We start from the raw sequence: 57,038 nt of genomic DNA, 5'->3' as shown, positions 1-57,038 counted from the left end.
ATGTGGACTCCGATCTACGTCTCGCCATGACGGCCAGCATCCGCAAGTATATGGCGGAAAATCCGAGCCATTTTGACCCAAGGCAGTATCTCGCCCCCGCGCGCACAGCCATTAAAGATATGGTTGCGCATAAGATTACTGCAGTCCTCGGCTGCGCGGGAAAAGCTTAAAGATAGTTCGTTTCCATGCAAGAAGGTCCGCCCAATCGGGGCGGACCTTTTTGCGTTTATTCTGTGTTTTCGACAGTATCCGGGGGAAGCCCCCCGCTTTCCCCTTCCATTTTGCCGGTTAAAGAAAAGAATTTTTATTGAATAGAAATAAATTGGAATTTTTATAATTAAGCCATTGTATTCATTGTAAATATACGCTATAATTATCGTAAATTTGGTTGAGCAATTGTGTGGTTGTTACAATCAATTCCTGAAAGGAGTATCGATAATGAAACAGTATCAAGCAAAAAATATTCTAAATGTTGCAATTGCGGGGCATAGCGGAGCGGGGAAAACCAGCATTGCAGAAGCGATGCTGTACCTTTCCGGCGCAACCGATCGTTTTGGGAAGGTTGGGGAAGGAAGCACCGTTTGTGACTTCGATCCGGAAGAGATAAAGCGAAAAATTACTGTGTCAACCGCGGTGGCTCCTTTGGAATGGAAGAATCATAAAATTAACCTGATTGATGCTCCGGGCCTTTTCGATTTTGAAGGCGGCCTTTGCGAAGCTGTTCGCGCGGCGGATTCCGTGCTGATTGCGGTTTCCGGCAAGAACGGGGTTGCCGTGGGCACCGAAAAGGCAGTAGAGGCGGCGAATAAGCGCGGCCTGCCGAAAATTTTCTTTGTGAACGGCCTTTGCGATGAAAGCGCGCGTTTTTACAGGGTGTTCGAAGACCTGAAAGCAAGCTTCGGCCCTTCCGTCTGCCCGGTGGTTGTTCCGTACATTGAGGATGGCAAAGCGAACATATACATTAATATGCTGGAGTATAAAGCATACGATTACCAGAATGGCAAGCCTGTGGAGGTAAAAATGCCGGATATGGGAAACCGGCTTGAGGGTTTGCGCACCGCGATTTACGAGGCGGTCGCTGAAACAAGCGACGAGATGTTTGAAAAATACTTCTCGGGCGAGCAGTTTACGCCGGAGGAAGTGATTGTCGGCGTTAGCAAGGGCGTGAAATCCGGGGCGATCTGCCCGGTATTCTGCGGCGACGCCCTGCTGATGCGCGGTATGGAGCAGTTCCTGGACGGCCTTGTCTGGCTGGCGCCGTCCGCCGAGGAAAAGAGCGCGGAGATTGCCGCCGACACCGACGGCAACCCGGTTGAGCTTTCTGTGAACGAAAACGGCGCGACAGCCGCCATTGTTTTTAAGACGGTTGCGGATCCGTTTATCGGCAAGATGTCCTATTTGAAGGTGATTTCCGGCAAGGTTTCAACCGACACGCAATTGCTCAACATGCGTACCGGAAATATGGAGCGCGTCGGCAAGACGGTTATTCTGCACGGCAAAAAGCAGGAGGATACCTCGGCGATCGTTGCGGGCGACATCGGAGCGGTGCTGAAATTGCAGGGAACCAGTACGGGTGACACGCTCTGCGCGCCGGCCCGGAAGGTAACGCTGGACGGCATTGATTACCCGAACCCGACCCTTTCGATGGCGGTAATGCCCAAGAATAAGGGAGAAGAAGATAAGGTTGCGCAGGGAATCCTGCGCCTGGTGGATGAAGATCCCACCATCCGCTTTACAACCAATACCGAAACGCACCAGATGGTGATTTCCGGTTTGGGAGAGCAGCATCTGGATATCATCGTTTCGAAATTAAAGGGGAAATTCGGGGTGGACGTCACGCTGCAAAAACCGCGTGTGCCCTACCGCGAGACAATCCGCAAAAAGGTGCAGGTACAGGGGCGCTACAAGAAGCAAACCGGCGGCCACGGCCAGTTCGGCGATATCTGGGTGGAGTTTGAGCCCTGCGACAGCGAAGGGCTGGAATTTGCCGAGCGCATTGTCGGCGGCGCAGTACCGAAGAATTTTTTCCCGGCGGTTGAAAAGGGCCTGCGCGAGAGCATTATGAAAGGCCCGCTGGCGGGTTACCCCGTCGTAGGACTGCGCGCCACGCTGTACGACGGTTCCTACCATCCGGTGGATTCGTCGGAAATGTCGTTTAAAATGGCGGCAAACCTTGCCTATAAGGCGGGCATGCCGATTGCGAACCCCGTGCTGCTTGAGCCGATCGGCACCTTAAGGTGCACCGTGCCGGACGCGAACATGGGCGATATCCTCGGCGAAGTGAACAAGCGCCGCGGCCGCGTACTGGGGATGAACCCGACGGAGGACGGCAAGAAGCAGATTGTGGAAGCCGAAGTGCCGATGGCGGAAATGCATGATTTCTGTACCTATGTCCGCCAGGTAACGCAGGGCAGAGGTTCTTTTACCTTTGATTTCTGCCGCTATGAAGAAGCGCCGCAGCAGGTTGCCCAAAAGGTAATTGAAGAGGCGAAGGCTTCGGCGGAAGAAGAATAAAGAAACGAAGCAGCCTTCGGAAACGGAGGCTGCTTTTTTGCATTTTTGTCCCCTTTCACGCATATTTATCATTACAAGGGGGGCGTTAAAATGTTTGTATTATCAGTCAAAGCAGGCAGAAAAAAGCTTTTAATCGGTCTTGCGGTGGTTTTAATTGTCATAACCGGCGTCATGGTAATCTCCAAGATGCATGATTCGAAACCCGTAGCGACGGTGGGGGGGAAACAATATTCCCTGAAAGCGGCAACGAATGAGGATCGCATTTCTTTTCTAAAACAGTTTGGATGGAATGTAAACGCGGAGCCGATTGAGATGAAGGACGTGACAATCCCCGAAAAATTTAATAATGTGTACACCCAATACAACAAAATACAGAAGGAACAGGGGTTGGATCTTCTGCCTTACGCGGGAAAAACCTGCAGGCAGTGGGTATACGCGGTGACAAATTTTCCGCAGGTTCCCAATGTGCGCGCTACCATGCTGGTGTACAACAATATCGTTATCGGCGGGGATTTGAGCACAGTAGAGCTGGACGGCTTCATGACCGGCTTTAACGGCGTGCAGGAAAGTGCCGATTACGGCATGCGGAAAACAGTTTCCCCTCGCGAAAATCTGCCGTCTTCCGCTACGCCGACGGTATCTTCCGCGATTCCGGCAAACGCATGGCCAACGGACTGAACCGAATTCCAAGTTGACCGTTTCCCCCGGATCGCGTACAATAGGAACATAAAAAGGGTCGCTGGCGGCCTGTCGCGGGATGGACCGCCATTTTTCGAAAAATCGGGAAGCTTATAAAAGGAATACGGCAAAACAGGAAGTGAGTAAGTGAGCAGGGAACGGCTGGATAAAATTCTTGCCTTGCATGTGACGGACAGCCGCAAGGACGCGGGCGCGATGATACGGCGCGGCGAGATCGCAGTAAACGGAAAGGTTGTAAAAAAAGCGGATTTTAAGGTGGACACGCTGTTAGACGAAGTGACCATAAACGGGGAGCCCTTATCCATTAAGGAATTTGTCTATTTGATGATGAACAAGCCCTCCGGGGTGCTTTCCGCAGCGCGGGACGCGCGTGCGCAAACGGTGGTGGATCTTCTGCCGCCGGTGCTGAAAAGGAGGGGGCTTTTTCCGGCGGGCCGGCTTGACCGCGATACGGAAGGGCTGCTCATTATTACGGACGACGGCGCTTACGCGCACCGGATGCTTATGCCTAAAAGCAATGTGTACAAGCATTACGAGGCGGTTCTTGCCCGCCCGGTTACTGCGGACGACGTTGCGGCGTTTGAAAACGGCGTGGTGTTGAAGGACAGGGTATGCCTGCCCGCAAAGCTGGAAGTTTTGGAGGAGGGGGAGCATCCGCTGGTCAGGGTGAGAATCCACGAAGGGAAATTTCATCAGGTGAAGCGGATGTTTCTGGCGAGGAATAATGAGGTGTTGAAATTAAAGCGCGTGAAAATCGGGGCGCTTGTCCTGGACAACACGCTTAAGCCCGGCGAAGCACGCGAAATGAGCGTGGAAGAGGCCAATTCCGTTTTTTTATAGATTCATAAACTTGTATAAATTTTACCCCTTGTTTTTTGTCACCTATAAATTTTCAATAAACTTTAAGCAAAAAGTTTGGAGCAAAGCGAAAATTTAGCGTGATTCATTCGGTGCGCGGACTCTTTATATAAAGCTGAAACACAGTAAAAATCACGAAATATGTACGAAAAAAACGTTTTCTTTTTTACAAATTCATAATCTTGTATAAATTTCAATTCGGAAATTTGTAATTTATCAGATTTATATAAACAAGGAGAAAAAAGTTTGGGTAAAAAAGGTCTGTATTTCCCCAAGCGGTTCTGTTATCATTAACGCGTGGAAATTAAGCAAAGATTATTACCGGGCCCGGTAGCAGCTTTGTGTGTCAGGAACAGAGTAAGACTTGGAGGATGATTATGGCAAACGTAACCTTGAAAAATGTTTATAAAGTATATGACGGCGGAGTGACCGCGGTCAAGGATTTTAATTTGGAAATTGACGATAAAGAATTTATAATTCTGGTCGGCCCTTCCGGCTGTGGAAAATCCACAACGCTCCGCATGATTGCCGGCTTGGAAGAAATCAGCAAAGGCGAACTTTACATTGGCGATACCCTTGCGAATGACATAGCCCCGAAAGACCGCGATATCGCCATGGTGTTCCAGAACTATGCTCTTTACCCGCATATGACGGTATTTGATAATATGGCATTCGGCCTGAAGCTCCGCAAGGTTCCAAAGGATGAAATCAAGAGACGCGTGGAAGAGGCCGCAAAGATTTTGGATATATCCCATCTGCTCGACAGAAAACCGAAGGCTTTGTCCGGTGGCCAGCGCCAGCGTGTTGCGTTGGGACGCGCCATTGTCCGCAACCCGAAGGTTTTCCTTCTGGACGAACCGCTTTCCAACTTGGATGCGAAGCTGAGGGCACAGATGAGGACCGAAATTTCCAAGTTGCACAAAAAGCTTGGAACAACCTTCATTTATGTAACGCATGACCAGACAGAGGCCATGACCATGGGCGACCGCATTGTGGTTATGAAGGATGGCGTTGTTCAGCAGGTAGATACGCCGCAAAACCTTTATGATTTCCCGGTAAACGAATTTGTCGCGGGCTTCATGGGTTCGCCGCAGATGAACTTTATTGACGCGACGATTGAATCCAAAGACGACCAGTTCTTTCTTAAATTCGGCAAATACAGCATTGCCATTCCGCAGGAAAAAGACAAGGACGGCGTATTGAATGGCTATGTCGGCAAGGCGGTGGTGTTTGGCATCCGTCCGGAGGACGTTCATGATGAACCCGATTTCCTTGCGAAATCCACAGATGGCATTGTCGACGCGGATGTCGAGGTGACTGAGCTGATGGGCGCGGAAACCTATCTGTACCTTAATTGCGAAGGCAATAGCATTACGGCGCGCGTAGAACCGACTTCTACAGCGAAAACAGGGGACAACATTAAAATTGCATTTAATTTAAAGAAAATGCATTTGTTTGATAAGGAAACAGAACAGACTATCCTCAATTAAGTGAGAAAAGAAAAGGCTGTGCCGTTTGGCATGGCCTTTTTTGTTATATATCCGCAAATGCCCGCCTGTGCGGGGATCCGCAGCTTTTGCGGCGCCGCGCAGGAAGCCCTCCGGCTCCGGGTCGGCGGTTTGGTTAAACTGTCGGATTTTTCACGCTTTGCCGTTTTCGCTGCCTTTTTGATACCGAATCCCGGAAAACTAAGGTTTTTCGGGCATGATAAATTTTGGAAAAGTTCGTATTTCATTATAATATTCTATTTTATAATTAAATTAGCAAGGATTTGTGAAATAATGATTAAAAATTACCGTTCTCTTTGCTGATTCTTTATTTTCTGTTGAATATTAGTTGAAAAGTACAATTAATTTATGTAAAATGTATGTAGGTAGGAATCGTTATTTAGATAAGTTCGATAAAGAGAGGGAGAGCTATGTCCAATCGATTATTTCAGGGAGTCATTCATCAGATGCGCGATGCCATTGACCGCACAATCGGGGTGATTGATGAAACCTCGGTCATTATCGCCTGCAGCGAGCTGGGCAGGATCGGCGAGGTTAACGACAGCATTACTCCGGAAGTTCTGGCTACGCCCGGAACTTTTGTTGTTAATGGTTACACGTATAAGTCATTTGGCAGCCGCCCGCGCCCGGAATATGCCGTTTTTGTTTCTGGTAGCGACCCGGAGGCCGGACGTTACGCCTCCTTGCTCGCTGTTTCGTTGAGCAGTATTAAGCAGTACTATGACGAAAAGTACGACCGCAGCAATTTTATCAAAAATGTCATTCTCGATAACATTCTGCCCGGCGATATTTATTTGAAGGCGCGCGAGCTCCGGTTTAACTCGGATGTGAACCGCGTTTGTATGTTGATCAAAATAACCAGCAGGTCCGATGTGTCCGCTTATGACGTGGTTCAGAACCTTTTCCCGGACAAAAACAAGGATTTTATCATTAATATAAATGAAAACGATATTGCGCTGGTAAAGGAAATCCGTGCTGGCATTGAGCAGAAGGATTTGGAAAAGCTTGCAAGCTCCATCGTCGATACGCTTTCGAGCGAGTTTTACACCCACTGCGTTGTCGGCATAGGCACGATTGTTACCGGCATTAAAGATCTGGCGCGTTCCTTTAAGGAAGCACAGGTTGCTTTGGAAGTCGGTAAGGTGTTCGACACCGAGAGGTCGATTGTCAGCTACGACAACCTGGGCATTGCCCGCCTGATCTATCAGCTTCCGACCACGCTGTGCGATATGTTCCTGAAGGAAGTGTTTAAGCGCGGTTCTATTGAGTCGCTGGATCACGAGACTCTGTTCACCATTCAACGTTTCTTTGAAAACAACCTGAATGTTTCGGAAACGTCGCGTAAGCTTTTTGTTCACCGCAACACGCTGGTTTACCGTTTGGAGAAAATCAAAAAGATCACCGGTTTGGATCTTCGTGAATTTGAAGACGCCATCGTATTTAAGGTTGCCCTGATGGTTAAAAAGTATCTTTCTTCCAACCCTGTTAAATTCTAACAGAGAAATGAAGAAAAGTTAAAAGAATTACAGATTTATTACAAATTATTTCTTAAACGGAATAATAAATAAGAAACCCATTGGTATTATGTAAACATACCAATGGGTTTTGATTCGTATTCATCCTGTTGGTATTTATGTGTGAAGAAACAGGGGTTAATACTCCAAACAGACAGGGAAAAACAGGGAAAAAACAAGAAGAAATGATAATTGCCGTCCCGCGAAAAGTAATCGATCCGACTGCGGGAGGGGCAAGGGGAGAAGGGCTATCCGGTGTATAGGATCGAGCCGGAAGAATTCGATTTTTAATGGAGCGATTGCGTTGATAGAATTTCAAAATGTCAGTAAGATTTATTCAAACGGCACCCGGGCGCTCAAGGATGTCAGCTTGAAAGTGGACAAGGGCGAGTTTGTTTTTATTGTGGGTTCCTCCGGAGCGGGGAAGAGCACGTTCCTGAAACTGATTATGTGCGAGGAAAGGCCGAACAGCGGGGAAATTATCGTTAACGGGAGGGAGCTTTCCACCTTGAAAAAAAGGGAAGTCCCTTTTATCCGCCGCACGATGGGTATTGTATTCCAGGATTTCCGCCTGATTGATACGATGACGGTTTTTGAAAATGTGGCGTTTGCGATGCATATCGTTGGCGCTTCCAACAAGGAAATCCGCAAGCGCGTTCCGTACATTCTGGGGCTTGTGAATCTTCAGAACAAGGCGAAATGCCACCCGGCGGAGCTGTCCGGCGGCGAGCAGCAGCGCGTGGGGCTGGCAAGGGCTTTGGTCAACAACCCGAAGCTGATTATTGCGGACGAGCCCACCGGCAACATTGATCCGGCGCTTTCGTTTGAAATCGTGGATCTTCTCAATGAAATCAACCGCCGCGGCACCACCATCCTGATGGTAACGCACGAACATACACTAGTAAAGCATTTTCATAAGCGGGTCGTAGAAATCCACGACGGAACCATTGTGGCGGACACCGCCTCGCAGAAGGAGGAGGAGCGCCATGAAGATTAGAAGTCTTGGATACCTGTTCAAGGAAGGCGTCAAAAATATCTGGAGCAACCGCACAATGAGTATCGCCTCTGTCGGCGTTTTGGTATCGTGCTTACTGCTGACCGGTGCGGCTGTTGTTTTTTCTTATAATATTAACTCCGCGATGAAAACAATTGAGGGAAATAATTCGGTTCGTATCTATATGACGCAGGATCTTCCCACACTCTCCGCAATAAAGGTCGGGGAGGAAATCAAAAAGCTCGATAATATTAAGACCTGCGAATTTGTTCCGAAGGACGAAGCAATTCAGCAGTATATGAAAATTCTGGGTGACAAGAACGGTACCATGCTGCAGGGCATGACCGGAAAAGATAATCCGCTTCCGGATGCGTTTAAGGTTTCTTTTAAGGATTTGTCCAAGTATAAGGACACGGCGGCGCAGATTAAGAAAATACCGGGCGTTGCAACCATTAACGACTATTCCGATGTGGCGGCCAAGCTGACTAGGCTGGACAAGGTAGTTACCATGGCCGGATTTTGGATTATCCTTCTGCTCAGCCTGGTTTCGCTGTTTATTATTTCGAATACTATCCGCGTTACCATGTTTTCCCGCCGTGTGGAGATCAGCATTATGAAATCCGTCGGCGCGACGAACGGGTTCATACGCGTTCCGTTTATTGTGGAGGGTATTATCATCGGAATGTTGTCCGGTGCGCTTTCCAGTTTCCTTCTTTTTCTGATTTACGATAAAATGGTTGGTTCGATTACGTCCATTACGCTGTTCTCGCCGGTCGACATCAGCCCCATGGCCGGGAAGATTTTGTTGGCCTTTATGCTTGCAGGGACTCTGTTCGGCGCGGTTGGAGGCGTAATATCCATTAGTAAATACTTGAAAAAGGAAGGAGGAGAAATCGTTGGCTGGTAAAACATTCGCAAAATGTGCGGTAGCCCTTGTTTTAGCAATTACGGTTCTGCTTTCTCCTCAGGTCATGGTGCCCGCCTCGGCGGCGAAAAGCCTGAGCCAGTTGCAGAAGGAGCAGGCTACGCTGAAGAAAAAGCAGGCTGAGGTTGCCGCGAAATTAAAATCCTTGCGGGCGGACAAGGCGAATAAGGTTGCCTATAAACAGGCGCTGGACACACAGGTTGCAACCGTTCAGAGCCAGATCGACGTTTTAAACCAGCAGATTTCCGCGCTCGACTCGGATATCACCTCGAAGCAGAACCAGATTTCCGGAAAGCAGCAGGAGATCAATAAAAACTATGAGCTGTTAAAGCAAAGGCTCCGTGCTCTGTATTTGACCGGCGAAGCTTCGAATCTGGAGATCATCCTCAGCGCGAAGAATGTTGTCGATTTAGCGGATAAGACCGAAGCGATCAAGGCGATTACCATGCATGACACAAATCTTATCGATACGCTGAAATCGGACATGCAGAGCATTCAGGCGCAGAAGGCACAGATTGAGGAAAACCGCAAAAAGGTTGCAAGCGCAAAGGTTACGCTTGACCAGAAGCAGAGCGAACTCACTTCGCTTCAGCAGGAGACCAAGCAGGTGATTGCCGAAATTTCTGCAGATGAATCTTCCGCGCAGCAGCAAAGCGCGGAGCTTGCCGAAAAGCGCAGGAAGGCGGATGCTGCGATTGACCAGTGGTATAAGGAGTACTACGAACGCCAGAAGCAGAACAACGGCGGAGGCGGCGGAACGAGCGGAAGCGGCGGCTACACTAGCACGGGGAACTTTTGCTGGCCGGTTCCGGGCGTAAACACCGTAACCAGCGGATACGGTCCGCGTTGGGGTTCATTCCATAAGGGAATCGATATATCCGGTCCGGGGGTTTACGGACGGCCGATAGTTGCGGCGGATTCCGGCAGGGTAATGATGGCCGGATGGGGCAACTACGGTACAGGCTACGGCGGATACGGCAACGTTGTCGCAATTGACCACGGCGGCGGCTATTCAACGCTGTACGGCCATTGCAGCAGCGTGGCGGTTAGCACCGGACAGATTGTTACAAAGGGGCAGGTTATTGCGTACGTTGGAAATACAGGCGATTCGCAGGGCGCGCACTGCCACTTTGAAATCCGTGTAAACGGCGTGGCGAAAAATCCGCTGAACTGGTTCACAAAATGACGTTGAAAATAAGGAAGATTGAAACGATATGAGCAGAAAGCTGTCCTGGGGCGCGGCAGTCGCCCTTGTTGCCGTAACGGCTTCCATCACGGTGTCCCTTACCTATGTTTACGCTATGAAAAGCTTTAACTCCAAGGTAGCGGATATTAACGAGCGCCAGGCGATGTATACAAAGCTGAGCGAAATCGACCAGAAAACAAGGCAGGTTTACATCGGTTCGGTGAATGAAAAGGAACTGAACGACGGAATCTGCGCCGGGTATGTCGCTGGGCTGGGAAACGCGCAGGCGAAGTACCTTTCGGCGGAAAAGTATAAGGCATACCTGAACAGCAGTAGTGAAAAAAGCGTTGGTGTCGGTATTAAAACCGTACAGGACAAGGACGGCAATATGGAGGTTATTGAAGTAACCCCCGGTTCCCCTGCGGAAAAAAGTGGGATTAAGAAGGGCGATACCGTCGTCAGCGTGGACGACAAAGAGGTCATCCGCCTGACCTACGGCGATGCGCTCAATAAGCTCGACGGGGTTGTCGGTTCTAAGGTGAAGCTTGGGATCCTGCGGCCGCAGGAAAACGAGGGGCAGAAAGCGGAGACAAAGACCGAGTTGCTCAGCATTACCGTTACCCGCGCCGAATACGCCGAGCAGACGCTTATTTCTTCCATGATTAACGGCAACGTGGCTTACCTGAAAATTTCCGCGTTTACGGATTCCAACGCGGAACAGTTTAACAATATGCTGGCGGCGCGCATTAAAGAGGGCGCTTCCGGGATTGTAATTGATCTGCGGAGCAATTCCGGCGGAAGCATCCGCGGGATGGCGGAAATGCTCGATACCCTGTTGCCCGCCGGCAACACGGTAAGTTACAAAGACAAAGCCGGGAAAGTAACGGTGCAGTATACTTCAGGCCCCAATACGGTGAATCTGCCGATCAGCGTGATTGTGAACCGCAACACCTTCGGCGCGGCTGAAATTTTCGCGGCCGATATCAAGGATTATAAAAAAGGCCTTTTAGTCGGCGAAAAGACAGCCGGGCTCGGCACGAAGGATGAAGTCAAACCCCTTTCCGACGGCTCTGCCGTTATTCTTCCCGTTGCAAATTATTTGACGCTGAACGGGGAAGTATTCAACGGAAAAGGAATCGCCGTGGATATTCAAAAGGAGCTTACTTCCGATCAGGAGGCGCTCCTGGTCCGCAACCAGCTTAGGGCTGAACAGGATCCGCAGCTGCAGGCGGCGGTTTCCGCGCTGATCCGCCAGGGGGTAAGCGTGGAAAAAGCGCCGGGAACGGAAAGCAGCCCGGCAAGCAGCAAAGCCAAGGCGGGTTAAAATCGGCAAAGGATAGGTTCCGGGGATATGCATTTCGCATATCCCTCTTCTTTTTGAATACAATACCAGAGGCGGAGAAAAGGTGCCGGAAAGGAAAAAGTTTGCAGGCGAAAAACACGGTTCCCGTTCGGGATTTTATTGACAGAACGGTACGGTGTCACTATAATGTAAGTATTATTATCGAAAGGGTAAAATGCAGTCTACTGTATTGAAAAAGGTGGTATTCTACTATGGTAAAACAGGTGGTTTTAACGAGGGAAGGCTTGGAAAAGCTGGAAAAAGAGCTAGAGGACCTGAAAAGCGTTAAGCGTAAAGAAGTGGCGGAAAAAATTAAAGTGGCCCTCTCCTTCGGCGATTTGTCTGAAAATAGTGAGTATGACGAAGCCAAAAACGAGCAGGCGATTGTCGAGGCCCGCATTGCGGACATTGAAGTCATGCTTAAAAATGTAAAAGTTATCGACGAGGACGAGCTCAGCAACGAGAATATCCACATCGGCTCCAAAGTGGAGGTTCGGGTTACAAATCCCACAACCGGCAAGAGCAATGTTGCCAACTATAAAATTGTCGGTTCCAATGAAGCGGACCCGCTCAACGGGAGCATTTCGGACGAATCCCTTGTTGGAAAATCCCTTCTGAACCACAAAATCGGCGACAAGATTCAGATTGAAGTACCTGCCGGCTTGATGGAATACGAGGTTCTTGCCATATCCAAATAAGCTTTTGGGGGCGGGAGTGATGTTTTCACCCTGCCCCTTTTTTCCAATAAAGTGTGAAGCGCATATGGCTTCCTTTCTGGAACAGGATGCTTAAAGACAGCGAAAATGAGATTGATATAGGAGAGTTACAAATGAGCGAAAATATCATCGAGGAAAACGGTACACAGTCCGCACAGGACCTTAGTGAGCTGCTGCAAATCCGCAGGGACAAGCTGAGTACGCTGCAAAAGGCGGGCAAGGATCCGTTTGCGATCACAACCTGCCCCCGTGACATTACCGCGAAGGAAATCCACCAGCTTTTCGATGAGCTGGAAAACAGCGATGTCTGCATCGCCGGGCGTATGATGAGCTGGCGCGACATGGGCAAGGCCAGCTTCATGGATATTCACGATCGCAGCGGCCGGATTCAGGTTTATTTGAAAATCGACCAGGTGGGCGAAGAAAGCTATAACGAAATGAAAAACTGCTGGGATGTCGGCGATATCATCAGCGTAAAGGGCTATGTGTTCAAGACCCGCAGGGGTGAAATTTCCGTCCATGCAAAGGAAATCAAGCTGCTGGCGAAATCGCTTCTCCCCATGCCGGAAAAGTTCCACGGCCTGAAGGATACCGATTTGCGCTACCGCCAGCGCTACATTGACCTGATTGTCAACCCGGAGGTTAAGGATACCTTTATCAAGCGCAGCGAGATTATCCGCACCATCCGTGCTTTCCTCGACGCGCAATCCTATATTGAAGTGGAAACCCCTGTGCTGAACACCCTGGCGGGCGGTGCCGCCGCAAGACCGTTCATTACGCACCACAATACGCTGAATATTGACATGTACCTGCGTATCGCGACGGAGCTTCACTTAAAGAGGCTGATTGTTGGTGGGATGGAACGCGTTTACGAAATCGGGCGTATTTTCCGCAACGAGGGAATGGATGTCAAGCATAATCCGGAATTCACTACGATCGAGCTATACGAAGCGTATACGGATTACCGCGGGATGATGGAGCGTACGGAAAACATGATTCACGAGTGCGCGATGAAGGTCTGTGGAACCGATCAGATTACGTATCAGGGCGAGGAAATTGATCTTTCCCTGCCGTTTAAGCGCCTGAGCATGAACGACGCGATTAAGGAGTACACAGGAATCGACTTTCTCTCCTTCAAGGGCGACACCGAAAAGGCAATGGAAATTGCGAAGAGCCTCCACCTTGAAACAAAGAGCACCGATACGTGGGGCAATATCATGGCGCTGGTCTTTGAGGAAAAGGTAGAGGAGCATCTTGTACAGCCGACCTTTATTTTCGATTACCCGGTGGAGGTTTCCCCGCTTACCAAGCGCAAGCGGGACTGCCCCGAGCTGGTTGAGCGGTTCGAGCTGTTTTGCACGCGCTGCGAGCTTGCAAATGCGTATTCCGAGCTGAACGACCCGATCGATCAGCGCGAGCGCTTTATGCACCAGATGAAGCTTCGTGCTGCGGGCGACGAAGAGGCCAACGTGATCGACGAGGACTTCCTGACCGCGCTGGAATACGGTATGCCGCCGACCGGCGGTATGGGCATGGGCATTGACCGCCTTGTCATGCTGCTGACCGATAGTGCGTCTATCCGCGACGTTCTGCTGTTCCCGACAATGAAGTCCTTACCGAACGACAAGTAAGAAAAACCCAGTGTTTATGCGGGTTTCGGGACTTTCAAAATCAAATAAATTTACCTCTTTACACCAAATTTACACCAATCGGTGCTAAAAACGGTGCAGAGACTAAAAAATCGCATAATTTTAAGTTTCACACAGCTCCTGAGAAGTTACTGCTTCTCAGGAGCTTCTTTCATTTCTCATAGTTTTCGGACTACATCGCAAACTACACCAATCCTGTTTTTCTCAATATAATGAGGATAATCACAGAGGAAGGGGTGGTTATACTATGAGCAACAGTTTAGCAAGCGTTCACCCGGAGCTAATTTCTGAATGGTCAGAGAAGAACTTACCGCTAACGCCGGATAAGATAACCTTCGGTTCAAATAAAAGAGTGTGGTGGATAGGTGCTTGCGGACACGAGTGGGAAACGAGCGTCAAAGCTCGTTCAAAGGGCGAGAAATGCCCGATATGCTCAGGAGCGAGAGTAATAGAGGGTATCAATGATTTAGCCACATTGAAGCCCCTGTTGGCTCAGGAGTGGTCTAAAAAGAACAAATTAAAGCCTACCGAGGTATCTGTCGCTTCTCATAAGAAGATTATTTGGAAATGTAAACACGGACACGAATGGGAAGCAAGCGTTAAAAGCAGAACGATAAACGGTACAGGCTGTCCATACTGCTCACACAATAAAGTCCTTGCCGGATTCAATGACCTTGCTTCACAGTATCCCGATATTGCTGCTGAATGGTCTGACAGAAATCTTCCGTTGCTGCCTACAATGGTAACAGCCTTTGCAAACAGTAAGGCTTGGTGGAAATGCAGAGATTGCGGAAACGAGTGGTACACTCTTATTTCAACCCGTGCCGGTGGGAGTAGATGTCCGTATTGTAGTGGATATACATTGCTCAAAGGATTTAATGACTTGGCGACTACGCACCCTGACATTGCGGCTGAGTGGTCAGAAAGAAATTATCCCCTAATGCCTGATGAGGTAAACGCAAAATCAAGACACAATGTTTGGTGGAAGTGTAAGACCTGTGGCAATGAGTGGAAGTCCGTTATCAATGCTCGTGTAAAAGGAACAGTATGCCCGGTTTGTGCGGACAGGACAGTTCTTGCAGGATACAATGATTTAGCCACAACGGACAGGAAACTGCTTGCTGAATGGGATTACGAAAAAAACTCTCTGCTCCCGACACAAGTGTCAAGAAGGTCGATGAAAAGAGTGTGGTGGAAATGTTCACTGGGACACTCTTGGAAAGCAAAAATCAGCGATAGAACAATTATCGGAGAAAAATGCACCGTATGCGAAAGCGAATATCGATCCGTGTTCCCCGGCTTGGCTGTCGCCTATTACGCCAATCAAAAAGGACTAAAGGTACAGCTCGGTTCAGATAAACTATTGGGAATACCTCTTGAAACATACATTCCGTCAGAAAAGCTGGCGATAGAATTTACGAACGGCTCAGAACATATGGAGGTTCTCAAAAGCCACTTATGCAAGCAACGAAATATAAAACTCGTAAAACTCCCTTTTAAGACAACCGAAACGGAAGCGGAGTATGCCGACAGAGTAAAAGCAGTTTTCAAAAGCGTACATATCTTTATTTATTCTGATGTCGAAGCAGATGTTTCGGTAATCAGAGCAAAATTCAATGAATGGAGGAAGCGACTGTGAGAGAAGAAAAGTTCCATATCTATCTTAATGATGACGAATATAGCAGAGTAATACAAACACTTATCCGCTTAAAGAACAGTCTGATTTCACAAGGCAGATACACCGACGGAGTTGACGATGTTCTCTGCAAGGTGCTTTCAACCAAGAAAAGAAAGCTCAAAATCAAATATATCTGAATACGAAAAGAGACCGCCTACACGATGTAAGCGGTCTTTGCTAATTTAGAGTAAGTTCGACAAATTGGAATTTATTTTAAGCTATCACGTTTTACCTTCTTAAGCCTTACTATCATTACCATAGGAATTTCTTTGTTGGTTTTAAAACATTCTTCATAAAATCCATCAATGACAAATCCAGCTCTAAAACAAAGGTTAAAAATATCTTGTATGGAACGATGATAATAAATCTGCTCTTTCGGTTGCCCTTCAATCGCTATATCATAGTAACTGTGCGGTGTCATATATTTTTCAGTCAACGTGACAAAACAAGGGTGTTGCGTTGCAAAGACAAAAATTCCGCTTTCCTGCAACAGTTCATAAACAGCCATAAGAAGTGGTTCAATATCCGTAATATCCATAATTGCCATATTAGAAACTGCTTTCGTAAAGGCTCGATTTCTTTTTAATTCTAATATACTTTTTCTATCGGTCGCATCCGCCACACAAAATTCAATTTGTTTTGCATATTGTGATTGCCGTCTTTTAGCCAATTCTATCATTTTTTTGCTGTAATCAAAAGCGACAACCGAAGCGCCTCTTTGTGCAAGATACGAAGAATAATTTCCATTGCCACACGCAATATCCAAAATGTAATCCGCAGGATTAGGAGATAGAAGTTCCGTTACTTTGGGACGCACTACCTCTCTGTGAAATTCATTAGATTCGTCACCCATTGCATTATCCCAAAATTGTGCGTTCTCCTCCCAGATTTTTTTACTTTCCTCTGTTCCCATGTTCTCTCCCACTCCCCAAATTTGCTTTTTTGCTTCCATTAAATCTTCCTTACTATATTCCATTGTTACCCTCCATAACTTCTGATTGTTGCCGTCTTGACGATTATGTATCTTTACATTACCTTCTGAAACATATGGCGCACCTTGTCCAGGCGGCTGTTTGGACGGCGGGGCTGGATGACCGGCTGACCGACAGCGGCCTGATATCCTTTCAGCTCTGTAAGGCATACGCTCCGCCCGTTGGTGTAAAAGGCCAGATCAGTACGGTATGCCTGTATACAGCGGGCGGGAATCTCGCCAGTAAAGACAACTTCATCCTTTTTTACCTGGGCCGTTTCGATGGTGGCACAGTATTTCGGTGCATCATGATAAGCCCTGGAAAGGTATTCCTGGGGCGCATAGAGGATGAAGGAGAGATAAGGTTCCAGCAGCTGCGTCCCCGATTCCTTCAATGCCTGTTCCAATACAATCGGGGCCAATGAGCGGAAGTCCGCCGGCGTGCTGACCGGACTGTAATAAAGCCCGTATTCAAAGCAAATCTTACAGTCCGTTACGTTCCAGCCGAACAAGCCCTGCTCCAGCCCGTAACGGATACCATCCCTGACAGCGTTTTGAAAACTCTGGTTCAAGTATCCCAGCGAAACCCGGCTCTCGTATTGTACACCGGAGCCAAGCGGGAGTGGTGTAACAGACAGTCCGATGGATGCCCAAAACGGGTTGGGCGGCACCTCGATATGGATGGTGTGGCTGGCTGCTTTGAGCGGCCGCTCCATATAAATGACGGTGGGTTCCTTTACCACTGTTTCAAGCTTGTATTTTTCCGACAGCAAAGCGGAAACAACCTCCAACTGCACCCGGCCCAAAAAAGAAAGAATGATCTCATGGGTGATGGAATCCACCTCGCAGCGCAAAAGCGGGTCAGTATCCGCAAGTTGCGTAAGAGCGTCCAGCAGCCGTTCTCTTTGCGCTGCCGTTTTCGGCGCAATCGACGTCCGCAGCATGGGGAGGGGGTCCTCACGCCACCTTTTACGAGGGAGCCGGGTTGGGTCCCCTAATACATCGTTTAACCTCACGCTGTCGCTGGGAAGGATAACAATTTCACCCGGATAAGCGGTGTCTGTCCGAACAATTTCCCCTTTGGATGGAATACGCATCTCTGTGATTTTCAGCTTTTCTCTCCCGGCCAGGGCCACCGTATCCCGCAGGCGCAGCGTTCCGCTGTATAGCCGTAGATAGACACGCCGCTGGCCGCAATCTGTATACTCCACCTTGAAAACGCTGCCGCATAGGGCGGCGCTCCCCTGTTCCCCAATCGGTTGGAACAGCCCTGTCACCGCATCCATCAACGGTTGAATGCCAAGGCCCTTTTTGGCGCTGCCATAATAGACCGGGAACAGGGAGGCGTCTTGAACCCGCCGCTGTTCCTCCCGCACAAGTTTTTCCCGGCTGATTGGTTCTCCTGCGATATACTTTTCCAATAATTTATCGTTATTTTCGATGACCGCATCCCATGCTTCTATGTCGGTATTTTCCTCCAGGACTATTTCCGGGGACAGCGACACCGTCTGCTTGATGATAATATCGGCGGAGAGCTTATCCCGAACAGACTGAACCACGCTCTGCAAATCAACGCCAGCCTGGTCGATCTTGTTGATAAAGATAACGGTGGGAATGTTCATTTTCCGCAGGGCATGGAACAGAATACGGGTCTGGGCCTGCACGCCATCTTTAGCGGAGATCACCAAGATGGCCCCATCTAAAACAGCCAAAGAGCGGTACACCTCCGCCAAAAAATCCATGTGGCCGGGCGTATCCACAATGTTGACTTTACATCTGTGCCACTGGAAGGAAGTGACTGCCGCTTGAATGGTAATCCCACGCTGCCGCTCCAAAAACATGGTGTCCGTCCTCGTTGTCCCTTTTTCGACGCTCCCCGGTTCTGAAATGGCTCCGCTGGCATATAGCAGGCTCTCCGTCAAGGTCGTCTTTCCAGCGTCTACATGGGCAAGAATTCCAATATTGATTATTTTCATGTGATTGTCCTCCCTTTACTGCCCCGAAGGGCATAAAAATCCCCAGCAGTAAAATACTTTTACCACTGGGGATGATAATTTGCGGACATACACATATACAGCATACACCTGTTTGTGAGTGCTGTTTTTGGGGATATGTCAAAATTGATAAGGCAAAAGTATTCTTAAATTGGGTACAAAAAACTAAGCCCCTACAAAAGGGACTATCATAATCCTTTGTTCCCACTATTTGATTATAGTTTTATTTAAGAATACCTTGCCGCATATTTTTTACTCCTTTTCTGGAATTGAATTATTATATCACATCAGTTTTAGGAAAACAAGTATCTAAAAGAAATTTTTCTTCCCCTTATATGTAACAATCATACCGGCTTCCTAACGTTCAGAATGGTTTCTACTGTCTGCTGCGGTGTTTGGTTGGAATTGTCCAGCCAAAAGCCGATCCGTGGTGTTGTCTGCATTTTACTAAATACAAATTTGTCTTTCTCTTAATTTCCTATTATACACCAAAATTATGAATATTTCTACCCGCCGTCTATTGACCTCAATTACGAGGGAAATAGGCGGCTTTTTTGTTTCTAAAAAAATATTTTCAAGAAATTTTTGAAAAAGGGGTGATTTTGGGTGTGCATTTTGACCCCCTTTGTCCAAATGAGTGAAGGGGTTAATTCCGAACCACGAAAAGGTCAGCCCATTCACTTGTATTTTGACAACTGAATAAATCATTCACTAAGACTTTAATTCTGATGATTTTAGCCACCTTATCGGGTACGCCGTGACTTCTGCATTGCAGAACAGCGAGAACTCCCGGTATAAGTAACAGGTTGCCCCTGTTACGGCGATGACAGTCAGAAGGATAATGATACTTCTCTACGGAGCTGGCGGAGTACCCGGCAGAGGTGAAATTCCTATGATACAGATTAGCAACCTGTTCCTTAGTGACTTCCCGTGAGCTTTATGCTCGGCAAGGGGTGTTGAGAACAAATATTGCCCGACCGGTTAGGAAATGAGCCGGTCAAGTACATAGCCATACTGCGATGGCTATGAATTTTACGAAAGGAGGACGCACAAAGTGTCGAACTGCAAAACGATTGCGATATGCAATCAAAAAGGCGGAGTTGGAAAGACGACCACTACGGTAAACCTCGGCGTCGGTCTTGCAATGCAGGGAAAGAAAGTGCTGCTCATAGACGCAGACCCACAGGGCGACTTAACCACTTGTCTCGGTTGGCAGGATATGGATAACTTGGGTATCACGCTTGCAACAAAACTCACAGATGTCATAAACGAAACGATGAATGACCCTACGGTCGGTATTCTGCACCACGACGAAGGTGTTGACCTTGTTCCGGCAAACCTTGAGCTTTCTGCGATGGAATTTAACCTTGTCAACGCAATGAGCAGAGAGACGGCATTGAGAAATTATCTCAGCGAAGTGAAGGACAAATACGACTATATCCTTATAGACTGTATGCCTTCCCTCGGAATGGTAACAATCAATGCGCTATCTGCGGCAGACAGCGTTATTATTCCTGTTCAGGCTCAGTATTTACCGGCAAAAGGAATGACGCAGCTTGTTCAGACCATTTCAAGAGTTAAGAAGCGTATCAATCCGAACTTAAAGATTGGCGGTATGCTTCTCACTTTGGTGGATAGCCGTACCAACCTCGCCAAAAGCACGGTAGAAGCTCTGAGAGAAAACTTCGGTAGTCAAATCAAGATGTATCGAACATATATCCCGATTGCCGTAAAAGCCGCAGAGACTTCTTCCAAAGGCAAGAGCATTTATGCCTACGAACCCAACAGTACGGTGTCAAAGGCGTACACCGAATTTACAAAGGAGGTGTTAGCCGATGGCAGGAAGAAAGAGCGACTTCACTCTCACGAAGCTCGATGACTTATTTTCAACGCAGGAACAGAGAGATGAAGAAAAGCTTTCCAAAATTCGAGATATTCCCTTGACTGAAATTGACGATTTCCCCGACCACCCTTTTAAGGTGCGTGATGACGAGGATATGGCACAGCTCATTGAGAGTATCAAGGAACGAGGGGTTATTACTCCGGCAACGGTAAGGCAGAAAGAGGACGGCAGATACGAACTCATTTCAGGACACAGACGAAAGCGAGCTTGTGAGCTTGCCGGGTTTGATACGCTCCGTTGTGAAGTCGTTGACCTGAACCGAGACGAAGCCACGATTTTAATGGTTGAGAGCAACTATCAAAGGTCGCAGATACTTCCCTCTGAAAAAGCTTATGCCTACAAAATGCGTTTGGAAGCAATGAAAAGGCAAGGAGAACGCACGGATTTAACTTGTGACCCACTGGGGGACAAGTTGGCGGGAACAAAATCTGTAATGTTGTTAGCTGATAAATCAGATGACAGCAAAACTCAAATTCAGCGATATATTCGCCTTACAAACCTTGTTCCCGAACTTTTGGATTATGTGGACGAGGGGCGAATTAAAATGCGACCGGCGGTTGAATTGTCTTTTCTCGATGAGGACAGTCAGCGTGATGTGGTTGATGAAATCGACCTGAACGACGCAACCCCGTCCCACGACCAAACAATCCGTATGCGAAAGTTCTTTGAGGAGGGTAAGCTAACAACCGAAGCAATCCAAGCGATTATGTCGGAGGAAAAACCAAACCAAAGGGAGAAAATTGTTTTGAGGGGCGACAGGGTTCGACAGCTTATCCCGAAGAACATTCCCATAAGCCAAACGGAGGATTTTGTGTGCAAGGCATTGGAGCATTACAACAAGTTTCTGCGAAGCAGAGCCGACCGTGACAGCCGATAGCCTTCCCCCTTTCTCACACTCTAACCCCTATATATACCGGCTATTAACCTGCTGAAAAATATACTCTATCTCCCTTGAGTATATCTATCTCAATAACATATAGCTGTCTATTAAAGGGTTCGCACATTTGGAGCAAAAGCAAAATGTCTGCTACGATAAAAAGTTCAGCCAATCGCACCTTTGATGTTTTGAACGGTTTTGATTACGATTAAGGCAGAAAGGAGCGATAGATAATGAAAAACAGGCTGATACCTTGTGTTCTTGCCTGCCTGATGATTTTCCTCGTAGGTTGTAGCGGTAACACAGCCAAAGAAGCTGCACAGGAGATAACGAAAACAGAGACTTCTTTTCCGGCTGGTAATACTGAAACAAATTCTCAGGAAGATACGGCAGAAGAACCGGAAAGCACGGCAGTTCAGGAAGATACACCGATTACGGCAGAAGAAATCCAATCAACCGCTGAAAGTCAGACGGTTGCAGCCGTTCAGACAAAACCGGCGGAAGATAAAACGGCTGAAACTCCTGTAACTGAAAAGCCAAAGGCAGAGCCACCAAAGCAGACAACCACGCAGACTGAACCCGAAAAACAAACGGAACAGCCAAAAGAACAGACAACTGCCGAACAAAAGCCGGTTGAAAAACCGACAGAAAAGCCGGCAGAACCGAAACCGACAGAGCCGCCCAAGCAGACATTTGATGTCAGCCCTTATGTAAGTTACGCAAAAGAGTATGCGGTAAGCATAGGGCTTTCTCTTGACAGCACGGCGACAGAATGTTGGGACAATCCCATATCCGCAAATCCTAACCGAAGCGGTATTAAGTCTGATATTGAAAGCAGACTGAACCGATACAAGAACAGCGAAGGTTTTACCGCTGTGTGGATATGGACAGAAAAGCTATCCGATACGGAGTACAACATCTATATCGGCTACTGCTAAAACAAAATAATTTTAAGCGGACGCACTGAGTAACATCGGTGCGTTTTTGCATTTCAGGGAGGAAAACGCAATGGTTAAAACAAAATTCAAGAAAGCCGTCTCGCTTGTGTTGGCGGCGGTTATGAGCCTTACTGCTTTTATGGGCATTGGGGCAACGACAGCCTTTGCAGCCGTAGGAGAAAAAGCCGATGTGTACCTCGTCGATTATCCCCGAAGCGGAGATACCAATAACAACGGCGAATGGGGACACGGCAATCTCAACTATATGAACGGTTGGAAAGGCTTGTCCACAAAATATACAGGACTTCGTGCAATGGGTTCGTATTCGGGCAATATTGCCTACTGTATTGAACCGGGTACAGGTCAGCGGACTGGAGATACTCTCACCGAAAAGGACGAGAACTTCTTCAACAACATCAGCCCGAACGGAACGATTTCCGGCGATGATATTCGCCTGCTTATCGGTCGTATCTTGCAGTACGGCTATCGTGGAGGTATTTCGACAAGCTGGAAGTCGCAGAATGAAAGCGACGCCAACTGTATCGCACACGCTTATGCCACTCAGATTTTGATTTGGGAAACGATTGTCGGCGAAAGAGACGCAGGCTTTAATCACGTTTCTACCGGCGGGTACAATGCCGTGCTTGAATGTGTAAGCTCTGCACACCCACTCCGCAGTAAAATCCTGTCTTACTACAACAGTATGGTAACAAGCGTTCAGAACCATACGAAAGTTCCGAGCTTCTGCACAAGGTCAAGCGGTTCTGCAAAGGTAAACGAGCTTGAATGGAACGGAAGCAAGTATGTTGCTACTCTCACCGATACAAACGGTGTGCTTGGCAATTATACCTTCTCGGCAAATATTGACGGAGTTTCCTTCTCTACCAGCGGAAACAAATTGACTGTTTCAATGGAAAAAGCTCCGAGCAAGGAATTTACTATCACAGCCGCAAAAAAGAACGGTGTCCGCAGAGGTGTGGTCGTATGGTCTGATGGTATCCACCAGAATGGCAACGGCATTCAGGATGTTGTCACTTACGCTCAGGAGGTCAGCGACCCTGTCAGCGGTTTTGTCAAAATGAAGGTGAGCTACGGCTCTTGTCAGATTGTAAAGACAAGTGAGGACGGAAAGGTTGACGGTATTCAGTTTACCATCAGCGGTAACGGTGTCAATCAGACTGTAACAACCGCAAACGGCGGTAAATTCCAACTGGATAACCTTATGCCCGGTGTTTACACGGTCACAGAGCAGTCTATTGACAAATATGTTCCGCAGGAGGTTCACAGAGTAACTGTTGTTGCCGGTCAGGTGGCAAAGGTCAATTTCAATAATGTTCTCAAAAGAGGTAATCTTCGGGTCATCAAATCTTCTGAGGATAACTTGGTTGAGGGCGTTACCTTCCATCTTTACGGCACATCTCTTTCCGGTATTGCTGTCGATGAGTATGCCGTGACAGATAAGAACGGTGTTGCTTCTTTTGATGATGTGCTTATCAGCGGCACTACCCCATACACCATTGAGGAAGTGGATACCGCAATCCGTTATGTTGTGCCTGCAAATCAGACCGCACCGATTAACTGGAAAGAAGTAACCACAAGAAACTTCACGAACATTCTCAAAAAGTTCAGCGTAACCGTAACAAAGAGCGACCGAGAGGAAGGCACACCGCAGGGCGACGCTACCCTTGCCGGAGCAGTTTACGGTATCTATAAAGGTGAAACCCTTGTGGACAAGTATGTGACGGATAAGAACGGGCAGTTTACCACAAAGGAATATGTCTGTGATAATGACTGGACAATCCGTGAAATCACGCCGTCCGAGGGTTATCTGCTCGACGGTACAATCCATAAGGTCGGTGCTGAACCGCAGCTTTATACGGTGGAACACAATCAGACCGCAAATGATGTTACCGAACAGGTTATGAAAGGCAATATCGCTATCATCAAGCATACCGATGACGGCGAAACAAAGATTGAAACACCGGAAAACGGTGCAACTTTTGAAATCTATCTGAAATCTTCCGGCAGCTTTGATTCAGCAGAGGAAGATGAAAGAGATGTAATTGTTTGTGATGAAAACGGCTTCGGTCAGACAAAGGATATGCCTTACGGCGTATATACCGTTCATCAGACCTCCGGTTGGGAGGGGCGTGAGTTAATGGACGACTTCGATGTGTTCATTGCTCAGAACGGACAGACCTACCGCTATCTCATCAACAACGCAAACTTTGAAAGCTATATCAAGGTGGTTAAGGTGGACGCAGAAAGTGGTAAAAACATTCCTTATGCCGGTGCTGGGTTCAAAATCTTTGACCCGGACGGCAATCAGGTAACAATGACCTTCACTTATCCTACTCCGACAACGATAGATATTTTCTACACTGATGCAAACGGACAGCTTGTTACACCGGAGAAACTGGAATACGGCAAGGGATATTCTCTTGTTGAGGTTCAGGCTCCTTACGGATATGTGCTTGACAGCACACCGGTGTACTTTGATGTGGCAGAGGAACATTCTTCCGATGAGGGTGGTATTACCGTGATTAAGGTCGATAAGCCTAATATGGCACAGAAAGGTACTGTCAGCATTGAAAAGACCGGCGAGGTATTCTCAGGGGTAAATATCTCCGGAGAGGAAAATGCCGATGTGATTTATCAGCCTGTCTATGAAGTGAAAGGTCTTGCAGGTGCGGTTTATGAGATTACCGCAGCAGAAGATATTATCACTCCTGACGGAACACTCCGTTATGCAAAGGGCGAGGTCGTAGATACTGTTACCACAGATGAAAACGGACTTGCAAAGAGTAAGGAGCTTTACCTCGGCAGATATACGGTAGTTGAAATTACCGCACCGGAGGGTATGGTTATCAACAAGGAAGCACACGAGGTCGAGCTTACCTACGCAGGTCAGGAAGTCGCCGTGACCGAAACGGCAACCAGCTTCGTAAACGAGAGACAAAAGGTTACGGTAAGTCTTGAAAAAGCTATCGAGAAGAACGACATCTTCAATATCGGCAACGGCGATGAAGTGAAGAACATCAGCTTCGGACTTTTCGCTGCTGAGGAACTTGTTTCAACAAGCGGTACTTCTATCCCGGCAGACGGTCTGATTGAGATTATCTCACTTTCCGAAAATGGTAAGGCTGTTATCAAAACCGACCTTCCTTTTGGAAGCTACTATGTAAAGGAACTTGCAACTGATGAGCATTATATCCTTTCCGACAGCAAGTATCCGTTTACTTTCAGCTATGCGGGACAGGATACCGAAACTGTTGAGATTGCAGTCAATGACGGCAAGCCGATTGAAAACAAGCTCATTTACGGTTCTGTTTCCGGTAAGAAGATTACCGAAAACGGCGAAGCACTGGGAGGTGCTGTAATCGGTCTGTTTAAGGCTGATGAAACCGAATTTACAAAAGAAAATGCTTTGATGACTGCTACCTCCCAAAAAGACGGTAGCTTTTCTTTTGAGAAAGTACCGTATGGCAACTGGCTTGTAAGAGAAATCGAGCAGCCGGAGGGCTTCGTGCTTGATGAAACTTCTTATGAAGTTAAAATCTCCGAGGTCGCTCAGGTCATTGAGGTCGAAATCGTCAATGAGTATGTTCACGGCAATATCAAGTTGACTAAGGTCGATGAAGATTACCCGGACAACAAGCTGACAGGAGCGACCTTTGAGGTTTACAAAGATGTAAACGGCGATGGCAAACTGGACGACGGCGACGAGCTTATCGGTACACTCAACGAAACTTCTACGGGTATTTACGAGATGAAGGAGCTTCTTTACGGAAAATACCTTGTAAGAGAAACCAAAGCACCGGAAGGCTTTGAACTTGATAAGGGTGTGTACTCTGTTTTCATTGAAAAAGATGAAACCACCTACGAGGTAGAAAACAAAGCCGGCGTCGGCTTTATTAACACGGCTATGAAAGGAAACCTGAAAATCGTTAAGACTTCCTCAGACGGTAAGGTTGAAGGCTTCACTTTCAGAGTTACGGGAGTAAACGGATACGACCGAAGCTTCACGACCGATAAGAACGGCGAAATCGTTATTGAGGGACTTCGTATCGGCGATTACACCGTTTCCGAGGTTCAGGATAGTGTTTCTGCTTCCTATGTGCTTCCTGCGGATAAGATTGCAACAGTAAAGGTCGGCTCTACTACCGTTGTGGAAATGCACAATGAGCTGAGAGACACACCAAAGACCGGAGATAACAGCAATGTGGGCTTGTGGACGGCACTTGCGGGACTTTCTGCCCTCGGTATTGTCGGCACAGCCGTTGTTGCGTACAGAAAAAAGAAGAAGGAGGACAATGAGTAATGGACGCTAAAACAATCGTAGCAGTTGTATTAGTCGCCTTTATTATCGGAGGCTTTATCTTCTTGCAGATTAAGAACAGAAAGAAATAAGGAACGCTTGTGTGGGCGGAGTGAAAACTTCGCCCACCGTTCTTTTACGGAGGTGCATTATGAATAAGCAAAAGACGGTTGACAGCAAGGTGCTTGCAATACTCAGAGAATGCCCCGAAACGAGGTATGACGATATGCAGCTTATCCTTTGCTATTACAACCGATACAGCTATATGAGAGTCGGAGATTTACCGCTTGAGGATATAGTCAACAACTATAAAGGCTACGGCTTGCCGTGCTTTGAGACTATCCGCAGAGCAAGACAGAGAGTGCAATCCCTATTTCCCGAACTGTCAAGGCAGTGCAGTGGCTGCGACTGCGGAAACATCAGAATTGTGATTGAAGTAAGCTGAGGTGTGGATATGAACGAGGAAAAAAGAAAAATCGGTGAATACACTGTTCTTTGCTCGGTCAATGTGGGCGAAAAGGAAGTTATCTTGGCTTCCAATGAGCAAAGCACAAACGGCGATAAATATATGTGCGGCTTTGCAGAGCGAAACGACCTGTTTGAACTGTGTTCGGAATGTATGGTAAGCGATGACTATATCGAAATCGTACACCTTTTCGGTAGCCGTGTGGCGAATGAAGCGGAGCTTTTCAAGGAACAGGTCGAAAAGCTGGATATTCCAATCACACTCATAACAGAAGCCGATTGTATCCCCGACCACTATTCCAAAGACATCAACGGCAAAATCATAGCTATTGACCCCAAGGTATTAAAGCCCGAATTTCAGAGAGCCGACAGACAGCTCTACTATGTTACGGGAGGTTTCGGTGCGTCGGCAAACAGCCGTGGAAGTGCTGTGTTCTGCACAAATCTTCACACCGGCAAATCCACCCGATATGAAAGAATGGACGTTATGGGCGAGGTAAAGCCTGAGTGTCTGCCTGAATGGGCAAAGGAAAAGGCACAAGAGCTTTTACACAAGAAGCGAAACAAAGACAAAGAACGATAAGGAGGACAAAGCAATGAAGGAAAAATTCACTTTTCAACAGAAAACAAAGCTTCTGACGAAACTGTTTGACGCAGGCTGCAATACCGAAAAGAAATTGCAGCAGCTTGATATGGAGAGCATTTTGAAAATTCCTGGTATCACTATTCCGGATATGAGCCTGATTATCGAGCTTCAGAAGCAGACCAAAGCCAATAAGCTGTTCTCTTATTTGGGAGGTGGCACTGATGAGCAGTCAGGAACAGAATGACCGCCATATCATTTGGAGCGACATTAGCCTTGACCTTGATGATTGGCGAGAGTCTTTGGAGGAATTGTATCCCGGATATTCCGATGATGAGCTTTACGACATTATGGTAAAATCTAATGCCGAAAATCTTTATGATGAACGAGTAAATCTCAACATTCAGCTTTCACAGCCGATTATCGTAATCGGCGACCTCGGCAGATGGAACGGCAGAGTGTCGGGCTACAAGATGATTGATTCCGGCAACATCAAGGATTGCCTTTATTCCGATACCGATTACACCGAATGGTATGTGGATAAGTACGGCGATCTTCGAGCCGACGCCGTTCATCACGACGGAACAAACCATTATCTATACCGTGTATTCAAAGACGGTGTTACCGATACGCAGATTGAAAATCTGCAAGATAAAATCTACAACGGAAAAGCCACAAGAGCCGACATCACACGAGTTACCAAAAGGCTCGGCGATGACATTGCCGGAGTTTATGGTTTTCCTATTCCAAAGCAAAGACAAACAAACGAACAAGCGAGGTGATGAAAATGGATTACAGAGTATTGACCGAAACAGAGCGCAAATACACCTTCAGTCAAAGCCAGCAGCTCTCTATGCAGACCGGTCTTATCGGATATTTGAGAGCCGACTTTGGTTCTAACGGGAACGAGTTTTGGACGACTTGGAACGATTTCAGAAAAGACTTGAAAACCGATGAGTTTAAGGCTGAATTTGATGATGTGATAAACGGATTGCGTGACGGCGATGTTTTGTCCGGCAGGAAGTCTATGTCCTCTTACTGTTATTCCACTCCCGACAGCTCCTTTAATGATGACCGCAACCACTACGGCATTCGTCTTGATACGGAAAAGTACAGCTATCTTATGAGGTTTAACCCCAACAGGGGCGAGTACAATCTTTACTGCTATTGCTATCAGAAAGAGTGGCTGAACAACCACTTGAAAAATGCCGAGCGTGGTATCCGATTTATTGACCCGCACTATCAGGAGCAGTTTCGCATTGCGGACGGAGAGAAAATCTCAATTAAGCTCGGCGACGGCAAAACAATGGAGAGAACTTGCAGATATATTGACGACTACCATTTGGAGGTCGGAACAAATCTCTACCATATCTGCGAATTTGCCGAGCTTTGCGAGAGAAACGGTCATACCGTAGAACCAGCCGCAAAAGAAAACAAAAAACCTGCAAAGGACAAAGAAAAATCACGATAAGGAGGTGCAGACGAGGTGGCAAGGAAATTTGACCTGATTTCAGAGCTGTATGAAAGAACCTGTTTTGCGGTTACAGACAATCCGGTAAACTGGCAATCGTTTCTGAAAACAGCAGGCAGAAATTTCAGGCTCCGATTTGATGAACAGCTTCTCATTTATGCCCAAAGACCCGACGCAACAGCCGTGCTTGAAATCGAACGATGGAACGGTACTTTCGGTCGCTGGGTAAACCGGGGAGCAAAGGGTATTGCCGTATTTGAGGACGCAGACAGAAGCCGTCAAAGGCTGATTCATTACTTTGATATATCGGACACCCACGAAAGCCGACATTCCCGCCCTGTTCCTATTTGGGAGATGAGACCCGATTATGAAGCAGAGGTTATCGAAACGCTTGAAAACACTTTCGGGGCGGTAAACGATACAACGAGTATTGAAAATGTCGTCAAAGAGAGCATTGCCAATGCCGTCGAGGACAACATCGCAGACTATATCTCCGACTTTATGAGCTTAGGTGCAGGAAGCGATATTGAGTATTTGTCTGCCGATGAAGCAAATGCCTTGTATTTGGAGCTTGTCAGAAACAGCGTATCATATATGGTTATGGCTCGATTGGGACTGAACGCAGACAAGGTCTATTCTCCCGATGACTTTGCCGGGATTTCAAGCTTCAATTCACAGGAAGTTCTCAATGCGGTGGGCATTGCTACAAGCGACATTGCTGAAATGGCATTGCTCCCTGTCAGCAGAACAATCAGCACGCTCAGCAAGGAAAATCGCATAATTGATGAACAGGGACAATCCGAATACAATAAAGACATCAAAGACGAAAGGAGTCAAAGCGATGAGCGAAATCACATACACGATGGTGGGAGATTACAATCTTCCGAACCTGAAGCTGCCGGAGCAGAAGGAAGTGACTCTCGGCAGATGGTCGCAGATGAGGAGAACTTATCTGAAGGAACATCACAAAATTCTGTACTACAATCTTCTGACGAAAGGGATTCTGAACAGTCACTTGGCGGAGGTTCAGCAGAGAGCCAGCGAACTGGAGGAAACTCTCGTAAAGCAGATGGCAGAGAAAGCGGGACTGACGGAGCAGATGAAAGCGGAAGATATGATGAAATGGGTTCGCCTGATGAACAACATCAGGAACTCGGCACAGGAAATCGTGAAGAATCAGGTAATATTCGCTTAGAGTATTACGACAGAAACCACGAGGACAAGAGCCTGCCGTTTTTCGGTGGCGATGATACTATCCGAGAAATACTCGGCACTACCCCGCATTTGTCCGCTTCAAAGGAAGAAATCAAAGACTTCTATGAGAGAAATACGGATAATGCGACCCGTACCGAATATATCAAGGGTATTTTCAACAATGATTACACCCAGCTACCTTTAAGCGACGGCAGGCTTGTCGGCTACAAAACATTTCAGAATGTCCTCCACTTGTGGGAGGGCGAATACGAAAACAGAACAGCTCAGAGCTTCTATGACTGGGGCGTAATCGCACAGCATTTTGAAGCAATGAGACTTTTGGGAGAATTGACCGATACAATGAAGCCGCTTCCGTCTATGGACGGTCAGTTGACTCTCATTATGGGAAATCAGGCAGAGGAACAAAAAACCTCTGCCTTTACTTTTTCTCAGGAAATCATAGACGCTGTATTGACCCGTGGAAGCGGAGTTTCCGAGGGCAAAATGCGTATCTATGAGCAGTTTGAAAAGAGCCTTTCTGCTAAAGAGAACGCCGACTTCTTGAAAAACGAATACGGTTGGGGCGGCTCTTACCCTGTCATTATCGGTGCAGGCATTGACGAACAGCACGATGGAAAAGGTATCACAATTTCAAAAGGTATCGGAAGCGACAAGCCGCACATTACGCTTTCTTGGTCTCAGGTTGAAAAGCGTATCGGAGACCTTATCCGTATGGACAGATACCTAAACCCAAAGGAAAAAGAAAGGTACCCGGAATGGCTTGAAAAGCAGGAAGAAAGGCGAGCCGAGCTTGCAGAGCAGAGAAAAAACCGTGAGATACTCTCTACCGCACCGCCTGAGCCTGAAAACAAAGAGGACGAACCGGAAGCACAGTATGAATATCATCTCGGCGACAGCGTATATATCGGAGCTTCGCAGTATGAGATTTTGTCCTTTGATGAAAACCGTGTAATGCTCTATGACTTCGATATGCCCCTATTCAACAAGGAGATTTCAAGGGAAGAATTTGACCGCAAAGTGCGTGAAAATCCGATGAACGACCACTTGAAGGTCAGTGTGTTACCGGCGGAAGAAAAATTCGTTACAGGCGAAAATGAAGCTCAAAACGATACCGAAACCGTACAGGATTTCAGTCCGAAAACCGGTTATGACGACGCATTCTTTATCGACCTGGTCAATGAAAGTGTAATTTGGATGTACTATAACCCTGACAGCAATGCCGGAGGTCAGTATGTTACAAATACGCTTTCTTTTGACGAGATACAGCAAGCTGCACGGGAATATGACTCGACTGAGGATTTCTTTGATTACCTCGGCAGCATTGCAAATCAGGAGCTTGCCGATGTAGGTACGGAATGGTTTGTGGACGCAGAAAGTCAGTTTTCGGAACAGCCTGATTTCACAGACTGTACCAAAGCGACAATGCAAAGCCTTGTGGCTGCTGCTTCTGAAGTACCGGTTTATGACCGAGAAACGGAAATCCTTTATTCCGTGCTTGGCAGATTAAAGATTGACGACATTGCTCTCAGTTATGATGAAAACGGTCTTGTTGCAAGGGACAGCGATAACGAATGGCACGGTGCAGAGTTTTATCATTTTCTTGTTGATGAAGCCTTTGTGTTTGAAGATGACGGTTCTGTGCTTGGTATCAGACCTGACTTGCTTGATGACTTTAAGGTTTTATCCGAACACAACGGCGTTGAAGTTAAGGACAACCGAGATAAAGAACCTGAGCCGATAGTTCCCGCTTGGGAGCAAAAGAAAAAGTCAAGGGTAAAGAACTTTGACCTCCACCCGGATATTCCGATGTCCGAGCGACACAACTTTGACCTTGCCAATAATCAGGTTGAGGAAGTGAACAAGAAAGAGCGTTTTCATAGGAACTATGCGGCAATTAAGGTCTTGAAGGATTGTCAAAACGAAAACCGTTTTGCAACACCTGACGAGCAGAAAATTTTGTCGAGATATGTCGGCTGGGGTGGTATTCCCGAAGCCTTTGACGAACGAGCCGGAGCTTGGCATACCGAGTATGCAATGCTGAAAAATATTCTGACGCCGGAGGAATATGCGTCGGCAAGAGAAAGCACACTGACTGCATTTTACACTCCGCCCGAAGTATCTACCGCCATTTACAAGGTGTTGGAACAGATGGGATTTCAGGAGGGCAACCTGCTTGAGCCGTCCTGCGGTATCGGTAACTTCATCGGTATGCTGCCTAAGTCAATGGAAAACTCAAAGGTTTACGGTGTTGAGCTTGATACCATTTCAGCTGGTATCGCTCAGCAGCTTTATCAGAAATCTTCCATTGCGGCACAGGGCTTTGAGGAAGTAAATGTCCCCGACAGCTTCTTTGACGGTGTTATCGGCAACGTGCCTTTCGGAGATTTCAAAGTCTCCGATAAAAGATACGACAAGTACAACTTTCTCATTCACGATTATTTCTTTGCGAAATCGCTTGATAAATTACGCCCCGGCGGTGTGATGGCTCTTGTGACAAGCAAAGGAACTATGGACAAGGAAAACTCCAATGTGCGTAAATATATCGCACAGAGGGCGGAGCTTCTCGGAGCAATCAGACTTCCGAATGACACCTTCAAAGGCAATGCCGGAACAGAGGTTGTATCCGATATTCTGTTTCTGCAAAAGCGAGACAGACTTATAGACATTGAGCCGGATTGGGTTCATCTTGACACCGACGAAAACGGTATAAGAATGAACTCGTATTTTGTTCAGCACCCGGAAATGATACTCGGCGAAATGAAAATGGTAAGCGGTCGCTTCGGACCGGAAGCAACCTGTGAGCCGTTCGATAATGCCGACCTTTCGGAGCTTTTGAACGAAGCGGTATCAAACATTCACGGAGAAATCTCTGAATACGAGGTTGCCGACGAGCTGGAGGAAGAAGATAATTCCATCCCGGCAGACCCTACGGTAAGGAACTTCTCTTACACGGTTTTGGACGACAAAATCTATTTCCGAGAGAACTCCCGTATGTCTCCGGTAGAGGTATCGGCAACCGCTGAGAACCGTATCAAGGGTATGATTGGGATAAGAGATTGCGTCCGCAACCTGATTGAACTGCAAACCGAGGATTACTCGGACAGTGAAATCAAACAGGCACAGGATAAGCTGAACACTCTGTATGACAGTTTTACAAAGAAATACGGACTGATTAACAGTCGTGCCAATACTTCTGCCTTTTCCGACGACAGCTCCTATGCTCTGCTCTCTGCTCTTGAGGTCATCAACGAAGATGGCGAACTGGAACGCAAGGCAGATATGTTCTTCAAAAGGACGATAAAACCGCACAAGCCGGTAACGGAGGTTGATACCGCAGACGAAGCTCTCGCTGTCTCTATGGGTGAAAAAGCAGCCATTGATATGGAATATATGATGGAGCTTTCCGGCAAAAGCGAGGAGGAATTATTCGCTGACCTAAAGGGTGTAATCTTTTTAAATCCTCTTTATGAGTACGGTAATTCTTATGAGCCGAAGTATCTGATGGCAGACGAATATCTGTCGGGCAATGTTCGTGAGAAGCTGGCGACAGCCAAAAGGTCTGCGGCATTGTATCCCGAAGATTACACCGTCAATGTGCAGGCACTTGAAAAGGTGCAGCCAAAGGATTTGACGGCAAGCGAGATTTCCGTAAGGCTCGGTGCGACTTGGATACCACCCGAAATATTCCAACAGTTTATGTTTGAGTTTCTCGACACCCCACGCTATGCACAGTGGAATATCAAGGTTCACTACTCTCAGTTTACAGGCGAATGGAACATCGAGGGAAAGAGCTATGACCGTTCCAATGTAAAGGCGTACAGCACATACGGCACTTCCCGTATCAACGCATATAAGATAATTGAGGAAACGCTGAACCTGAAAGATGTCCGTATCTTTGACTATATCGAAGATGACGAGGGCAAAAAGAAAGCCGTTCTCAATAAAAAGGAAACGGCAATCGCACAGGCAAAGCAGGAACTCATAAAGCAGGGCTTTCAGGACTGGATATGGGATGACCCTACCCGCCGAGAAAAACTCACGAAGATGTATAACGAAAAATTCAACAGCATAAGACCCCGTGAGTACGACGGAAGCCACATTGTTTTTAACGGTATGAACCCGGAAATCGAACTCCGTGAACATCAGAAAAATGCGGTTGCACACATTCTGTACGGCGGCAATACGCTGTTGGCACACGCAGTCGGTGCGGGCAAGACCTTTGAAATGGTGGCGGCTGCTATGGAGTCCAAACGACTCGGACTTTGCAATAAGTCGCTGTTCGTAGTCCCGAATCACTTAACCGAGCAATGGGCGGCAGAGTTCTTACAACTCTATCCGGCGGCGAATATTCTTGTGGCGACAAAGCGAGATTTTGAGACCAAGAACCGCAAAAAGTTCTGCGGTCGAATTGCTACGGGAGATTATGACGCCGTAATCATCGGTCATTCTCAGTTTGAAAAAATACCGATGTCCATAGAAAGACAGAGGGCAATTCTTGAGCAACAGCTTGAAGAACTGACAGACGGTATTATGGATTTGAAGCGAAACCGTGGAGAAAATTTCTCCATTAAGCAGCTTGAAAAGTCTAAAAAGTCCGTGAAACAAAAGTTGGAAAAGCTCAACGACCAAAGCCGCAAGGACGATGTTGTTACCTTTGAAGAACTCGGTGTGGACAGACTTTTTATTGATGAGAGTCATTATTACAAGAATCTCTACCTTTACACCAAAATGCGTAATGTGGGCGGTATCGCTCAAACGGAAGCACAGAAATCCTCCGACCTGTTTATGAAGTGCCGATACCTTGACGAGCTTACAGGCGGTCGAGGAACGGTATTTGCAACCGGCACTCCTATCTCAAACAGTATGGTGGAACTCTATACCATTCAGCGATACTTGCAGTACAACACGCTTGTAAAAAACAACTTGCAGCACTTCGACTCGTGGGCAAGTACCTTTGGAGAGACAGTAACTGCGGTTGAGCTTACCCCGGAGGGAACGGGTTACAGAGCGAAAACCCGCTTTGCAAAATTCTATAACCTTCCGGAGCTTATGGCGATGTTTAAGGAGGTCGCCGACATCAAGACGGCGGATATGCTGGAGCTGCCTGTGCCGGAAGCACACTTCCACAATGTTGCGGTCAAGCCTTCGGAAATGCAGAAAGAGATGGTTGCTTCCCTTGCGGAACGAGCCGAGAAAGTTCGTGGTGGCGGTGTGGATTCGAGTGTAGATAATATGCTCAAAATCACAAACGACGGCAGAAAGTTGGCTCTCGACCAGCGTATGCTAAACGATATGCTGCCTGATTTTGAAGGCAGTAAAATCAACGCCTGCGTCGATAACATTTACCGCATTTGGGAGGAAACAGCCGACAAAAAATCGGCACAGCTTGTGTTCTGCGACCTCTCAACGCCAAAGAACGACGGCACATTCTCGGTATATAACGACATCAGAAAGAAGCTCATAGAGCGTGGTGTCCCCGAAAGCGAAGTCCGCTTTATCCACGAAGCAGATACCGATGTGAAGAAGAAAGAGTTGTTCCAAAAGACCCGTAAGGGCGAGGTCAGAGTGCTTCTCGGCTCTACGCAGAAGATGGGAGCCGGCACGAATGTTCAGGACAGACTTATCGCACTTCATGATGTCGATTGCCCGTGGAGACCGTCAGACTTGGAGCAACGCTCCGGTCGAATTATCCGACAGGGCAACTCAAACCCCGATGTAGATATTTACCGCTATGTTACAGAGCAGACCTTCGACGCATACCTGTATCAGCTTGTAGAGGGAAAGCAAAAGTTCGCCAGTCAGATTATGACGAGCAAATCCCCGGTGCGTTCTGCCGAGGATATTGATGAAACCGCTCTGTCCTATGCAGAGATTAAAATGCTTGCCACCGGCAACCCGTATATTAAGGAGAAGATGGATTTGGACATTCAAGTCCAAAAGCTGAAGCTCTTAAAATCCAACTTTCTCTCTGAAAGATACGCTTTGGAAGATAAGATAATCAAATATTATCCGCAGAGAATTACAGCTTTGGAAAACCGCATTGAAGGCTTGAAGCAAGATGTAGAAACTGCGAAACAGCACCCGAAACCAACGGACGACCGCTTTGTCGGTATGGAGGTTAAGGGTGTTTTTTATTCCGAAAAAGCCGATGCCGGCAAAGCAATCATTGAAACCTGCAAGCAGATGAACAGCCCCGACCCTATTCCTCTCGGCAAGTACCGAGGGTTTGAAACGGAGCTGCTTTTTAATACCGCAGAGCGAAATTATGAGGTTCGACTGAAAGGTGCGACAAGCAGAAATGTTCCTCTCGGCGATGACGCACACGGCAATATTATCCGTCTTGATAACGGAATTGAGAGATTTGCCGAGAGCTTATCGCTTGCGGAAAATGACCTTGAGAACACCAAAAATCAGTTGGAAACCGCAAAGAAAGAAGTCCAAAAACCATTTATCCAAGAGGAAGAACTCAAGACAAAGCTTGCCCGACTGGACGAGCTGAATATCTTGCTCAATATGGATAAGCGAGAAAACGAAATTGTCGGCGGCGAACCCGATGAGGGCGAAGTGCCGAACACACGAAAGGAGAAAACCTATGAACGATAAAATGACACCCGATAAGGAAAGAGAAAACTGCCCTTGCAGAAAAGCAATCATTAACCCTTTTGACACAATGATGATGGTTGTGGTCAGGAGACTTGATAAAGCATATCTCGAATTGAAAAGAAGCAAACCGCCCGCAAAGGAAGCAGAATTTGCCCTTAGAAATGCAAAGCTTTCTTTCTACGGAGAGTTGGTTCGACAGAGCATTGAAACGGTGTTTTCGCCGGAAGAAATCATTGCTTTGTATGAAAACGACGACCTTGCGGGAGGTGCTTGGACTGTTTGGAATGACATCGGCTGCCCTGTTGATAAGATACTCATTATCATTGCAAAGCTCAGTATCAACGAACCGATTCAGAAAGCAGTTGCCGATTTGCTGATGTAGAACGGCGGTGATAATTATGCCGTATATTGCACCGGAGGTCATAACCGAAGCCAAACGAATGGACTTATTAACCTATCTCAGAGAGTATGAACCGGGCGAGCTTGTTAAGTTTTCAAGCAACACATACACCACAAGAACCCACGACAGCTTAAAGATTTCCAATGGAAAATGGATGTGGTGGTCGAGAGGTATCGGGGGCAAATCCGCCCTCGATTACCTTATCAAAGTCCGTGGAATGGATTTTGTAGGTGCGGTTCAGACCATTATGGGAAACGGTTCAGTCAGCTTTCCTACTTGCGAAAATATCAAAAGCTATGAGGAACAGCCATTGCTTCTGCCCCAAAAAAGTCCCACTACCGATGTGGTATTTGATTACCTTTTCGGGCGTGGGATTGATTATGAAATCATCAATTACTGCTTGGAACAGGAGCTAATCATTGAGTCGCTTCCGTATCACAATGCTGTTTTTATCGGCTATGACGAAAACAAAGAACCTAAATACGCCGCATACAGAGCAACAAATCAATCAAGGATTATGGGCGACTGCACCGGCAGTAAAAAGCAATATTCTTTCCGCCTGACTGCCGAAAACACCGGAGAGGTTCATCTTTTTGAGTGTGCCATTGACCTGCTTTCCTATGCAACTTTGATGAAGCTGGAGGGCAAAGACTGGCGACAGTTTAACCTTGTTTCTCTTGCGGGAGTGTATTCCCCAAAGCAGAAAATCGAGGACTCGAAAGTGCCTGTTACACTTGGCAGGCTGCTTGAAAAGGATAAAACAATCAGGCGAATTGTTCTTCATTTGGACAATGATATTGCCGGAAGAAAAGCGACCAAAGCGTTGCAGACGATTCTCTCAGACAAGTATGAAGTCGTTGACGACCCTCCCCAATACGGGAAAGATGTCAACGACTTTCTTTGTAAACGCTTAGGGATAAAAGATAAAACCGAAAGGAGTTTTGCACGATGAAACTAAAAGAAATCAGAGAAATGTACCCGGAGGGTACGCAGATTGTACTCACTGAAATGGCTGGCGAAAGTCAAATGCCATACGGTCTGAAAGGAACGGTTAAGTTCGTTGACGACGCCGGACAGATTCATATGAGTTGGGAAAACGGAAGCTCCCTCGCTTTGAATATTCACGAAGATACCTTTGAAAAGGTCGAAGCACCGGAGAAGATTTCCGTCATTCTCGTTGAGCCGGGCAGGTATCCGAAGCTCATTGAAATTGAGGATACGCTGGAAGCAATGCAGTCTCTTGTGGAGGGAGATATTGAAGAATATATGCCCTTTGAGGACGAGGTTGCCATCATCTGCAACGAGGAAGGAAAGATGAACGGTATGCCTCTGAACAGGGCAGTTTATTCCGAGCCTGAGAATGTTGAGATGAGTTATCCGCAGTTGAAAGCTCATTTCCGGCAGGCAGAAAAAGAAAGAACACACACGACCGGATATATTGTTTTTACGGCTGACAGCTTTGACAAGCCTTACACAGAGGAACAAAGAACCTATGTTGTCAGCAGTAACAACAAGGCTTTCATTGAGGGTATGGGCGGATATTCTATCTATGCTTCTTCCCTTGACGGCTCGGATAAATGTGTGCGACTGGAAGCATATATGGCTGATGAACACGGCGGCAAGGACGGTTGGAAGATTGAAAAATGTTATGTGAAAGACGACAGCAACCGTGAAATGCTCGACATTATTGCCGGCAAGTTCTTCATTGCATACGCACCGATTGAGTCGGAAAAGTTTCTCAGTATGCCGAAAGAACTGGCTCGTAAGTACGAGGAAAAGTTCAAATACCCGGAGAGGTTTAACAAGTCTATGGACGGTATTGAAGCAAAGCCGTATAAGCCTGTCTCAAAGGATATGGAGAGATAAGAGTCAATCTATGGGGCAACCCTGAGTGTCTGCATAATCTTAGCGAGCAGACCATTTATGGACAGGAATGTCCAAAACGGTACACTCGTTAGGGGTTGCCCCTAATACCCCAAAGAAGAAAGGAGCATAAACTGTGCGGGAGATAGTATTGGTCGCCGCCGGGTTAATCATCGGCGGTTTTTTCGGAGTAACAACAATGTGCCTGTTTCAGATAAACCGGGACAGACACTATATTTACAGAAAGGACAGCGATAAAAATGAGCAAGAGAAACATTGAAAAGCACATTCTGATGAACAAGGCAGAAGCTCAGGATTTGCAGAAAAAAGCAAAGCGGGCGTGTCTTTCCGAAGGCGGTCTTATCCGTTTGCTTCTCAAAGGATATGAGCCGAGAGAAAAGCCCGACGAAAGATTTTACGATGTTATGCGTGAGCTTTCTGCTATCGGCAACAACATCAATCAGCTTGCGGCGAAAGCAAACACCCTCGGATTTGTGGACGCACCGCAGCTCAAAAAGGAAGCCGAGCGTTGGCACAAGTTTCAGGCTGATGTGGAGCGTACTTTTTTAAGACCCGATAAGAGCGATATGAAATGGCAGTAAGTAAATTGTGGTCTGTCACATCAAGGCTCGGTCAGGTAATCGACTATGCCGCCAATCCCGAAAAGACTGCGGCAGATATTTACACCGAGGAACAGTATCAGGCTCTCCGTGATGTTCTCAGCTACGCAAAGGACGAAGAAAAAACCGAGCGTGAATTTTTCGTTGAGGGTATCAACTGCAACCCTGCGACCGCAAGAGACCAGTTTGTATCTGTGAAAAAAGCATACGGCAAAGACGACGGCATACAAGCCTATCACGGATACCTGAGCTTTAAGGAACAGGACATTTCCCCGGAGCTGGCACAGAAAATCGGAATGGAATTTGCAAACGAGGTGTGGGGCAAAAGATTTCAGGTGGTGGTTACTACTCATCTGAACACGAAGCACCTGCACTGCCACTATGTAATCAACTCCGTTTCCTTTGTGGACGGCAAGCGGTTATGGGGCGATGAAAAAGCGTGGTTCAAGTTCCGTTTGGTTGCCGACCGTCTCTGTGAAAAGTACGGACTGTATTACAATCCAAACCCAAACCGCAGTAAGCAATCCTCTTATTACCATAAGCATGAGCAAGCAGGTATGCCGAGCCGATATTCAATGACCCGTGACGCCATTGATGAAGCGATTGCACACAGCACCAACTTAAAGACCTTTGATTATATTCTCACGCAGATGGGCTATGAGCATTGTCTCAGCGACAGCCGAAAGTATTGGACGATTGTTCCGAAAGGATACAAGAAGCCGATACGACTTAAATCCCTCGGAGAGAATTATACCGAGGAAGCAATCAAGCGTAGGCTGACGGAAAATCAAAAGGTTCTCATCGTTCCTTTTGCCAAAGAAACGGTAAGAGTCAGGCAGTACCGAATGCCCACAAGAGAACACAAAATCAAAAAGGTCGGCGGACTGTATGGACTGTATCTGCATTACTGCTATAAGCTCGGCTATCTGCCGAAGTACAAAAAACAGAATACCGCAAGGCTTCACTATCTTTTGAAAGAAGATTTGCTGAAGCTCGATAAAATCACTCAGGAGACAAGGCTGCTTGGACGGGAGAACATTTCTACCGACGAGCAGCTTTTCTCATATAAAGAGTCCGTGTTGTCGCAAATCAAATCCCTGACTGACGATAGAACGCACCTGCGAAAACAGTTAAGAAGAAATTTGAGTGACGATGAGCTATCAAATGTCAAAGAGCAGGTTGCGGCAATCACGAGCAAGCTGTGGACTCTCCGCAAAGAGGTCGGTCTTTGTGATGACATAGCCGAAAGGTCAAAGGTCATTGAAGCCAACCTTGAAACGGTTAGAGTTTACGAAGAAAAACAAGAAAGAAAGGAGCAGAACCGTAATGACAAACGGAGGTGATGCGGCAGAACAGGTCGTCAGGCTATCGCTTGAGGGCTTTGAAGTAGCCGCAAAATTAAGCGGAGCGGCAGCTAAAAATATTGCCGTTCTTTTAGTCTCTGTTCTCAAACAGGAACAGAAAACAAAAGGCAAGGCTCGACTTACCAATATGATTAAGTCGGGCAAGGAGCTGAAGGTGTTTTCTATCCCCAACAAGGACTTGAAGAAGTTTACCGAGCAGGCAAAACGCTACGGCGTTCTATACTGCGTACTCAGGGATAAAAACACAAAGGGCGATAATGTACCGATTGATATTATTGCCCGTGCAGAGGACGCTTCCAAAATTCAGAGAATCGTTGAGAGATTTGAACTCGGTAAGGTTGATAAGGCTGCGATTGTCACCGAGTCTCAGAAGGCTGTCGAAAAGCGTGAAGCTTTGGAGAAAGACAAGCCGACAAAAACCAAAAACGAAATCATCACTGAGGAAGCCGTCAGAAAGCCTATTCAGAAAGAGGGGTATTCCCAATCAAACCCCACAGTCGCCAAAACGGACAAAAACCCTCCGTCAAGGCACGACTCCGAGCCGGTAGATATGCAAACTGATAAGGGTACTGTAAGCGACAGACAGAGAAAGCCGTCGGTAAAAGCAAAGCTTGACCGATATAAGGCACAGTCCAAGCAGCAGAAAGAAGCAGAACGCAAAGAGCCGGAGGTATCAAAGCCGGAGGTCAAGAACGCCCCGGCACAGACCGCACACCAGCAGCCGAAACCCAAAAGCAAAAATGTGAAAGAGAGGTAATCACAATGACAAACAATTTTACCCCTGCTAAGGCAGGACAGCAGAGCAAACGACTTTCCAAAGAGGAATATGCCGAGAAGATGAAAGCGGAAAAAGAAGCAGTATATCAGATGGCGGACGACACCGCAAAGGCTATCGTTTCCGACCCGGAAAAGTTCAAAGCCTTCCTTGATACGCAGAGCCGTCTCGACCGATACTCTGCGGTCAATGCACTTCTGATTTTTAAGCAGCTTCCCGAAGCAAGCCAGCTCAAAAACTTTGATGACTGGAGCAAGGATAATGTGAAAATTCAGAAAGGTGCGAAAAGCATTTCCATTCTTGAACCTGTCGAGTATGCAAAGAGAGACGGTACAACCGGCATTTCCTACAATGTGAAAAAGGTCTTTGATGTTTCTCAAACCAACGGCAAAAGACCGCCTGCACCGACTGTCAATCGTGACCCGAAAGCACTCATTACCGTTATGCTGGATTCTTCTCCGGTTGAAGTGGAAGCAACAAATGAGCTTCCGTATCCCAATATGGCGGCGTTTTACAACAACGAGGAACAGACCTTGTATGTTAAGCGTGATGTGGGAGACAGCGTAGCGGTCGCTCAGTGCGTAGCACAGGAGCTTGGCCACGCACAGCTCTCCATCAACAGCGACAGTTACAGCAGAGCGGATATGGGCTTTCAGGCAGTATGTATCGGCTATATGCTTTGCAAGAAGTACGGCGTCGATACACAGAATTTTGCTATCAACCGTATCCCCGAAAAGCTCGCCGGCAAAGAGCCGAAGGATATTCGCTATGAGCTTTCCAAAACGAGAAACGCAATGGAGGATATTCACTCCCGTGTTTCCGATGAGCTTTACAAGAAGAAGCAGGAACGAAGCAAAGACTACGAAAGATAAGGTGAGACTATGGCGAAGGAAGAAATGTATCATATCGCATTGGACGATTATGAACACGGCATTATTATCCGTTCTCTCAACGATGAGAAAACAGATTTGATGAACGAGGGTAAATCTACCGATGCGGTGGACGACCTCATCATCAAGGTCGGAACTGCCCCAAAGAAAAAGTTCAGAGTTATCGAAAAGGAACGCTCCTGTGAATCGAGATAACGAAAGGCAGTCTGTTATTATTCTTTCCGTCATCGGTATTATCCCGGTTGTATGGCTGGCACTTCTGATTGCACCTTCTGTAAAAGGAGGATTGCCGGAAATACTGCCGAGCCTATTAACAGCGTTCAACACCCCATTCCATATAGAGCTATGCGAGGACAGCCTAAAAACTGTCCTCGTTTTGCTTCTCTGCTATGCAATGGGTATCGGGATTTACTTCTCAACACAGAAGAATTACCGAAGGCGTGAAGAACACGGTTCTGCGAAATGGGGCAACGCAAGAGCCGTAAATAAAAAATACAGACAGTCTCCGGCTTCTGCAAATAAGCTGATGACACAAAATGTCTGTATCGGACTCAATGCGAAAAAGCACCGAAGAAACTTAAACACACTTGTGTGCGGCGGTTCGGGAGCCGGTAAGACAAGGTTTTACTGCAAGCCGAATCTTATGCAGTGCAACACATCATTTGTCATTCTTGACCCAAAGGGCGAAATTCTCCGAGATACCGGAAAGCTGCTTGAAAGCAAAGGCTATGAAGTCCGTGTTCTCGATTTGATTTCAATGGAGAAAAGCCATTGCTATAACCCGTTTGTCTATTTGCAGAATGACAACGACGTTCAAAAGCTCGTGACGAACCTTTTTAAGAGTACCACTCCGAAAGGAAGTCAATCACAAGACCCCTTTTGGGATACCTCGGCTTCAATGCTTCTGCTTGCACTTGTATTTTATCTTCATTACGAAGCACCCGAAGATGAACAGAACTTTGCAATGATAATGGAAATGCTCAGAGCCGGTGCGATTGAGGACGAGGAGGACACAAGACCTTCCCCCCTTGATGAACTGTTTGCGGAATTGGAGATGTCAAATCCCGACCACATTGCTTTGAAGTATTACCGTTCCTATCATTCAGGTGCGGCGAAAACCTTAAAGTCCATACAGATAACCCTTGCGGCAAGACTGGAAAAGTTCAACCTTGAAAGTCTTGCTTCTTTAACTACCACAGACGAGCTTGACCTTCCATCGCTCGGAGAGAAAAAGGTCGCTCTGTTCGCTTTGATACCGGACAACGATTCCAGCTTTAACTTCTTGGTATCTATCCTTTACACACAGCTTTTTCAGCAGTTGTTCTATGCTGCCGACCATATTCACGGAGGCTCGCTTCCCGTTCCTGTTCATTTCCTGATGGACGAATTTGCGAATGTGAGCCTGCCCGATGACTTTGACAAGATACTGTCGGTTATGCGTTCTCGTGGAGTATCGGTAAGTATCATCTTGCAGAACTTGGCTCAGTTAAAAGCCTTGTTTGAAAAGCAATGGGAAAGTATTGTCGGCAACTGCGACGAGTTTTTATATCTCGGCGGCAACGAGCAAAGCACCCACAAATATGTGTCCGAGCTTCTCGGCAAGGAAACCATTGATACCAACACTTTCGGAAAAAGTACCGGGCGAAGCGGCAACTACTCCACCAATTATCAGATTAGCGGTCGAGAGCTTCTTACCCCCGATGAGGTTCGTATGCTTGATAACCAATATGCAATTCTGTTTATTCGTGGAGAACGCCCCGTTATGGACTTCAAGTATGACATCTTGAAGCACCCGAATGTGGCACTTACAACCGATGGAAAGGCTTCTGCCTATAAGCACGGTGAAGTTACCATCAAGCACTCATCAATTTCCGTTCTTTCTATTGACCCGGAAGAACTTCCGGAGGAAAGCTACGGAGAAACCAATTACGAGCTTCTGTCCGATGAGGATTTTGAAGTAAATAAAAACTTATATTAACGGAGGAAAACACAATGAACATTTTTAAGAAGAACAACGAAAAGAAAACCACTCAGAAGCTGCCTATGACCGGCAAGGCTCAGAAAGGCTTCCGTGCTTACTGCGGCGTAGTCGCAGCAGCAACTCTTGTCTGCGGCATGAGCGTTACCGCTTTTGCCGCCAGCGACCCGATTGCCGTGGTCAACAACCTGTCTGATTTCATCTTCGGACTTATCCGTGCCATCGGTCTTATCCTGCTTGGCTTCGGTATCGTTCAGGTCGGTCTCTCTTTGAAGTCTCACGACCCGTCTCAGAGAGCCAACGGTTTTTTGACTCTTGCAGGCGGTATCATCATTACCTTTGCAAAGGAAATCCTGACCCTTATTACCGGTTAATAGAACACAGTTATCAAACGGGGCATACCTGGCATTTCAGGTATGCCCCTAATCTTAAAGGAGGTGCAAACAGATGAGCGATAACTGGGTAGTTCAGAACCTCGAAAATGCCCTTGAAACTTGGAACAGCAAGCTGTCGGAAATATGGCAGCTCTTAACCACTTCGCCGCAACAGTTCAAAGGCGGCAGTATTTGGTCTGTAATGGTGAATATCAACGGGGCGGTTCAGGCTATCGGTCTTGCCCTGCTTGTTCTGTTTTTTGTTGTCGGTGTGGTTCGCACCTGCGGAAGCTTTACCGATGTAAAGAAACCGGAACACGCATTAAAGCTGTTTATCCGCTTTGCCATTGCCAAAGGTGTGATTACCTACGGGCTGGAGCTTATGCTTGCCCTGTTCGACATCGTACAAGGTACGATTTCAACCATTATGACATCTGCTGGGTTCGGTACGCCAAATCAAACAACCTTACCTGCTGAAATGGTAACAACCATTGAAAGCTGCGGATTTTTTGAAAGTATCCCATTGTGGGCGGTTACTCTTATCGGCGGACTTTTTATAACAGTCTTGTCGTTCATTATGATAATGACGGTGTACGGACGATTTTTCAAGCTGTATATGTACACGGCTCTCGCTCCGATACCGCTTTCCACTTTTGCCGGAGAACCGTCGCAGAATGTGGGTAAGAGCTTTATAAAGAGCTACTGTGCCGTTTTGCTTGAGGGAGCAGTAATTGTACTTGCTTGTATCATATTCTCCCTATTTGCTTCTACGCCGCCGGTAGTGAACCCTGACGCAGCAGCCGTTACTCAGGTATGGGCATATATCGGAGAACTGGTATTCAATATGCTTGTGCTTGTCGGTGCGGTTAAGATGAGCGACCGAATTATCCGTGAAATGATGGGCTTATAACGGGAGGTTCTCTGATGAAGAAAAACAAGAATAATAACGATAGATGGCAGGGCTATACGCCTGCCGACTGCGACTGCAAATATTGTGTGTATTACGGAGGAAAGAAAAACGGCAATGTAATTTGCCTTGCGGACACCTGCGTCTGCTCTGATGAAATCCGTCACGCAAAACAAGCATATCGCAGAGAAAGGAGCTTTTGATGGAAGTCAAAATTAACCGAGAGATACGAAATTACACAGAGTCAATGTTTTTTGGACTGTCGCTCAGACAGTTCATTTTTTCTGTCCTCGCCTGTGCGGTAGCGGTAGGACTTTACTTCCTCCTAAAACCGTACCTCGGAACAGAAACCGTATCGTGGGTGTGCATTTTGGGAGCTGCCCCTTTTGCGGCTCTCGGCTTTGTGAAATACAACGGAATGACGGCTGAGAAATTTATATGGGCGTGGATAAAGTCCGAGTTCCTTATGCCGAAAAAGCTGGTCTTTCATTCCACCAACACCTATTACGAATTGATGAAACCGACAATCGAACAAAAACAGAAGGAGGCTTATAAGAACAATGATTAAAACTCTTACAAACCTGTTAAAGCAGGACAAAGAAAAGTTTGTAGTACCAAAGGGCGTACAGGATTGTATTCCCATTACCGCTATTTATGATGACGGCATTTTCCGTGTAGGCAAGGACAAGTATTCCAAAAGCTTCAAGTTCACGGATATTAACTATGCCGTAGCGAGCCGTGAGGATAAGGAAGCAATGTTCCTTGAATATTCCGAGCTTCTCAACTCTCTTGACAGCGGAGCTACTACAAAGCTGACTATCAACAACAGACGGCTTAACCGTTTGGACTTTGAGAAAACCATTCTTATCCCCGAAACCGGCGATGAGCTTGATGTTTACCGAGAGGAATATAACAAAATGCTTCTCGACAAGGCAACCGGTGCAAATGCCATCGTTCAGGATAAGTATGTTACTATCTCCATCAACAAAAAGAGCGTGGAGGATGCAAGAACCTATTTTGCCCGTGTCGGTGCTGACCTGATTGCTCACTTTGCAAGACTCGGAAGTAAATGTGTGGAGCTTGAAACCGATGAGAGGTTGAGAATTGTCCACGATTTCTTCCGTGTCGGGGAGGAAACCGCCTACCACTTCAATATTAAGGAAACGAGAAAAAAGGGACACGATTTCAAGGATTATGTTTGCCCGGATACAATGGAATTTGAAAAGGACTACTTCAAAATGGGAAACCGTTACGGGAGAGTTCTTTTTCTTCGTGAGTACGCTTCCTATATCAAGGACAGTATGGTAGCCGAGCTTACCGACCTGAACCGCAACCTGATGATGTCTATTGACATTGTACCCGTTCCAACCGATGAAGCGGTGCGAGAAGCAGAGAGCAGACTGCTTGGGGTTGAGACGAACATTACCAACTGGCAGAGAAAGCAGAATCAGAACAATAACTTTTCCGCTACCGTTCCGTATGATATGGAACAGCAGAAAAAGGAAATGAAGGAGTTCCTTGATGACCTTACCACTCGTGATCAGCGAATGATGTTCGCTGTACTCACTATGGTTCATACTGCGGACTCCAAAGAACAGCTTGATAACGACACCGAAGCTCTGCTTACTACGGCAAGAAAGCATTTATGCCAGTTTGCCGTTCTCAAGTATCAGCAGATGGACGGACTGAATACGGCTATGCCCTTTGGAACACGCAAGATTGACGCATTCAGAACCCTTACCACAGAAAGCCTTGCGGTCTTTATTCCGTTCAGGGTTCAGGACATTTACCACGAAAACGGCATTTACTACGGTCAGAATGTCATCAGCAAAAATATGATTATCGCCGACCGCAGACAGCTACTCAACGGTAACTCCTTTATCCTCGGCGTATCCGGCGGAGGTAAATCCTTTGCGGCAAAGGGAGAAATTGAAAATATCATTCTTTCCTCCAACGCAGATGTTATTATCATCGACCCCGAGCGAGAGTATTCGCAGCTTGTAAAGGCTCTCGGCGGTGAAATCATCAATATCTCTGCCACTTCTCCGAGCCATATCAATGCGATGGATATGAATAAGGAATACGGCGACGGTGCAAACCCGGTTATCCTGAAATCCGAGTTTATTATGTCTCTTTGTGAACAGCTTATCGGCGGTACAAACCTCGGAGCAAAGCAGAAGTCTATCATTGACCGTTGCACGGCGAGCGTTTACCGAGACTATCAGCAGAGAGGATATACCGGTACTGTTCCTACCTTGCAGGATTTCCGTGCGGAGCTTTTGAAACAGGACGAACCGGAAGCAAAGGAAATCGCCCTTGCTATCGAGCTGTTTACACACGGTTCTTTGAATACTTTCGCAAAGCCGACCAATGTTGATACGGATAACCGACTTATCTGCTATGACATTCTTGACCTCGGCAAACAGCTTATGCCTATCGGTATGCTTGTCGTTCTCGACTCTATCCTGAACCGTATCACACAGAACCGTGCTAAGGGTAAGCAGACTTTCATCTTCATTGATGAAATCTATCTCCTGTTCCAGCACGAATACTCCGCAAACTTTCTGTTTACTCTTTGGAAGCGTGTAAGGAAGTACGGTGCTTATGCCACCGGTATTACGCAGAATGTGGACGACCTTTTGCAGAGCCATACGGCAAGAACTATGCTTGCGAACAGCGAGTTTTTGATTATGCTCAATCAGGCGTCAACCGACAGAATTGAGCTTGCCAAGCTCCTTAACATTTCCGACCTCCAGCTTTCGTATATCACGAATGTTGACGCAGGACACGGATTGATTAAGGTCGGCAGTTCGCTTGTGCCGTTTGCAAACAAGTTCCCGAAGAATACGAAGCTGTATAAGCTGATGACAACCAAACCGGGCGAGGGTGTATAACCCTTGCCCTATTCTGTAAATGAGAAAGGAAACACCTATGAAAAACAAAATCTATATTGCCATAATCTGTGCTTTCAGCATTGTATTTGCCGTAAGCTCAGGTTTTCTTATCAAGCACTATTACGACTCTGCAAAGCAGGCGGAAATGTACGACAATCTGATTGAGGTGGTGGAGACCGAGCCAGAAGAAACCAAAGAGCCGATGAACTACTCCGAAGAAAAGACCTTTATCCCGGAGTATCAGGAGCTTTATCTGCAAAACAACGATATGGTCGGCTGGATTAAGGTTGAGGACACAAAAATCAATTATCCCGTTATGCAGTCAAAGGACAACCCGAACTTCTATCTGAAGCACGGCTTTGATAAGGCATACACCGACTACGGCTGTCCTTATGTTCAGGAAAACTGCGATATGGAGCTGCCAAGCGACAATATCATCATCTACGGTCATCATATGAACGACGGCTCTATGTTCGCCGGTCTTATGAAATTCAAGGACAAGAGCTTTTGGGAAAAGCACAAAACAGTATCCTTTGATACGCTGACCGACAGACAGACCTATGAAGTGATTGCCGTGTTCAAAACCGTAGTTTATATGGACAGTCCCGACAGCTTCAAATACTATCAGTTCGTCAATGCGGAAACCGCCGAGAATTTCACAGCCTATGTTGAGAAGTGCAAGGAACTGTCGCTTTACGATACCGGCGTAACTGCCGAATACGGCGACAAGCTCCTGACCCTTTCCACCTGTGAGTATTCCCGGACAAACGGCAGACTCGTTGTAGTGGCAAAACTCATTAACGAATAACGCAACAGGTGGTTCAGCCTGCATAGGAAGGAGGGATTGTATGGCTGATATTAAAACGAAGGACAATGCAAAGGGTACGATAAGAACCATAGATAAGGCTGCCGTTGCAACCCAACGAATGAAGCAGGCGTATATCGCAACAAAAGAAAAAGCGGAGCGGTCGGTAAATGCCAACAGCAGTTCAGCCGAGGAATACGCTTCCGATAAGCTGGAAAGCGGTATTGACGAGGTGGTTCACGATGGTGCTTATGCGTTCGATAAGGCGGGACGAAAAGGTGTGGAAACCACAAAAGAGAATATCCGCACCGCAAAGGACGGTATTCAGCGTTTCAAGCAACAGCGAGCCGAGCAGTCTTTACGAAAACAGGCTTCGCATAACACAAGCTCTGCGATTAAGACTGTTGACAAGGCGGAAAAGACCATAAAGCAGTCTGCCACTTCCTCCGGAAAGAAAACCATTAAGTTTGCCGGAAAAGAAGCAACCAAAACCGCACAGAAATCAGTTAAGACGGCTGAACAGACTGCAAAGACAGCGATAAAAACAAGTCAGCAAGCGGCGAAGGCGGCACAGAAAACAGCTCAGGCGACAGTTAAGGCTTCACAGAAAGCAGCACAGGCGGCAAAAGCCACAGCCAAAGCAACAGCCGCTACGATTAAAGCCGCAGCCAAAGCCACCGTTGCCGCAGTAAAAGCAATCATAGCGGCGGTAAAAGGTCTTATTGCCGCTATCGCTGCCGGCGGTTGGGTTGCGGTGGTGGTTATTATTGTTCTGTGTCTTGTCGGATTAATTGCCGGTTCTGTGTTTGGTATCTTCTTTTCGGGAGAGGATTCCGGCACGGGAATGTCTATGCAGACAGTCGTTCAGGAAATCAATCAAGAATATGATGACCGATTGGAGCAGGAAAAGAACTCCGTAAGCTATGATGTGCTTGAAATGAGCGGAAGCCGAGCTGTGTGGAAAGAAGTTCTTGCGGTCTATTCCGTTAAAGTAAATACCGACCCCGATAATCCGATGGAGGTTGCTACGGTTGATGAAACCAAGAAGCAGCTACTGTCGGATATTTTTTGGGAGATGAACGATATTTCTTCCAGAACGGAATCGAAAACCCACACCGAAATCGAAGAAAGCGACGACGGACACGGCAACATCGTACAGACCGAAACCACAGTAACAGAAACTTTCCTGTATATCACGGTATCGCACAAGACCGTTGATGAAATGGCGGCTATGTACGGCTTTAATCAGGAGCAGAAAGAGTATCTTGCCGAGCTGCTAAAGGACGAAAACAATCAACTATGGTCTCAGGTGCTTTACGGTATCGGATACAGCGACGACCAAATCGTAACGGTTGCCTTGTCACAGGTGGGTAATGTAGGCGGTCAGCCTTACTGGTCTTGGTACGGATTTGACTCCCGTGTAGAATGGTGTGCCTGCTTCGTCTCTTGGTGTGCTAACGAGTGCGGATATATCGACGCCGGTATTATTCCAAAGTATGCCGGCTGTGTAAACGGTGTACAATGGTTCAGAGACCGAGGACAGTGGGCAGACGGTTCGTATGAGCCTTCGCCCGGTACAATCATTTTCTTTGACTGGGAGGGCGACGGTGTGACAGACCACACCGGTATTGTTCAGAAATGCGAAAACGGTACAGTCTATACCGTTGAGGGCAACTCAGGCGACACTTGCAGAACCAAAACATACCCTGTCGGAAGCTCTGTTATCTACGGATACGGTATTCCGGCATATTAAAAAGATGGCTGCTCGTTTGAGTAGCCATCAAGTACATTATGAGAAATCAGGTATTTACTCAAGAACAAATATAACCTTCTGAAGCCTTTGTCCCAACAAGAGAAATATGCGGATATATACCATTGACAACATCTTCATAGAATTTACGACCGATTCTTGCAGATGTAACTCTATTTGTGAAAAAGTCTCTAAAGTGGTATGTGCCGGGTAATAATGAAGGAACAACAGCAACAATAAAAGCGTTATATTCATTTTGTTCCATTTTGTTAAGTTTTATCATCAGTGTTCACCTCCTTGTTGATAAGCCTGAATTTGTAAATGGAATTCTGAGTTGTTACTAATAGATTGTTCTTTTTAATATAATAATCATCACGGGAACTAATAATTCCCAAAGAAGTAATTGGTTTAAAATCATCGTCAACAGGATGCCAAACAAAGAATTGTCTGTTTCCATTCTTAAGAATATAGATAACACCGTCTTGACCTATATATCTATTTCGCCAAGATGTAGAATGTGAATTATTATTCTTATCACAAGACTCTATATATGTGACAAAATAGACATCAACAATTTCATCTGCCGTTTTCAAATAATCCATAACATTTTTTCTTTCGCTTGACTTTAGTATCTTTCATATTGCTTGATATTATTGTGTAAAATATCACATACTCTAAATCTGTCAGAACAGTTTTCTATTATGTTCTTTAAATATAGGCTTAATGTGATTTTTTGACTTCGATTTAGATTTGACCACTTTTCCGGTGGTAACAAAGCACTTACAATGAATTTGTCTCCAACTTTTTTGTTATTAAGTTCTTGATTCATAATTTGTTTCATTTCTTCTATATCTATCTTTTTAATTTCCTCGGCATTTTGTCCTAAGTATAATAGTACACAATACTTTTGGAATGCAGAGGGGGTCATTCCATATTGCTCGCATTCATTAGATATTAGAGCAAATTCTTCCTCACTGTAACTGGTGTATACTCTCGACACTTTTAATCACCTCTTTTACTCCTAAAATTGTGAACTGCACACTTCACATTGTTATAATACACTATTACTTGAAAAAAGTCAATAAAAAAATAATGGCTGCTCGTTTGAGTAGCCATCAAGTACATTATTCAAAATCAGTTATTTCTCTATCTTTCAGATAGACATTGTGCGTGTGATAAGTAAAACACATCAACAAATCGCTGTCTCTATTATCTTTTGCTTTGAACATAGAAAAGTCGTCGGACAGGATAAAAATAAGTCCCAGCAGTTTCTTTATATATCCATTATATGAAGCATAGTTCATATAGAGAGATGCGGTATATCCGTCATCGTCCTCTATCAAATCTGCGTCAATTTCATAGGTTTCTGATAACTCACGGACTGCCCAAATAAATTTATCTTTATTAGCTATACGCCTTTCATTGGGGATAGTCCTGATGTTTTTCTTCATAAAATCAAGAAATTCTTCTGCTGACATCAAGTTTTCGTTATCATCGTAATTCTCTTTTTTCATTTCTTCTTCAATTTGTTCAAGCGTCGGTCGGTCAAACCGATTACTGAATATCACTCTTTCTTTCCCCATCCTCTTTTACTCCTAAGTTGATTATTTTGAGTTTTTTCTTCTTGGCTCTCTCATAGGTCTTGGCAGCACCGCCCCAAGAATGAGTCACGAAACAGATTGCATATCCGGAATTATCCACCATATATCTGTTTCTTGCGGGAATGGCAGATTTGAAATTGTATTTTTCAAATCCGTCGGGATATATTATCGAATCGAAAAGCTCTTTATCATAAACATTGAAAGAGAGATAAGGAATAACGAGATAGTTATTGATGTGCGGAAACTCCTTTTTGAGTTCATAGACGCAGCGACCGCATAACCTGTCAAAGCCGCCTTGCCCTCCGCTCAGAAAATCTGTCACGCCTTTTTTGATAAGCTCTCTTATTGTGTTTTTGAGCTTTTCTGCGGATAATCCAAAACATTCATTATGACCTATAAAGGTAGCTGTTGTTTCCAAAGCCATTGTAAATCACTCCTGACATAAGACAGTATAACACAAAATTCTTTGAAAATCATCACTAATAGTTGTTTTATCTTCCGTGAGGTTGGTGTATATCGCTTTCAGCATAATCTATACTAATAGTTATAGAAGTACACCAAAGGGGGTGATGTGATGCAGCTTGATACAATCGGCAAGAATATTAGAAAGTATCGTCTTATGAAAAAGTTCCGTCAGGAGGATTTAGCTGAGAAAGCCGGACTAACAACAAATTATATCGGTATGGTCGAGCGTGGAGAGAAAATTCCATCACTTGAAACCTTTATTAAGATACTAAACGCTTTGGAAGTATCGTCGGATATGGTTCTTACTGATGTTTTGGAAACGGGATATACCGTCAAAAACTCCATACTGAATGAAAAACTTGCCAAGCTTGCTCCTGAAGATAGAAGCAAGATATATGAGGTTATTGATACCCTATTAAAACACTCAAAGCAAATCGCACCATAAATCACGAAAGTTCGCCTTAATCAGCGGACTTTCTTTTTTTGATGAGAAAAAAATTATACTTTCGACAAGTATTGCGGGACTTCGACAAAACGGTTGTGGTATAACTATAACTGTTAGTGATAGACAATCACCACAAGACATAGGAGGAAGTATATTGAAGAACATAATTAAGGAAGTTGCAAAAGCACACGGAATAAGCGAACAGGAAGTAAGAAATGAAATGAGAGTTGCTATTAGGGCGGCGATGAAAAATACAGACCCTACGGCACAGGCGTTTTGGAAACAAATTGCCCCGGACGGCAAGGAGCCGCCGGTCGAAAGGGTAATTGCTTCTATCTCCCTGATGGTTCAAGAGAATAAGCTATGTAGTTGAGGTGCAATCGCACCTCTTTTTTAATATAACGAATAGTTGGTGTCGAGATTGCCTTAAAGCGAAAAAGTGCGAAATAGCAGTAATTATATTGAAAATCGGAGCGTTTTGTGCTATACTCTTTAATGAGTTACTATATTCTCGTTGAAACACACTGAAAGGAAGGACACGAATGGCAGTTACATATAAGAAACTGTGGCATATTTTGCTGGACAGAGATATGAAAAAGAAAGATTTACAGGAAACCGCAGAGCTTACAAAATACACAATGCGTAAACTGGGCAATGATGAAGCCGTTACAACAGATACCCTTGCTAAAATATGCAGAGCTTTGAATTGTACTGTTGATGATATTATGGAAGTTTTACCCGAAGATAAGTGATAAGTCCGTTTTATGGTACGCTACTATTGATAAAATGATAATGGATAATTGCAACGAAAAGTTTTCGTTACAATAAATGGAGAAAGGATTTATATTATGGCTACCGGAAATAACGCCAATATCGGCTTTGAAAAACAGATTTGGGACGCAGCGTGTGTCCTTTGGGGGCATATCCCCGCAGCAGAATACAGAAAAGTTATCGTAGGTCTTATTTTCCTGCGTTACATTTCAAGTGCTTTTGAAAAACGCTATCAGGAGCTTGTTGCCGAAGGCGACGGCTTTGAGGATGATAGAGATGCTTATGCAGAAGATAATATTTTCTTCGTTCCTGAAGACGCTCGTTGGAGTAAGATTGCGTCGAACGCTCATACACCGGAAATCGGAACAGTTATTGATGACGCTATGAGAGCCATCGAAAAGGAAAACACAACCCTTAAAAATGTTTTACCAAAAAATTATGCAAGCCCTGATTTGGACAAGCGTGTTTTAGGTGATGTTGTTGACCTGTTTACCAATATGGATATGGGCGACACAGAAGAAAGCAAAGACCTTCTCGGCAGAACTTATGAGTATTGTATTCAGCAGTTTGCCGCTTATGAAGGCGTTAAGGGCGGCGAGTTCTACACTCCGGCAAGTATAGTTAAAACAATCGTTGCTATCCTAAAGCCGTTCAAAAACTGCCGTGTATATGACCCTTGCTGCGGTTCGGGCGGCATGTTCGTACAGAGTGCAAAGTTCATTCAGGCTCACAGCGGAAAGCGTGGAGAAATCGCAGTTTACGGTCAGGAGTCTAATGCAGATACTTGGAAAATGGCAAAGATGAATATGGCTATTCGTGGCATTGACGCAGATTTCGGACCGTATCAGGCGGATACATTTTTCAACGACTTACATAAAACACTGAAAGCAGATTTCATTATGGCAAATCCGCCTTTTAACCTCTCAAACTGGGGGCAGGAAAAACTCAAAGACGATGTTCGTTGGAAGTACGGAACACCGCCTGCCGGCAACGCCAACTATGCGTGGATTCAGCATATGATACACCACTTAGCCCCTAACGGAAAAATCGGTCTTGTGCTTGCAAACGGAGCGTTGTCATCTCAGTCCAGCGGTGAGGGCGAAATCAGAAAGAATATCATTCAGGCTGACCTTGTGGAAGGTATCGTCGCTCTGCCGACTCAGCTCTTTTACAGCGTTACTATTCCTGTTACCCTTTGGTTCATCACAAAAAATAAGAAGCAAAAAGGCAAAACCTTGTTTATCGACGCTCGTAAAATGGGTTATATGGTTGACCGCAAGCACAGAGATTTTACCGATGACGATATTCAGAAATTGGCAGATACATTTACCGCTTTCCAAGAAGGAACACTTGAAGATGTAAAAGGCTTCTGTGCAGTTGCCGATTTGCAAGAAATCGAAAAGCAAGACTTTATCCTTACTCCGGGCAGATATGTAGGGATTGAAGAAGTCGAGGACGACGGAGAACCGTTTGAAGAAAAGATGACACGCCTTACTTCTGAGCTTTCGGAGATGTTTGCAAAGTCTCACGAACTGGAGGACGAAATCCGCAAGAAACTGGGGGCGATTGGATATGAAGTGTAATTGGACTACGAAAAAGCTATCAGGAATCGCATATATTAACCCAAGAGAGAGTCTCGGTAAGGGCGTCGTGGCAAAAAAAGTGCCAATGGATAAGTTACAGCCTTTTTGTAGGGACATTCCAGAATTTGTGCTTGAAGAATATAAGGGTGGCACAAAATTCAGAAACGGCGACACGATTATGGCAAGAATTACTCCTTGTCTTGAGAACGGAAAAATTGCAAAAGTTTCAGTTTTGAGTGATGGCGAAGTAGGTTTTGGTTCAACCGAGTATATTGTCTTTCGTGCAATTGACGGCGTAAGTGATGCTGATTTCTTGTACTATTTGATTTGCAGCCCTTTGGTTCGCAATCCGGCAATTAAATCTATGGTTGGTTCATCAGGTCGCCAACGAGTCCAAACTGATGTTGTTGGCAATTTAGATGTAGAATTACCGCCTATTGAGGAACAAAGGAAAATTGGTGGATTGTTAAAGGCTATTGACGACAAGATAGAGCATAATAATGTCATAAACAATAATTTAGAGCAGCAAGCTCAGGCAATCTTTGAAAATGAGTTTTTATCATTGCAGTCATTGCCTGATGGTTGGAAACAGGCAAGCCTTATAGACATTGCAGACTATCTTAACGGTCTTGC

53 protein-coding genes are annotated in these 57,038 nt (G+C 46.2%); 46 read left to right on the top strand and 7 right to left on the bottom strand.

Annotation, left to right across the window (positions count from 1 at the left end):
- From CAGA_RS10945 to CAGA_RS10880, 14 genes are all read left to right on the top strand, one after another.
- Positions 1–170 (top strand): class II fructose-bisphosphate aldolase (locus CAGA_RS10945; protein ID WP_207669577.1); only part of this gene is annotated, 170 nt, incomplete at its 5' end.
- 268 nt (positions 171–438) lie between these two features.
- Complete coding sequence (locus CAGA_RS10940) at positions 439–2,514, top strand: elongation factor G (protein WP_135660735.1); 2,076 nt, start codon at positions 439–441, stop codon at positions 2,512–2,514.
- A gap of 90 nt (positions 2,515–2,604) precedes the next feature.
- A complete protein-coding gene (locus tag CAGA_RS10935) occupies positions 2,605–3,192 on the top strand; it encodes a DUF4830 domain-containing protein (protein ID WP_135660733.1) in 588 nt (195 codons plus the stop codon).
- Between the two features lie 147 nt (positions 3,193–3,339).
- The gene (locus tag CAGA_RS10930; RefSeq protein WP_135660731.1) at positions 3,340–4,053 is read left to right on the top strand and encodes a pseudouridine synthase; all 714 of its coding nucleotides are present in this window, start codon (positions 3,340–3,342) and stop codon (positions 4,051–4,053) included.
- Between the two features lie 395 nt (positions 4,054–4,448).
- The gene (locus CAGA_RS10925) at positions 4,449–5,561 is read left to right on the top strand and encodes an ABC transporter ATP-binding protein (RefSeq protein ID WP_135660729.1); all 1,113 of its coding nucleotides are present in this window, start codon (positions 4,449–4,451) and stop codon (positions 5,559–5,561) included.
- A 428-nt stretch (positions 5,562–5,989) separates the two neighbouring features.
- A complete protein-coding gene (locus tag CAGA_RS10920) occupies positions 5,990–7,075 on the top strand; it encodes a PucR family transcriptional regulator (RefSeq protein ID WP_135660726.1) in 1,086 nt (361 codons plus the stop codon).
- A gap of 322 nt (positions 7,076–7,397) precedes the next feature.
- Positions 7,398–8,090: a cell division ATP-binding protein FtsE gene (gene ftsE / locus CAGA_RS10915; protein WP_135660724.1), complete on the top strand. Its 693-nt coding sequence runs from the start codon at positions 7,398–7,400 to the stop codon at positions 8,088–8,090.
- On the top strand, positions 8,080–8,994 hold the full coding sequence (ftsX, locus tag CAGA_RS10910) for a permease-like cell division protein FtsX (RefSeq protein WP_135660722.1): 915 nt from the start codon (positions 8,080–8,082) through the stop codon (positions 8,992–8,994). The genes ftsE and ftsX overlap by 11 nt, the downstream gene beginning before the upstream one ends.
- Positions 8,984–10,198, top strand: coding sequence for a murein hydrolase activator EnvC family protein (locus CAGA_RS10905; RefSeq protein ID WP_207669576.1), 1,215 nt, complete (start codon positions 8,984–8,986; stop codon positions 10,196–10,198). Before ftsX ends, CAGA_RS10905 begins: the two co-directional genes overlap by 11 nt.
- Positions 10,199–10,226: 28 nt before the next feature.
- A complete protein-coding gene (locus tag CAGA_RS10900; RefSeq protein WP_135660720.1) occupies positions 10,227–11,522 on the top strand; it encodes a S41 family peptidase in 1,296 nt (431 codons plus the stop codon).
- A gap of 230 nt (positions 11,523–11,752) precedes the next feature.
- A complete protein-coding gene (greA, locus tag CAGA_RS10895) occupies positions 11,753–12,238 on the top strand; it encodes a transcription elongation factor GreA (RefSeq protein ID WP_135660718.1) in 486 nt (161 codons plus the stop codon).
- A gap of 131 nt (positions 12,239–12,369) precedes the next feature.
- Positions 12,370–13,887, top strand: coding sequence for a lysine--tRNA ligase (lysS, locus tag CAGA_RS10890; protein WP_135660716.1), 1,518 nt, complete (start codon positions 12,370–12,372; stop codon positions 13,885–13,887).
- A gap of 265 nt (positions 13,888–14,152) precedes the next feature.
- The gene (locus CAGA_RS10885; RefSeq protein ID WP_135660714.1) at positions 14,153–15,544 is read left to right on the top strand and encodes a zinc-ribbon domain-containing protein; all 1,392 of its coding nucleotides are present in this window, start codon (positions 14,153–14,155) and stop codon (positions 15,542–15,544) included.
- The gene (locus CAGA_RS10880) at positions 15,541–15,720 is read left to right on the top strand and encodes a hypothetical protein (protein WP_029731069.1); all 180 of its coding nucleotides are present in this window, start codon (positions 15,541–15,543) and stop codon (positions 15,718–15,720) included. The genes CAGA_RS10885 and CAGA_RS10880 overlap by 4 nt, the downstream gene beginning before the upstream one ends.
- Positions 15,721–15,791: 71 nt before the next feature.
- Here the strand turns inward: CAGA_RS10880 and CAGA_RS10875 are convergent, their stop codons facing one another.
- Both CAGA_RS10875 and tet(W) read right to left on the bottom strand, forming a co-directional pair.
- On the bottom strand, positions 15,792–16,559 hold the full coding sequence (locus tag CAGA_RS10875) for a class I SAM-dependent methyltransferase (protein ID WP_002586626.1): 768 nt from the start codon (positions 16,557–16,559) through the stop codon (positions 15,792–15,794).
- Positions 16,560–16,609: 50 nt separating this feature from the next.
- The gene (tet(W), locus tag CAGA_RS10870) at positions 16,610–18,529 is read right to left on the bottom strand and encodes a tetracycline resistance ribosomal protection protein Tet(W) (RefSeq protein ID WP_033126273.1); all 1,920 of its coding nucleotides are present in this window, start codon (positions 18,527–18,529) and stop codon (positions 16,610–16,612) included.
- Positions 18,530–19,601: 1,072 nt separating this feature from the next.
- On the opposite strand from tet(W), the gene CAGA_RS10860 reads away from it, so the two are divergent.
- The 27 genes from CAGA_RS10860 to CAGA_RS10730 all read left to right on the top strand — a co-directional run bounded on the left by CAGA_RS10860 (position 19,602) and on the right by CAGA_RS10730 (position 51,543).
- Positions 19,602–20,426, top strand: a complete 825-nt coding sequence (locus tag CAGA_RS10860; RefSeq protein ID WP_135660712.1) for a ParA family protein — start codon at positions 19,602–19,604, stop codon at positions 20,424–20,426.
- Positions 20,383–21,327 carry a ParB/RepB/Spo0J family partition protein gene (locus CAGA_RS10855; RefSeq protein WP_135660710.1) on the top strand — a complete coding sequence of 315 codons (945 nt, stop codon included), beginning with the start codon at positions 20,383–20,385 and terminating at the stop codon, positions 21,325–21,327. The genes CAGA_RS10860 and CAGA_RS10855 overlap by 44 nt, the downstream gene beginning before the upstream one ends.
- A 233-nt stretch (positions 21,328–21,560) precedes the next feature.
- A complete protein-coding gene (locus CAGA_RS10850; RefSeq protein ID WP_135660708.1) occupies positions 21,561–22,265 on the top strand; it encodes a hypothetical protein in 705 nt (234 codons plus the stop codon).
- A gap of 70 nt (positions 22,266–22,335) precedes the next feature.
- Positions 22,336–26,586 carry a SpaA isopeptide-forming pilin-related protein gene (locus CAGA_RS10845; protein WP_135660706.1) on the top strand — a complete coding sequence of 1,417 codons (4,251 nt, stop codon included), beginning with the start codon at positions 22,336–22,338 and terminating at the stop codon, positions 26,584–26,586.
- A 148-nt stretch (positions 26,587–26,734) separates the two neighbouring features.
- The gene (locus CAGA_RS10840) at positions 26,735–27,028 is read left to right on the top strand and encodes an exodeoxyribonuclease VII small subunit (protein ID WP_003525240.1); all 294 of its coding nucleotides are present in this window, start codon (positions 26,735–26,737) and stop codon (positions 27,026–27,028) included.
- 9 nt (positions 27,029–27,037) lie between these two features.
- Complete coding sequence (locus CAGA_RS10835) at positions 27,038–27,631, top strand: hypothetical protein (protein ID WP_135660704.1); 594 nt, start codon at positions 27,038–27,040, stop codon at positions 27,629–27,631.
- Positions 27,632–27,644: 13 nt separating this feature from the next.
- The gene (locus tag CAGA_RS10830; RefSeq protein ID WP_014635905.1) at positions 27,645–27,878 is read left to right on the top strand and encodes a hypothetical protein; all 234 of its coding nucleotides are present in this window, start codon (positions 27,645–27,647) and stop codon (positions 27,876–27,878) included.
- A complete protein-coding gene (locus tag CAGA_RS10825) occupies positions 27,856–28,413 on the top strand; it encodes a hypothetical protein (protein WP_118219143.1) in 558 nt (185 codons plus the stop codon). The genes CAGA_RS10830 and CAGA_RS10825 overlap by 23 nt, the downstream gene beginning before the upstream one ends.
- 5 nt (positions 28,414–28,418) lie before the next feature.
- The gene (locus CAGA_RS10820) at positions 28,419–29,102 is read left to right on the top strand and encodes a hypothetical protein (RefSeq protein ID WP_107209009.1); all 684 of its coding nucleotides are present in this window, start codon (positions 28,419–28,421) and stop codon (positions 29,100–29,102) included.
- Positions 29,103–29,117: 15 nt separating this feature from the next.
- Entirely contained in the window at positions 29,118–36,920 is a 7,803-nt protein-coding gene (locus CAGA_RS12855) for an N-6 DNA methylase (protein ID WP_135660702.1), read from the top strand.
- Positions 36,910–37,302 carry a hypothetical protein gene (locus tag CAGA_RS10810; protein WP_015573069.1) on the top strand — a complete coding sequence of 131 codons (393 nt, stop codon included), beginning with the start codon at positions 36,910–36,912 and terminating at the stop codon, positions 37,300–37,302. Before CAGA_RS12855 ends, CAGA_RS10810 begins: the two co-directional genes overlap by 11 nt.
- 16 nt (positions 37,303–37,318) lie before the next feature.
- Positions 37,319–38,272, top strand: a complete 954-nt coding sequence (locus CAGA_RS10805; RefSeq protein WP_135660700.1) for a DUF3991 and TOPRIM domain-containing protein — start codon at positions 37,319–37,321, stop codon at positions 38,270–38,272.
- Complete coding sequence (locus CAGA_RS10800) at positions 38,269–39,186, top strand: DUF3846 domain-containing protein (protein WP_015573067.1); 918 nt, start codon at positions 38,269–38,271, stop codon at positions 39,184–39,186. The genes CAGA_RS10805 and CAGA_RS10800 overlap by 4 nt, the downstream gene beginning before the upstream one ends.
- Before the next feature lie 133 nt (positions 39,187–39,319).
- A complete protein-coding gene (locus CAGA_RS10795) occupies positions 39,320–39,463 on the top strand; it encodes a DUF3789 domain-containing protein (protein WP_074017777.1) in 144 nt (47 codons plus the stop codon).
- The gene (locus tag CAGA_RS10790) at positions 39,444–39,785 is read left to right on the top strand and encodes a plasmid mobilization protein (RefSeq protein ID WP_015573066.1); all 342 of its coding nucleotides are present in this window, start codon (positions 39,444–39,446) and stop codon (positions 39,783–39,785) included. The genes CAGA_RS10795 and CAGA_RS10790 overlap by 20 nt, the downstream gene beginning before the upstream one ends.
- The gene (locus tag CAGA_RS10785; protein ID WP_135660698.1) at positions 39,776–41,146 is read left to right on the top strand and encodes a relaxase/mobilization nuclease domain-containing protein; all 1,371 of its coding nucleotides are present in this window, start codon (positions 39,776–39,778) and stop codon (positions 41,144–41,146) included. The genes CAGA_RS10790 and CAGA_RS10785 overlap by 10 nt, the downstream gene beginning before the upstream one ends.
- Positions 41,130–41,924, top strand: coding sequence for a PcfB family protein (locus CAGA_RS10780; RefSeq protein ID WP_135660696.1), 795 nt, complete (start codon positions 41,130–41,132; stop codon positions 41,922–41,924). Before CAGA_RS10785 ends, CAGA_RS10780 begins: the two co-directional genes overlap by 17 nt.
- A gap of 5 nt (positions 41,925–41,929) precedes the next feature.
- Positions 41,930–42,814: an LtrC-like protein gene (locus tag CAGA_RS10775; RefSeq protein WP_135660694.1), complete on the top strand. Its 885-nt coding sequence runs from the start codon at positions 41,930–41,932 to the stop codon at positions 42,812–42,814.
- A 9-nt stretch (positions 42,815–42,823) separates the two neighbouring features.
- Positions 42,824–43,027, top strand: coding sequence for a hypothetical protein (locus CAGA_RS10770; protein WP_003525217.1), 204 nt, complete (start codon positions 42,824–42,826; stop codon positions 43,025–43,027).
- Positions 43,014–44,810 (top strand): VirD4-like conjugal transfer protein, CD1115 family, encoded by a 1,797-nt coding sequence (locus CAGA_RS10765; RefSeq protein ID WP_135660692.1) that lies wholly within the window; start codon positions 43,014–43,016, stop codon positions 44,808–44,810. The genes CAGA_RS10770 and CAGA_RS10765 overlap by 14 nt, the downstream gene beginning before the upstream one ends.
- A 14-nt stretch (positions 44,811–44,824) precedes the next feature.
- A complete protein-coding gene (locus CAGA_RS10760; protein ID WP_029731078.1) occupies positions 44,825–45,184 on the top strand; it encodes a glutamyl-tRNA amidotransferase in 360 nt (119 codons plus the stop codon).
- A 73-nt stretch (positions 45,185–45,257) separates the two neighbouring features.
- Complete coding sequence (locus CAGA_RS10755) at positions 45,258–46,094, top strand: hypothetical protein (RefSeq protein WP_003525214.1); 837 nt, start codon at positions 45,258–45,260, stop codon at positions 46,092–46,094.
- Positions 46,095–46,108: 14 nt separating this feature from the next.
- Positions 46,109–46,294: a hypothetical protein gene (locus CAGA_RS10750; protein WP_015573063.1), complete on the top strand. Its 186-nt coding sequence runs from the start codon at positions 46,109–46,111 to the stop codon at positions 46,292–46,294.
- Positions 46,294–46,659 carry a PrgI family protein gene (locus CAGA_RS10745; protein WP_015573062.1) on the top strand — a complete coding sequence of 122 codons (366 nt, stop codon included), beginning with the start codon at positions 46,294–46,296 and terminating at the stop codon, positions 46,657–46,659. Before CAGA_RS10750 ends, CAGA_RS10745 begins: the two co-directional genes overlap by 1 nt.
- A complete protein-coding gene (locus tag CAGA_RS10740; RefSeq protein ID WP_135660690.1) occupies positions 46,652–48,985 on the top strand; it encodes a VirB4-like conjugal transfer ATPase, CD1110 family in 2,334 nt (777 codons plus the stop codon). Before CAGA_RS10745 ends, CAGA_RS10740 begins: the two co-directional genes overlap by 8 nt.
- Positions 48,986–49,022: 37 nt before the next feature.
- On the top strand, positions 49,023–49,793 hold the full coding sequence (gene srtB / locus CAGA_RS10735) for a class B sortase (RefSeq protein WP_135660688.1): 771 nt from the start codon (positions 49,023–49,025) through the stop codon (positions 49,791–49,793).
- A gap of 40 nt (positions 49,794–49,833) precedes the next feature.
- Positions 49,834–51,543, top strand: a complete 1,710-nt coding sequence (locus CAGA_RS10730; protein ID WP_135660686.1) for a CHAP domain-containing protein — start codon at positions 49,834–49,836, stop codon at positions 51,541–51,543.
- A 58-nt stretch (positions 51,544–51,601) separates the two neighbouring features.
- On the opposite strand, the gene CAGA_RS10725 is transcribed toward CAGA_RS10730, so the two are convergent.
- The 5 genes from CAGA_RS10725 to CAGA_RS10705 all read right to left on the bottom strand — a co-directional run bounded on the left by CAGA_RS10725 (position 51,602) and on the right by CAGA_RS10705 (position 53,565).
- Positions 51,602–51,823 carry a hypothetical protein gene (locus tag CAGA_RS10725; protein WP_015573058.1) on the bottom strand — a complete coding sequence of 74 codons (222 nt, stop codon included), beginning with the start codon at positions 51,821–51,823 and terminating at the stop codon, positions 51,602–51,604.
- Positions 51,810–52,142 (bottom strand): hypothetical protein, encoded by a 333-nt coding sequence (locus CAGA_RS10720; protein ID WP_015573057.1) that lies wholly within the window; start codon positions 52,140–52,142, stop codon positions 51,810–51,812. The genes CAGA_RS10725 and CAGA_RS10720 overlap by 14 nt, the downstream gene beginning before the upstream one ends.
- A 23-nt stretch (positions 52,143–52,165) precedes the next feature.
- Positions 52,166–52,540 (bottom strand): hypothetical protein, encoded by a 375-nt coding sequence (locus CAGA_RS10715; protein ID WP_102364679.1) that lies wholly within the window; start codon positions 52,538–52,540, stop codon positions 52,166–52,168.
- A gap of 124 nt (positions 52,541–52,664) precedes the next feature.
- Entirely contained in the window at positions 52,665–53,123 is a 459-nt protein-coding gene (locus CAGA_RS10710) for a hypothetical protein (protein ID WP_135660684.1), read from the bottom strand.
- On the bottom strand, positions 53,095–53,565 hold the full coding sequence (locus CAGA_RS10705) for an SLOG family protein (protein WP_135660682.1): 471 nt from the start codon (positions 53,563–53,565) through the stop codon (positions 53,095–53,097). The genes CAGA_RS10710 and CAGA_RS10705 overlap by 29 nt, the downstream gene beginning before the upstream one ends.
- Positions 53,566–53,715: 150 nt before the next feature.
- Between CAGA_RS10705 and CAGA_RS10700 the strand changes: the two genes are divergently transcribed.
- The 5 genes from CAGA_RS10700 to CAGA_RS10680 all read left to right on the top strand — a co-directional run.
- Positions 53,716–54,051, top strand: coding sequence for a helix-turn-helix domain-containing protein (locus CAGA_RS10700; protein WP_135660680.1), 336 nt, complete (start codon positions 53,716–53,718; stop codon positions 54,049–54,051).
- 154 nt (positions 54,052–54,205) lie between these two features.
- Positions 54,206–54,424 carry a hypothetical protein gene (locus CAGA_RS10695; protein ID WP_135660678.1) on the top strand — a complete coding sequence of 73 codons (219 nt, stop codon included), beginning with the start codon at positions 54,206–54,208 and terminating at the stop codon, positions 54,422–54,424.
- A 169-nt stretch (positions 54,425–54,593) separates the two neighbouring features.
- Positions 54,594–54,803, top strand: coding sequence for a helix-turn-helix domain-containing protein (locus CAGA_RS10690; protein WP_066733245.1), 210 nt, complete (start codon positions 54,594–54,596; stop codon positions 54,801–54,803).
- A gap of 96 nt (positions 54,804–54,899) precedes the next feature.
- Positions 54,900–56,405: a type I restriction-modification system subunit M gene (locus CAGA_RS10685; RefSeq protein WP_135660676.1), complete on the top strand. Its 1,506-nt coding sequence runs from the start codon at positions 54,900–54,902 to the stop codon at positions 56,403–56,405.
- The coding region (locus CAGA_RS10680) for a restriction endonuclease subunit S (protein WP_135660673.1) at positions 56,395–57,038 on the top strand (644 nt) is incomplete at its 3' end. The genes CAGA_RS10685 and CAGA_RS10680, both read left to right, overlap by 11 nt.

The organism is Caproiciproducens galactitolivorans, from assembly GCF_004768785.1.
Classification (GTDB): domain Bacteria; phylum Bacillota; class Clostridia; order Oscillospirales; family Acutalibacteraceae; genus Caproiciproducens; species Caproiciproducens galactitolivorans.
Note: the sequence above shows the minus strand (reverse complement) of the source record. Positions and strands in the feature narration are given on the sequence as shown.

Coding starts and splice junctions, on each gene's coding strand:
- CAGA_RS10940 (WP_135660735.1), top strand. CDS start 439: ATGAAACAGTATCAAGCAAAAAATATTCTAAATGTTGCAATTGCGGGG.
- CAGA_RS10935 (WP_135660733.1), top strand. CDS start 2,605: ATGTTTGTATTATCAGTCAAAGCAGGCAGAAAAAAGCTTTTAATCGGT.
- CAGA_RS10925 (WP_135660729.1), top strand. CDS start 4,449: ATGGCAAACGTAACCTTGAAAAATGTTTATAAAGTATATGACGGCGGA.
- CAGA_RS10920 (WP_135660726.1), top strand. CDS start 5,990: ATGTCCAATCGATTATTTCAGGGAGTCATTCATCAGATGCGCGATGCC.
- ftsX (WP_135660722.1), top strand. CDS start 8,080: ATGAAGATTAGAAGTCTTGGATACCTGTTCAAGGAAGGCGTCAAAAAT.
- CAGA_RS10900 (WP_135660720.1), top strand. CDS start 10,227: ATGAGCAGAAAGCTGTCCTGGGGCGCGGCAGTCGCCCTTGTTGCCGTA.
- greA (WP_135660718.1), top strand. CDS start 11,753: ATGGTAAAACAGGTGGTTTTAACGAGGGAAGGCTTGGAAAAGCTGGAA.
- lysS (WP_135660716.1), top strand. CDS start 12,370: ATGAGCGAAAATATCATCGAGGAAAACGGTACACAGTCCGCACAGGAC.
- CAGA_RS10885 (WP_135660714.1), top strand. CDS start 14,153: ATGAGCAACAGTTTAGCAAGCGTTCACCCGGAGCTAATTTCTGAATGG.
- CAGA_RS10875 (WP_002586626.1), bottom strand. CDS start 16,559: ATGGAATATAGTAAGGAAGATTTAATGGAAGCAAAAAAGCAAATTTGG.
- CAGA_RS10855 (WP_135660710.1), top strand. CDS start 20,383: ATGGCAGGAAGAAAGAGCGACTTCACTCTCACGAAGCTCGATGACTTA.
- CAGA_RS10850 (WP_135660708.1), top strand. CDS start 21,561: ATGAAAAACAGGCTGATACCTTGTGTTCTTGCCTGCCTGATGATTTTC.
- CAGA_RS10845 (WP_135660706.1), top strand. CDS start 22,336: ATGGTTAAAACAAAATTCAAGAAAGCCGTCTCGCTTGTGTTGGCGGCG.
- CAGA_RS10840 (WP_003525240.1), top strand. CDS start 26,735: ATGAATAAGCAAAAGACGGTTGACAGCAAGGTGCTTGCAATACTCAGA.
- CAGA_RS10835 (WP_135660704.1), top strand. CDS start 27,038: ATGAACGAGGAAAAAAGAAAAATCGGTGAATACACTGTTCTTTGCTCG.
- CAGA_RS10830 (WP_014635905.1), top strand. CDS start 27,645: ATGAAGGAAAAATTCACTTTTCAACAGAAAACAAAGCTTCTGACGAAA.
- CAGA_RS10825 (WP_118219143.1), top strand. CDS start 27,856: ATGAGCAGTCAGGAACAGAATGACCGCCATATCATTTGGAGCGACATT.
- CAGA_RS10820 (WP_107209009.1), top strand. CDS start 28,419: ATGGATTACAGAGTATTGACCGAAACAGAGCGCAAATACACCTTCAGT.
- CAGA_RS10810 (WP_015573069.1), top strand. CDS start 36,910: ATGAACGATAAAATGACACCCGATAAGGAAAGAGAAAACTGCCCTTGC.
- CAGA_RS10805 (WP_135660700.1), top strand. CDS start 37,319: ATGCCGTATATTGCACCGGAGGTCATAACCGAAGCCAAACGAATGGAC.
- CAGA_RS10800 (WP_015573067.1), top strand. CDS start 38,269: ATGAAACTAAAAGAAATCAGAGAAATGTACCCGGAGGGTACGCAGATT.
- CAGA_RS10790 (WP_015573066.1), top strand. CDS start 39,444: ATGAGCAAGAGAAACATTGAAAAGCACATTCTGATGAACAAGGCAGAA.
- CAGA_RS10785 (WP_135660698.1), top strand. CDS start 39,776: ATGGCAGTAAGTAAATTGTGGTCTGTCACATCAAGGCTCGGTCAGGTA.
- CAGA_RS10780 (WP_135660696.1), top strand. CDS start 41,130: ATGACAAACGGAGGTGATGCGGCAGAACAGGTCGTCAGGCTATCGCTT.
- CAGA_RS10775 (WP_135660694.1), top strand. CDS start 41,930: ATGACAAACAATTTTACCCCTGCTAAGGCAGGACAGCAGAGCAAACGA.
- CAGA_RS10770 (WP_003525217.1), top strand. CDS start 42,824: ATGGCGAAGGAAGAAATGTATCATATCGCATTGGACGATTATGAACAC.
- CAGA_RS10760 (WP_029731078.1), top strand. CDS start 44,825: ATGAACATTTTTAAGAAGAACAACGAAAAGAAAACCACTCAGAAGCTG.
- CAGA_RS10755 (WP_003525214.1), top strand. CDS start 45,258: ATGAGCGATAACTGGGTAGTTCAGAACCTCGAAAATGCCCTTGAAACT.
- CAGA_RS10750 (WP_015573063.1), top strand. CDS start 46,109: ATGAAGAAAAACAAGAATAATAACGATAGATGGCAGGGCTATACGCCT.
- CAGA_RS10745 (WP_015573062.1), top strand. CDS start 46,294: ATGGAAGTCAAAATTAACCGAGAGATACGAAATTACACAGAGTCAATG.
- CAGA_RS10740 (WP_135660690.1), top strand. CDS start 46,652: ATGATTAAAACTCTTACAAACCTGTTAAAGCAGGACAAAGAAAAGTTT.
- srtB (WP_135660688.1), top strand. CDS start 49,023: ATGAAAAACAAAATCTATATTGCCATAATCTGTGCTTTCAGCATTGTA.
- CAGA_RS10730 (WP_135660686.1), top strand. CDS start 49,834: ATGGCTGATATTAAAACGAAGGACAATGCAAAGGGTACGATAAGAACC.
- CAGA_RS10725 (WP_015573058.1), bottom strand. CDS start 51,823: ATGATAAAACTTAACAAAATGGAACAAAATGAATATAACGCTTTTATT.
- CAGA_RS10720 (WP_015573057.1), bottom strand. CDS start 52,142: ATGGATTATTTGAAAACGGCAGATGAAATTGTTGATGTCTATTTTGTC.
- CAGA_RS10710 (WP_135660684.1), bottom strand. CDS start 53,123: ATGGGGAAAGAAAGAGTGATATTCAGTAATCGGTTTGACCGACCGACG.
- CAGA_RS10705 (WP_135660682.1), bottom strand. CDS start 53,565: ATGGCTTTGGAAACAACAGCTACCTTTATAGGTCATAATGAATGTTTT.
- CAGA_RS10700 (WP_135660680.1), top strand. CDS start 53,716: ATGCAGCTTGATACAATCGGCAAGAATATTAGAAAGTATCGTCTTATG.
- CAGA_RS10690 (WP_066733245.1), top strand. CDS start 54,594: ATGGCAGTTACATATAAGAAACTGTGGCATATTTTGCTGGACAGAGAT.
- CAGA_RS10685 (WP_135660676.1), top strand. CDS start 54,900: ATGGCTACCGGAAATAACGCCAATATCGGCTTTGAAAAACAGATTTGG.